Annotated in this window: 63 protein-coding genes (2 of these 63 running past the window's edge); 37 read left to right on the forward strand and 26 right to left on the reverse strand. The window is 36.8% G+C overall.

Features of this window, described 5'->3' with window-relative positions; translation table 11 throughout:
* Together IM793_RS06525 and IM793_RS06530 are read left to right on the forward strand one after the other, a co-directional pair.
* On the forward strand, positions 1-962 hold the 3' portion of the coding sequence (locus IM793_RS06525; RefSeq protein WP_193420275.1) for a BamA/TamA family outer membrane protein. 2,653 nt of this gene lie to the left of the window's left edge; only the last 962 of its 3,615 coding nucleotides appear in the window; its start codon lies off the left edge, out of view; it ends in the stop codon at positions 960-962.
* Positions 963-1,102: 140 nt separating this feature from the next.
* Positions 1,103-3,529 carry a GAF domain-containing protein gene (locus tag IM793_RS06530; RefSeq protein ID WP_193420276.1) on the forward strand — a complete coding sequence of 809 codons (2,427 nt, stop codon included), beginning with the start codon at positions 1,103-1,105 and terminating at the stop codon, positions 3,527-3,529.
* Positions 3,530-3,781: 252 nt separating this feature from the next.
* Here IM793_RS06530 and IM793_RS06535 read toward each other — a convergent pair whose 3' ends face one another.
* Positions 3,782-4,384: a GIN domain-containing protein gene (locus tag IM793_RS06535; RefSeq protein WP_193420277.1), complete on the reverse strand. Its 603-nt coding sequence runs from the start codon at positions 4,382-4,384 to the stop codon at positions 3,782-3,784.
* A 269-nt stretch (positions 4,385-4,653) separates the two neighbouring features.
* Between IM793_RS06535 and IM793_RS06540 the strand changes: the two genes are divergently transcribed.
* Positions 4,654-5,010 carry a two-component system response regulator gene (locus tag IM793_RS06540; protein ID WP_193420278.1) on the forward strand — a complete coding sequence of 119 codons (357 nt, stop codon included), beginning with the start codon at positions 4,654-4,656 and terminating at the stop codon, positions 5,008-5,010.
* A 239-nt stretch (positions 5,011-5,249) separates the two neighbouring features.
* On the opposite strand, the gene IM793_RS06545 is transcribed toward IM793_RS06540, so the two are convergent.
* Entirely contained in the window at positions 5,250-5,741 is a 492-nt protein-coding gene (locus IM793_RS06545; RefSeq protein WP_193420279.1) for a hypothetical protein, read from the reverse strand.
* 247 nt (positions 5,742-5,988) lie between these two features.
* Here IM793_RS06545 and IM793_RS06550 point away from each other — a divergent pair, with 247 nt between their 5' ends.
* Positions 5,989-6,540, forward strand: coding sequence for a hypothetical protein (locus IM793_RS06550; RefSeq protein ID WP_193420280.1), 552 nt, complete (start codon positions 5,989-5,991; stop codon positions 6,538-6,540).
* 56 nt (positions 6,541-6,596) lie between these two features.
* On the opposite strand, the gene IM793_RS06555 is transcribed toward IM793_RS06550, so the two are convergent.
* Both IM793_RS06555 and IM793_RS06560 read right to left on the reverse strand, forming a co-directional pair.
* Positions 6,597-7,901, reverse strand: coding sequence for an AarF/ABC1/UbiB kinase family protein (locus tag IM793_RS06555; protein WP_193420281.1), 1,305 nt, complete (start codon positions 7,899-7,901; stop codon positions 6,597-6,599).
* Positions 7,902-7,908: 7 nt separating this feature from the next.
* Complete coding sequence (locus tag IM793_RS06560) at positions 7,909-8,562, reverse strand: TetR family transcriptional regulator C-terminal domain-containing protein (protein ID WP_193420282.1); 654 nt, start codon at positions 8,560-8,562, stop codon at positions 7,909-7,911.
* A gap of 225 nt (positions 8,563-8,787) precedes the next feature.
* Between IM793_RS06560 and IM793_RS06565 the strand changes: the two genes are divergently transcribed.
* The 3 genes from IM793_RS06565 (at position 8,788) to IM793_RS06575 (ending at position 10,266) form a co-directional block, all read left to right on the forward strand.
* Positions 8,788-9,642, forward strand: coding sequence for an HD domain-containing protein (locus tag IM793_RS06565; RefSeq protein WP_193420283.1), 855 nt, complete (start codon positions 8,788-8,790; stop codon positions 9,640-9,642).
* 211 nt (positions 9,643-9,853) lie between these two features.
* Positions 9,854-9,994, forward strand: coding sequence for a twin-arginine translocase TatA/TatE family subunit (locus IM793_RS06570; protein ID WP_121284694.1), 141 nt, complete (start codon positions 9,854-9,856; stop codon positions 9,992-9,994).
* Positions 9,995-10,053: 59 nt separating this feature from the next.
* A complete protein-coding gene (locus IM793_RS06575; RefSeq protein WP_193420284.1) occupies positions 10,054-10,266 on the forward strand; it encodes a hypothetical protein in 213 nt (70 codons plus the stop codon).
* Positions 10,267-10,636: 370 nt separating this feature from the next.
* Here the strand turns inward: IM793_RS06575 and rpoN are convergent, their stop codons facing one another.
* The gene (gene rpoN, locus IM793_RS06580; protein WP_121284696.1) at positions 10,637-12,109 is read right to left on the reverse strand and encodes an RNA polymerase factor sigma-54; all 1,473 of its coding nucleotides are present in this window, start codon (positions 12,107-12,109) and stop codon (positions 10,637-10,639) included.
* A gap of 167 nt (positions 12,110-12,276) precedes the next feature.
* On the opposite strand from rpoN, the gene mscL reads away from it, so the two are divergent.
* Entirely contained in the window at positions 12,277-12,726 is a 450-nt protein-coding gene (gene mscL / locus IM793_RS06585) for a large conductance mechanosensitive channel protein MscL (protein WP_193420285.1), read from the forward strand.
* Positions 12,727-13,095: 369 nt separating this feature from the next.
* On the opposite strand, the gene IM793_RS06590 is transcribed toward mscL, so the two are convergent.
* Positions 13,096-13,968 (reverse strand): ChaN family lipoprotein, encoded by an 873-nt coding sequence (locus tag IM793_RS06590; protein ID WP_193420286.1) that lies wholly within the window; start codon positions 13,966-13,968, stop codon positions 13,096-13,098.
* 132 nt (positions 13,969-14,100) lie between these two features.
* Here IM793_RS06590 and IM793_RS06595 point away from each other — a divergent pair, with 132 nt between their 5' ends.
* The 9 genes from IM793_RS06595 (at position 14,101) to tsaB (ending at position 19,249) form a co-directional block, all read left to right on the forward strand.
* Complete coding sequence (locus IM793_RS06595) at positions 14,101-14,865, forward strand: LiaF domain-containing protein (protein WP_193420287.1); 765 nt, start codon at positions 14,101-14,103, stop codon at positions 14,863-14,865.
* Positions 14,866-14,887: 22 nt separating this feature from the next.
* On the forward strand, positions 14,888-15,235 hold the full coding sequence (locus IM793_RS06600; protein WP_193420288.1) for a DUF4288 domain-containing protein: 348 nt from the start codon (positions 14,888-14,890) through the stop codon (positions 15,233-15,235).
* On the forward strand, positions 15,225-16,286 hold the full coding sequence (locus IM793_RS06605) for a sensor histidine kinase (RefSeq protein WP_227256160.1): 1,062 nt from the start codon (positions 15,225-15,227) through the stop codon (positions 16,284-16,286). Before IM793_RS06600 ends, IM793_RS06605 begins: the two co-directional genes overlap by 11 nt.
* On the forward strand, positions 16,264-16,998 hold the full coding sequence (locus IM793_RS06610; RefSeq protein WP_193420289.1) for a LytTR family DNA-binding domain-containing protein: 735 nt from the start codon (positions 16,264-16,266) through the stop codon (positions 16,996-16,998). Before IM793_RS06605 ends, IM793_RS06610 begins: the two co-directional genes overlap by 23 nt.
* Before the next feature lie 113 nt (positions 16,999-17,111).
* On the forward strand, positions 17,112-17,309 hold the full coding sequence (locus IM793_RS06615; protein ID WP_193420290.1) for a hypothetical protein: 198 nt from the start codon (positions 17,112-17,114) through the stop codon (positions 17,307-17,309).
* Positions 17,310-17,380: 71 nt separating this feature from the next.
* Positions 17,381-17,539, forward strand: a complete 159-nt coding sequence (rpmH, locus tag IM793_RS06620) for a 50S ribosomal protein L34 (RefSeq protein ID WP_010601723.1) — start codon at positions 17,381-17,383, stop codon at positions 17,537-17,539.
* A gap of 66 nt (positions 17,540-17,605) precedes the next feature.
* Positions 17,606-18,004, forward strand: a complete 399-nt coding sequence (locus IM793_RS06625; protein ID WP_193420291.1) for a ribonuclease P protein component — start codon at positions 17,606-17,608, stop codon at positions 18,002-18,004.
* Positions 17,988-18,218, forward strand: a complete 231-nt coding sequence (yidD, locus tag IM793_RS06630; RefSeq protein WP_025142648.1) for a membrane protein insertion efficiency factor YidD — start codon at positions 17,988-17,990, stop codon at positions 18,216-18,218. The genes IM793_RS06625 and yidD overlap by 17 nt, the downstream gene beginning before the upstream one ends.
* A gap of 335 nt (positions 18,219-18,553) precedes the next feature.
* Positions 18,554-19,249, forward strand: a complete 696-nt coding sequence (gene tsaB / locus IM793_RS06635) for a tRNA (adenosine(37)-N6)-threonylcarbamoyltransferase complex dimerization subunit type 1 TsaB (RefSeq protein WP_193420292.1) — start codon at positions 18,554-18,556, stop codon at positions 19,247-19,249.
* Positions 19,250-19,255: 6 nt separating this feature from the next.
* Here tsaB and IM793_RS06640 read toward each other — a convergent pair whose 3' ends face one another.
* Both IM793_RS06640 and IM793_RS06645 read right to left on the reverse strand, forming a co-directional pair.
* Entirely contained in the window at positions 19,256-20,665 is a 1,410-nt protein-coding gene (locus tag IM793_RS06640) for a DUF5723 family protein (protein WP_193420293.1), read from the reverse strand.
* Between the two features lie 29 nt (positions 20,666-20,694).
* Positions 20,695-22,263, reverse strand: coding sequence for a hypothetical protein (locus IM793_RS06645; protein WP_193420294.1), 1,569 nt, complete (start codon positions 22,261-22,263; stop codon positions 20,695-20,697).
* A gap of 90 nt (positions 22,264-22,353) precedes the next feature.
* Here IM793_RS06645 and IM793_RS06650 point away from each other — a divergent pair, with 90 nt between their 5' ends.
* From IM793_RS06650 to IM793_RS06660, 3 genes are all read left to right on the forward strand, one after another.
* On the forward strand, positions 22,354-22,740 hold the full coding sequence (locus IM793_RS06650; RefSeq protein WP_029279875.1) for a DUF423 domain-containing protein: 387 nt from the start codon (positions 22,354-22,356) through the stop codon (positions 22,738-22,740).
* Complete coding sequence (gene priA, locus IM793_RS06655; RefSeq protein WP_193420295.1) at positions 22,740-25,220, forward strand: primosomal protein N'; 2,481 nt, start codon at positions 22,740-22,742, stop codon at positions 25,218-25,220. Before IM793_RS06650 ends, priA begins: the two co-directional genes overlap by 1 nt.
* Positions 25,221-25,455: 235 nt before the next feature.
* Complete coding sequence (locus tag IM793_RS06660) at positions 25,456-26,112, forward strand: protein-L-isoaspartate(D-aspartate) O-methyltransferase (RefSeq protein WP_131529783.1); 657 nt, start codon at positions 25,456-25,458, stop codon at positions 26,110-26,112.
* A gap of 72 nt (positions 26,113-26,184) precedes the next feature.
* Here the strand turns inward: IM793_RS06660 and smpB are convergent, their stop codons facing one another.
* A complete protein-coding gene (gene smpB, locus IM793_RS06665; protein WP_090496795.1) occupies positions 26,185-26,634 on the reverse strand; it encodes an SsrA-binding protein in 450 nt (149 codons plus the stop codon).
* 763 nt (positions 26,635-27,397) lie between these two features.
* On the opposite strand from smpB, the gene IM793_RS06670 reads away from it, so the two are divergent.
* Positions 27,398-27,877 (forward strand): thioredoxin family protein, encoded by a 480-nt coding sequence (locus IM793_RS06670; protein WP_193420296.1) that lies wholly within the window; start codon positions 27,398-27,400, stop codon positions 27,875-27,877.
* A gap of 122 nt (positions 27,878-27,999) precedes the next feature.
* Here the strand turns inward: IM793_RS06670 and IM793_RS06675 are convergent, their stop codons facing one another.
* Together IM793_RS06675 and IM793_RS06680 are read right to left on the reverse strand one after the other, a co-directional pair.
* Positions 28,000-29,865, reverse strand: coding sequence for an Nramp family divalent metal transporter (locus IM793_RS06675; protein ID WP_193420297.1), 1,866 nt, complete (start codon positions 29,863-29,865; stop codon positions 28,000-28,002).
* On the reverse strand, positions 29,852-30,514 hold the full coding sequence (locus IM793_RS06680; RefSeq protein ID WP_193420298.1) for a metal-dependent transcriptional regulator: 663 nt from the start codon (positions 30,512-30,514) through the stop codon (positions 29,852-29,854). The genes IM793_RS06675 and IM793_RS06680 overlap by 14 nt, the downstream gene beginning before the upstream one ends.
* A gap of 127 nt (positions 30,515-30,641) precedes the next feature.
* Between IM793_RS06680 and IM793_RS06685 the strand changes: the two genes are divergently transcribed.
* Positions 30,642-31,112 carry an Lrp/AsnC family transcriptional regulator gene (locus IM793_RS06685; protein ID WP_025142637.1) on the forward strand — a complete coding sequence of 157 codons (471 nt, stop codon included), beginning with the start codon at positions 30,642-30,644 and terminating at the stop codon, positions 31,110-31,112.
* A gap of 120 nt (positions 31,113-31,232) precedes the next feature.
* Here the strand turns inward: IM793_RS06685 and IM793_RS06690 are convergent, their stop codons facing one another.
* The 4 genes from IM793_RS06690 to IM793_RS06705 all read right to left on the reverse strand — a co-directional run bounded on the left by IM793_RS06690 (position 31,233) and on the right by IM793_RS06705 (position 33,745).
* Positions 31,233-31,643: a GxxExxY protein gene (locus tag IM793_RS06690; protein ID WP_227256161.1), complete on the reverse strand. Its 411-nt coding sequence runs from the start codon at positions 31,641-31,643 to the stop codon at positions 31,233-31,235.
* 59 nt (positions 31,644-31,702) lie between these two features.
* Positions 31,703-32,350, reverse strand: coding sequence for an alpha/beta hydrolase (locus tag IM793_RS06695; RefSeq protein ID WP_193420299.1), 648 nt, complete (start codon positions 32,348-32,350; stop codon positions 31,703-31,705).
* Entirely contained in the window at positions 32,350-33,030 is a 681-nt protein-coding gene (gene ung, locus IM793_RS06700) for a uracil-DNA glycosylase (RefSeq protein ID WP_193420300.1), read from the reverse strand. Before ung ends, IM793_RS06695 begins: the two co-directional genes overlap by 1 nt.
* A gap of 196 nt (positions 33,031-33,226) precedes the next feature.
* Positions 33,227-33,745 (reverse strand): thioredoxin family protein, encoded by a 519-nt coding sequence (locus IM793_RS06705; RefSeq protein WP_121284715.1) that lies wholly within the window; start codon positions 33,743-33,745, stop codon positions 33,227-33,229.
* A 113-nt stretch (positions 33,746-33,858) separates the two neighbouring features.
* Between IM793_RS06705 and IM793_RS06710 the strand changes: the two genes are divergently transcribed.
* Both IM793_RS06710 and IM793_RS06715 read left to right on the forward strand, forming a co-directional pair.
* Positions 33,859-34,398 carry a DUF2892 domain-containing protein gene (locus IM793_RS06710; RefSeq protein WP_121284716.1) on the forward strand — a complete coding sequence of 180 codons (540 nt, stop codon included), beginning with the start codon at positions 33,859-33,861 and terminating at the stop codon, positions 34,396-34,398.
* Between the two features lie 128 nt (positions 34,399-34,526).
* Positions 34,527-36,548, forward strand: a complete 2,022-nt coding sequence (locus IM793_RS06715) for a M3 family metallopeptidase (protein ID WP_193420301.1) — start codon at positions 34,527-34,529, stop codon at positions 36,546-36,548.
* 61 nt (positions 36,549-36,609) lie between these two features.
* Here the strand turns inward: IM793_RS06715 and IM793_RS06720 are convergent, their stop codons facing one another.
* Complete coding sequence (locus IM793_RS06720) at positions 36,610-37,107, reverse strand: YdeI/OmpD-associated family protein (protein ID WP_193420302.1); 498 nt, start codon at positions 37,105-37,107, stop codon at positions 36,610-36,612.
* A 154-nt stretch (positions 37,108-37,261) separates the two neighbouring features.
* Here IM793_RS06720 and IM793_RS06725 point away from each other — a divergent pair, with 154 nt between their 5' ends.
* Positions 37,262-37,816 carry a pyridoxamine 5'-phosphate oxidase family protein gene (locus IM793_RS06725; protein ID WP_193420303.1) on the forward strand — a complete coding sequence of 185 codons (555 nt, stop codon included), beginning with the start codon at positions 37,262-37,264 and terminating at the stop codon, positions 37,814-37,816.
* Positions 37,817-37,905: 89 nt separating this feature from the next.
* Here the strand turns inward: IM793_RS06725 and IM793_RS06730 are convergent, their stop codons facing one another.
* From IM793_RS06730 to IM793_RS06740, 3 genes are all read right to left on the reverse strand, one after another.
* Positions 37,906-38,118: a hypothetical protein gene (locus tag IM793_RS06730; RefSeq protein ID WP_029275714.1), complete on the reverse strand. Its 213-nt coding sequence runs from the start codon at positions 38,116-38,118 to the stop codon at positions 37,906-37,908.
* Positions 38,119-38,254: 136 nt separating this feature from the next.
* Positions 38,255-39,964 carry a lysine--tRNA ligase gene (lysS, locus tag IM793_RS06735; RefSeq protein ID WP_193420304.1) on the reverse strand — a complete coding sequence of 570 codons (1,710 nt, stop codon included), beginning with the start codon at positions 39,962-39,964 and terminating at the stop codon, positions 38,255-38,257.
* A gap of 279 nt (positions 39,965-40,243) precedes the next feature.
* The gene (locus IM793_RS06740) at positions 40,244-40,570 is read right to left on the reverse strand and encodes an MGMT family protein (protein WP_193420305.1); all 327 of its coding nucleotides are present in this window, start codon (positions 40,568-40,570) and stop codon (positions 40,244-40,246) included.
* A 149-nt stretch (positions 40,571-40,719) separates the two neighbouring features.
* Here IM793_RS06740 and IM793_RS06745 point away from each other — a divergent pair, with 149 nt between their 5' ends.
* Positions 40,720-41,409 carry a DUF2461 domain-containing protein gene (locus tag IM793_RS06745; protein WP_193420306.1) on the forward strand — a complete coding sequence of 230 codons (690 nt, stop codon included), beginning with the start codon at positions 40,720-40,722 and terminating at the stop codon, positions 41,407-41,409.
* Between the two features lie 63 nt (positions 41,410-41,472).
* On the opposite strand, the gene IM793_RS06750 is transcribed toward IM793_RS06745, so the two are convergent.
* Positions 41,473-43,389 (reverse strand): long-chain fatty acid--CoA ligase, encoded by a 1,917-nt coding sequence (locus IM793_RS06750; protein ID WP_193420307.1) that lies wholly within the window; start codon positions 43,387-43,389, stop codon positions 41,473-41,475.
* Positions 43,390-43,685: 296 nt separating this feature from the next.
* On the opposite strand from IM793_RS06750, the gene IM793_RS06755 reads away from it, so the two are divergent.
* On the forward strand, positions 43,686-44,399 hold the full coding sequence (locus tag IM793_RS06755; RefSeq protein WP_193420308.1) for a hypothetical protein: 714 nt from the start codon (positions 43,686-43,688) through the stop codon (positions 44,397-44,399).
* Positions 44,400-44,452: 53 nt separating this feature from the next.
* On the opposite strand, the gene IM793_RS06760 is transcribed toward IM793_RS06755, so the two are convergent.
* The 3 genes from IM793_RS06760 to IM793_RS06770 all read right to left on the reverse strand — a co-directional run bounded on the left by IM793_RS06760 (position 44,453) and on the right by IM793_RS06770 (position 46,618).
* The gene (locus IM793_RS06760; protein WP_121284726.1) at positions 44,453-44,779 is read right to left on the reverse strand and encodes an iron-sulfur cluster assembly accessory protein; all 327 of its coding nucleotides are present in this window, start codon (positions 44,777-44,779) and stop codon (positions 44,453-44,455) included.
* 78 nt (positions 44,780-44,857) lie between these two features.
* A complete protein-coding gene (gene iscU, locus IM793_RS06765; RefSeq protein ID WP_025142622.1) occupies positions 44,858-45,271 on the reverse strand; it encodes a Fe-S cluster assembly scaffold IscU in 414 nt (137 codons plus the stop codon).
* 135 nt (positions 45,272-45,406) lie between these two features.
* Positions 45,407-46,618, reverse strand: a complete 1,212-nt coding sequence (locus IM793_RS06770) for an IscS subfamily cysteine desulfurase (RefSeq protein WP_121284727.1) — start codon at positions 46,616-46,618, stop codon at positions 45,407-45,409.
* A 117-nt stretch (positions 46,619-46,735) separates the two neighbouring features.
* Here IM793_RS06770 and mce point away from each other — a divergent pair, with 117 nt between their 5' ends.
* Positions 46,736-47,143, forward strand: a complete 408-nt coding sequence (gene mce, locus IM793_RS06775; RefSeq protein ID WP_193420309.1) for a methylmalonyl-CoA epimerase — start codon at positions 46,736-46,738, stop codon at positions 47,141-47,143.
* A 361-nt stretch (positions 47,144-47,504) separates the two neighbouring features.
* Complete coding sequence (locus tag IM793_RS06780; RefSeq protein ID WP_193420310.1) at positions 47,505-47,789, forward strand: hypothetical protein; 285 nt, start codon at positions 47,505-47,507, stop codon at positions 47,787-47,789.
* A gap of 165 nt (positions 47,790-47,954) precedes the next feature.
* Here IM793_RS06780 and IM793_RS06785 read toward each other — a convergent pair whose 3' ends face one another.
* Positions 47,955-48,644 (reverse strand): hypothetical protein, encoded by a 690-nt coding sequence (locus IM793_RS06785; protein WP_193420311.1) that lies wholly within the window; start codon positions 48,642-48,644, stop codon positions 47,955-47,957.
* Positions 48,645-48,652: 8 nt separating this feature from the next.
* Complete coding sequence (locus IM793_RS06790; protein WP_165902591.1) at positions 48,653-48,820, reverse strand: hypothetical protein; 168 nt, start codon at positions 48,818-48,820, stop codon at positions 48,653-48,655.
* Between the two features lie 350 nt (positions 48,821-49,170).
* Between IM793_RS06790 and IM793_RS06795 the strand changes: the two genes are divergently transcribed.
* The 8 genes from IM793_RS06795 to IM793_RS06830 all read left to right on the forward strand — a co-directional run bounded on the left by IM793_RS06795 (position 49,171) and on the right by IM793_RS06830 (position 55,719).
* On the forward strand, positions 49,171-49,419 hold the full coding sequence (locus tag IM793_RS06795) for a type B 50S ribosomal protein L31 (protein WP_025142617.1): 249 nt from the start codon (positions 49,171-49,173) through the stop codon (positions 49,417-49,419).
* Between the two features lie 72 nt (positions 49,420-49,491).
* On the forward strand, positions 49,492-50,658 hold the full coding sequence (locus IM793_RS06800) for a putative sugar nucleotidyl transferase (protein ID WP_193420312.1): 1,167 nt from the start codon (positions 49,492-49,494) through the stop codon (positions 50,656-50,658).
* A gap of 47 nt (positions 50,659-50,705) precedes the next feature.
* Positions 50,706-51,467, forward strand: a complete 762-nt coding sequence (tpiA, locus tag IM793_RS06805; RefSeq protein WP_132396929.1) for a triose-phosphate isomerase — start codon at positions 50,706-50,708, stop codon at positions 51,465-51,467.
* The gene (gene prmA / locus IM793_RS06810) at positions 51,468-52,316 is read left to right on the forward strand and encodes a 50S ribosomal protein L11 methyltransferase (protein ID WP_193420313.1); all 849 of its coding nucleotides are present in this window, start codon (positions 51,468-51,470) and stop codon (positions 52,314-52,316) included. It abuts the gene before it with no gap.
* Positions 52,317-52,411: 95 nt separating this feature from the next.
* A complete protein-coding gene (gene murC / locus IM793_RS06815; protein WP_193420314.1) occupies positions 52,412-53,764 on the forward strand; it encodes a UDP-N-acetylmuramate--L-alanine ligase in 1,353 nt (450 codons plus the stop codon).
* Positions 53,765-53,867: 103 nt separating this feature from the next.
* Complete coding sequence (locus IM793_RS06820; protein WP_193420315.1) at positions 53,868-54,188, forward strand: helix-turn-helix domain-containing protein; 321 nt, start codon at positions 53,868-53,870, stop codon at positions 54,186-54,188.
* Positions 54,189-54,307: 119 nt separating this feature from the next.
* A complete protein-coding gene (locus IM793_RS06825) occupies positions 54,308-54,793 on the forward strand; it encodes an Lrp/AsnC family transcriptional regulator (protein ID WP_193420316.1) in 486 nt (161 codons plus the stop codon).
* On the forward strand, positions 54,790-55,719 hold the full coding sequence (locus IM793_RS06830; RefSeq protein WP_227256162.1) for an EamA family transporter: 930 nt from the start codon (positions 54,790-54,792) through the stop codon (positions 55,717-55,719). The genes IM793_RS06825 and IM793_RS06830 overlap by 4 nt, the downstream gene beginning before the upstream one ends.
* A 232-nt stretch (positions 55,720-55,951) precedes the next feature.
* Here IM793_RS06830 and IM793_RS06835 read toward each other — a convergent pair whose 3' ends face one another.
* A protein-coding gene (locus tag IM793_RS06835; RefSeq protein ID WP_193420317.1) for a GNAT family N-acetyltransferase crosses the window boundary here: on the reverse strand, positions 55,952-56,437 show its final stretch. 633 nt of this gene lie beyond the right edge of the window; only the last 486 of its 1,119 coding nucleotides appear in the window; its start codon lies off the right edge, out of view; it ends in the stop codon at positions 55,952-55,954.

Here is a 56,437-nt window from a genome sequence, read left to right on the forward strand (position 1 = left end):
ATGGCAATTCGCAAACCATTTCTTTTCTGCACTCTTTCTCTACAAAAGCTTTTAGGTTTAATTATAAAGGTGAGTGGTTAAAAGCATTTGGAAAGGGCGATTTCGTGTTGAAAGCCGATGCTTTCGCCCCAAATAACACACAGAATTTCTTTGGTTTGGGTAACGAAACACATTTTGAAGAACATGGCGATGATGATGATAATATCAGGTATTACCGTGCACGTTTCAATCTTTACCAGGTTGATGCCTCCATCAGGTGGCGCCGTCCTAAATCTACTTTTAGTGTTGGTCCGTCCTATCAATATTATAAATATAATCAGGAAGATAACGATGGCCGTTTTATCGAAAATCCATCGCAATTGCATTCTTCTGATTCGCTTACCGTTAGAAACGAAAAGATGTTTGCAGGTGCATTTGTGAATTTCACCAACAACACACGTGATAATGATTTATTACCAACTTTAGGTAGTTATGTAGATTTTAAACTATTGGGCTACAAAGGCGTTAACAAATATTCTAACTCTTATGGACAGTTTACAGCGAGTATAGCATTATATAAAAACCTGGATGGCAGAAAAAACTTCATTTTGGCAGATCGTTTTGGTGGTGGGGTTACCGTTGGTAAACCTGCATTTTACCAGGCTTTATTTCTAGGCGGCCAAGGAAATCTTTTAGGCTATCGTCAGTTCAGGTTTGCGGGCGAACATATGTTTTACAATAATTTAGAGTTACGTGCCAAACTTGGCGATTTAGTAAGCTATGTTTTACCCGGACAGATTGGCTTACTGGGTTTTTATGATGTAGGCAGGGTATGGAAAAGAGACGAAGCCTCTACATTGTGGCACCACGGTGTAGGAGGGGGTGTTTACTTTGCTCCGGCATCACTCACAGTTGTGCGATTTGTGATGGGACACTCTTCAGATGGCTGGTATCCATACGTATCGCTTAATTTTAGGTACTAAATTTGTGTAACATATTAATAGATCTAATATCTAAGTATTACGTTCAGCAGACGAAGATTGCTTTTAGGAGTATGTATCTTTGCAATGAATTAGTACTTAAATAGATAACTATAAATTTTACACTATAGCAAACTTATACAATGAATACCAATGTAATACAGATACACAAAAACGAATGTATACATTGCCAGGTAGAATCATCTCTGTCTTTCCGCCCCCTTGTGGAGTATTTAAAAGGCAGGTTGAAAACAGAGAAATCGGTAAAATCTGAATTTTACAGGTTTTTACTTCAAAAAATTGAAAAAGACGATGTGCTTCTTGGCAACATCAGTGCAGAAAAATTATCCAAGTATAAAGATACTTTAGAATTGATTTTTACCATTCTAACGCCTTTAATGGATAACGAAGACGATTTGTTTTGGGCTTTAAGTACCCCTATTCCGGATCAGATTTTCTTTAGCACCAATGCATTTTATAAATTTTTTAAGGATCACGATCCTAAAAACAAGGTAACGAAAGATAACGAGCCGGTTGAAAAAAAACAGCTCAAGTTTATCTACAACGTAATTTTAGGCCGTTTTTATAATTTCACCCCGGTACTGAAAAATGAGATCATTTATGCACACATTAATGAGGAAACGAAACTAACACAGTATTATAATATCCAGACGGATACCAAGTTTGTAGAAATTATGCATAAGGGTGATTTGCCTGAGCTGAATTTCGAGGCGCTGGGTAAACATTTTCAGGAAGAAACAGAATTAGAATTCCTGGTGGAAAATCTGCCTTTGAATAATTTCCATTTTGAAGGCTTTAGCATCATTTCCATTACCGATGTTACTTTACAACACTCTATTGAAGGTATTCGCGGTGCGTTGGCTGATCATAACTACCAAACCGAAGCTTATAGCCACGTAATACATGCGTTAAAAACACTTAGTGGTAACAGTAAGCTGGAATTTGGCTTAATGCCTTTTTTAACGGTTAACAATAAGCTGGTATTCGATAACCAGGAGTTTTCGCAAAGTAAGCTCATCAATTCTGCAAAAGCTTCTAATTTAGAAGAAGAAGTTTTTTATTCGCTGGTTGATAAATACAAGGAAAACCCAAGGGCTATTTTCGTGGGCGCCATTAACGACGATCAGATAGAGAAAGATCCTTTTTTAAAGGTTTTGAAAGCTGCGGGTGTTAGTTCTTATTCAGTGCTGCCTATTTACTACAATAAAGAGTTAGCAGGCGTACTGGAAGTATATTCTAACGATAAAGTAGCAGTTGATGACAAATTATTATCCAGGTTGCGTCCGGCCATGCCTTTAATCGGTCAGCTTTTCCAATACAGCATTGAAGAGTTTGATGCCAAAATGGACGAAATTCTAATGGATAAATTTACTGCCTTGCAACCTTCCGTTCAGTGGAAATTTAACGAGGCCGTTTGGCATTTCCTTCAGCAGAATAATGGCTATCACAAGCTAAAAGAAATCGAGACCGTTACCTTCAAACATTTATACCCGCTGTTTGGCGCTATCGATATCCGCAACTCCACCATCGAGCGTAACAAAGCGCTTAAAGATGATATGGGAGTGCAGTTAAATACTTTAATTGATACTTTAAAACTGATTCGTAAACATGTTTCTTTAGAGCTGATTGATAAGCTGGTTTTTAATTGTAAAGACTGGATTAAACGAATTGGCGATTTTGCTTCATCAAACGAAGAAAGTCAGCTGAACGAATTTTTGGAAGTTGAGGTTTATCCTTTTTTATCTATCATTAAAGGAAATCATCCTAAAACAGCCGAGGTAATTGATAAATATTTTGAAGTGGTGGTGCCCGAAACCGGAGCCGCATTCGAAAACCGCAGGCAGCTGGAAGTTTCTATGCAGCTGATCAATACCGAAGTAAGCCAATACCTGGAAAAATCGCAATCAAAACTGCAGGCTTCTTATCCTTGCTATTTCGCCAAATTTAGAACAGATGGGGTAGAATACGATATTTACATTGGTCAGGACATAGCGCCCGAAAAGCCGTTTGACTTGCTTTACCTGAAAAATATCCGCTTGTGGCAACTTACTTCCATGGTTGATATTGCCCGGTTATCAAATAGTTTAATTGCCGAAATGCCACGTGCACTCGAAACAACGCAATTAATTTTTATCCACTCAAATGCTATTGACATTAGTTTCAGGAACGATGAACGCCGTTTTGACGTAGAAGGAGCCTATAATATTCGTTATGAGGTGGTTAAAAAACGGATTGATAAAGTGCTGATAAAAGGAACTACAGAACGTTTAACGCAGCCGCATAAAATTTCTATGGTTTACTTTAATCCTGAAGAAGCCAAAGAGTATATAGAATATATCAAATACATGCAGGTTCAAGGTTATTTAAACGACGATTTAGAGCAATTGGAATTGGATGAACTTCAGGGCGTATCAGGCTTAAAAGCTTTAAGGGTAGGTGTAAAGTATCTGGAAAATAAAGTAACAACCAGAACAGATGCCGCTAAGAAGCTTAAACCTAAAGAAATTAAATCTATTGAGAAGGAAATTGCAAAAGTGCTGCAGCACTAAATTCTTTATAAATCCGCTGGCATAATACCAGCGGATTTTTTGTTTTAACCCTTGTGTAAATCGATAGCGTTCAATAAAAAGAGTCCTATTTTTCTTCACCTTAAAAGCTAATGCAATACGGACTTGTTACTGAAGCCCTAACCTATGGTAATGATTGGTGTGCACTCCATCACCCATCTTGCATTTTCCATCGCAACAAAAAAGGCCTCCCGATCAGATCAGAAAGCCTTGTTTCATTTGTGTGTTTTGTAATTAGTTGATGGCTGCAATTTCTCTTTCAACAGCATCAGTTTCTATCGAACTGATGTTGGTTTTTAAAGCAGCAAATCTATCGATGGTTAACTTTTGTGATTTACCCATTACCAGTGTATGGATATTGGTAGAGCCACTTAATTTTAAATCTGCATGATCTGAAATTACAGTATATAAACCTTCTGAGCTGGTATTGATATCTGCATGTGCATTTCCTTTTAAAAAGATTTGAAGATATTTAGTGGTTAGTTTTCCTTCGGTTTTAACAACGGCATTTCCAGATGCTTCAATCCTGAAAAAATCATTTACATAAACGGTTAATTTTGCTTTTTCGGCACCGATTGAAGTGATTTTTAAATTATCCCCATTTTGCATCACTTTTGCTGTGCCTGTGTTATCTTCGCTATAAGAAATACCAGCATTACCTCGCTGGATAATGGTTACTTCTACATTCCCTGCCACGGAAATTCTTTTAAAGGCTGATATTTTTGTAATGGCATCCGGTTCTTTTTCTATAGCAGAAACACTTGTATTAAATACAGCAGATGATAAAACAATTGCGGTTAATGAAGTTGCGATGAGGGTTTTAATAGCGGTTTTCATAATATTTTTATTTAATAATTAAATGTTAATTAATTGTTATTTAAATGGTTAAGTTTTTTTTGTTTTTGTTTTGATGATAAGACGCCATGAAATCAAAAACGTTGCAGGCCATGTTGCATTTTTATACAATCGATACTTAATACTCGACGAACAGGCATTAATCCAAGACAAAAACCTGAAACTTTACCAAGCATTTGTAAAATAATTTAAGATCCATTTTTGGATTGCTCTTTTTTTTTATCTTTAATGAGAATTTAGGCTGTTTATTTATGAAAAAAAAGGTTGTACTTGTTCAGGATAATAAAGATATCCTCGATATAATGGACCAGGTGTTGGAAGAAGAGGGGTTTGATGTTACCGCATCTTTAACAACCGATCCTATAGATAAAATAGATGAAATTGAGCCTGATGTGGTGATTGTGGATGATCACATCAAAGGTAAAAAGAAAGGGTCGCAAGTAATTAAAGAACTTAAATCTGACCCTGAAACGCAAGATGTACCAGCCGTGCTCACTTCGACATCTAATAACTTACCACAACAGGCAGAAGATTGCAAAGCCGACGATTATATCGAAAAACCATTTGATATCGATCACATGGTTGATGTGGTAAAGAAAAACGTTTGATTTCAGTTACTAATGACAGCAACTCAGGGTGAGGCTGCATTATATTAAACTCTCTATTTACAACACTGTTTCGCTTGCTAAGGCGATTGAATGCACTTTTAATAAAATCTGGTATTAAATTCGGACTAGTATCCGAAAAAAATCCGGATACGAATTAAAAGATATCCAAAAGTCGTAAAAACTAAATCCGGGAAAATTGCTTATCATTCAGCACCGTCAGTTCTTGGTAGGAGTATGCTTTATTGCTTGGTAAAATTATACTCCGTGTATACTCGCGAAACGAAGCCAGGTCCGGCGTTATCAAATCGCTGCTCAAGCACCCAGGTCATATTCGTATCAGTGATATTGGTGATATTAAATGTGTGTGCGATATCATAAGATTTCTCACCAATCTCTATCCTTGAAATATTATTATCGGAAATGGAAATTTTGTAACCGATTGCCTGTCTTCCATAACGGTCTGAAAGATAAAGTATTTCCGGGTTGCGAAAATCATACCATGGTTTAGGAGATTCAAAAGGAAGATTCTCGGTGTACGAAACCTTTCCGGTTTCATCATACTCCATATAGACTCCTTTAGTAAATTCCCACTCTCCTGAAACTTTTTGTTTAAGCAAAGTCAGCTGATCTTGCTGCGGAACTTCGTCATGCTTTTTACAACCTGAAAACAAGAGTACAAAGGCCAAAAGGATAACCGTTTCAGGGAAAAATTTCGTAATTTTAGATGTCATATAGAAAAATCTTCTGGTGATCTTGTTTTGTTGAAACTAACATCAAAACTTAGATATTGTTTTGGGTGTTATGAAAAAAGTGCCATTCTACAACTCGGGCCTAAACTTCCTTTACCTAACCGTAATAAATAGCAGCAGGGTTATTGATTATAATATGGTAACTTCAGGTGTAAAAGTTACAACAAACCAAATGGCAGGCAGATTGTTTAACCTAACAAAATCTTCCACTTAAATATTAAATGTACCTATGACCTTATGCAAAACTGTCCTTTTATTTTCCCTGTCTTTTGGTTTAACAAATGGGGCGTTTGCCCAGGTAACGAAACCTGCGCCATCGCAACAGAATTTAACATCGAACAAACAAATGGTCGACCAGGCAATTTTAGCAATTCGACAGGATGTGCAGAAAATTAATTCAAAGCGGCTAAAGAGGGAACACTACACTTACGAATCTGCCGGTTGTACGGAGGACGGAATAGTAGATTACTATTTTGATGAAAAAGCCATTGTTAAAATTGTAGAATCGGGTTCAATTGGCGATGGGAGTTGGGTAAATGAGTACTATTACCAATCCGGTAAAGTCATTTTTTGTTTTCAGACCATTATTGGCGGACCAGCAATTGGCAAGGTTACCAAAACAGAATACCGGTTTTATGTTAAAGATGACAGCCCTTTAAAAACAATGGAAGGAGCAAAGACTGTAAAATCAGATTCAAAAGCGACTGAATTTATCGGAACTGCAAACAGAATATTCAAAGCTTATGCATCAAAAGACTTTGCCGGAGCATTATGTAATTAATTCATTCCGATAACTATCGGATCATAGTGCCGCAACTATATTAATCTCCAGTATTTTTACCTTTCTAAAGTGGGTTTATAAGTGTCCGTATGTACAGTAGCTTTTAATTCATGCAAAATCTGGTACAATCCAAAGTTAGTCCTGTTAACATAAATAAAATGTTTTACGCCACGGGCCTGTTTGAATTCTGGCATTTTAGAAATCTTTTCACCGTAGGCGTACAGCTGCTCAAAAAAATCAGGTTTACTAAAATCAAAAGATTTACTGGTATAAGGTTTGGCAAAGAGGCTGATCATTTCTCTATATGATTTATAATAAAACTCAACCTGCTCAGTCGAATCGTCTGTATGGATCATATCCAGTTTTCTAAAAGCATCGATGGTTTTATTTTTATCATTAATGACATCAGTAGAAATTAAGGAGAAAAACGGGTAATAAAAGTCATCTGGCATTTCTTTAATACAGCCAAAATCAATTACCCCTAAGTTTTCGTCAGGAGTGATCATGAAATTTCCCGGATGTGGATCTGCATGTACAGCCCTCAGCTCGTGTTGCTGAAAGTTATAGAAATCCCATAGGGCCTGACCGATTTTGTTCCGAAGTTGCTGAGAAGGATTGGTCTGCAAAAATTCCTTTAGGTGCTGGCCATCAATCCAATCCATGGTAATGACACGCTTGCCAGATAATTCGGGATAATATTTCGGAAAAACCACATGATCGAGGTTTTTACAGGCTTCAGAAAATTCTATAGAACGTTTAACTTCCAGTTCATAATCCGTTTCTTCGAGCAAACGTTCCTCAACTTCTTTTATATAGATATTCAATTCCCTTTCAGACATGCCCAGTAAACGGAATGCGAAAGGTTTTACCAGTTTTAAATCAGACGAAATACTATCGCCCACGCCTGGATATTGAATTTTGATGGCTAATTTTTTGCCATTAAGCATGGCCTGGTGTACCTGCCCGATAGAAGCTGCATTGCTGGAATTTAAGTTAAAACTATCGAAAATGTTTTCGGGTGTTTTACCGAAATTTTTGGTGAAAGTGCGCACAATCAATGGACCAGAAAGCGGGGGTGCATTGTATTGCGACTGGCTAAATTTATCGACATATGATTTAGGCAGGATATTTTTATCCATACTCAGCATTTGTGCAATTTTTAAGGCGCTTCCCTTAAGTTCGCTCAGTGATTTATAAATGTCGGTAGCATTATCCTCGTTAAGCTGTTCCCTGTCCATTTCAGGGTTAAACAGTTTTTTTGAATAATGTTTGATGTAATTACCGCCGATCTGAATACCAGTTTTAACAAATTTTGCCGAACGCTCTACCTTTGTAGTTGGAATACTTTTTTGTGTCTTCATCTAATGTTTAAAACCTCATCTTTTCTGCAAATTTTCCGTTTCTGGATAAAAATTTCCCGTATTCCAATAAATTATCAATTGGCGAATGCTGAAAGAGATCGAAAGTAACATTGATGCCTTTTTCTATGGCTTCGTCGCTTTTTTCGAAACCTTCACTATCATCGTTAATCCAGAAATTAAGAATAAAGGCAAACTGGATCCATAAGGCATCTTTATATCTTTTGCTTAAAAAGCGTCGCTCAGCAAGTTCTCCACTATCTAAACCCTCTTCAATAATTTCCTGTGCAAAGTTCTCGAAAATAGGCTTTACACCAGCAAGTACATCAGGGGTAGAAAATTTACCCCGGTGATTTTTTAAGCTATAAATCACAAAACTGCGCTCATTCTTCAGATTTTCAAGATAACTGTAAAAGAAAGAAAGCATTTTTTCCCTGGCCGTATACTGGGGCCAAACTTCCTGCTCTTTGATTTTTGTAATGGTTTCGAAAGTGAGTTCAAACCAGATTGTTTTTTCAATGCTTTCGAAAGAAGAGAAAAACTGATAAAAATCGGCCTCGGTAATTTTAATCTTTTTTGCAAAAATGTAAACCGATTTAGGCTTTTCATTGTTCGTTAAAACATAATCTAAATACCCTTTTCTAATTTGTTCAGCAGTTGCCATATCGCTATTTTTTACAAGTATAACGTTTAATTAATCGGGTTGTTTTTACTGCTGGTTTTTTGTTGATCACGAAATTGTAATAATAGCTTTCAAAATATTTGAAAGTTGGTTTTTGACTAATTAATTTAGTTTTTAAATGGTATTAATGTGGATAATTTTTTATCAAAAAGCTAATTTATTTAGTATTTTTGCAATTGATTATTCTTTTAAATAAAAGCAAGCAATATGATTCAGGTGAATGATTTTTTATATGGCAAAATGGAACTGCCAATGGTATTTTCTGAGCTGTTAAATACTGACGCTTTAAAAAGGTTAGGTGGGGTTCATCAAAGCGGTGCTATATTTTTGGTCAATCCGGATATCTGCCATTCGCGGCTAGAGCATGCCATCGGAGTAACCATGTTGATCAGGATGCTTGGTGGTTCGGAACTGGAGCAAATTGCTGGCTTGCTACACGATATTTCACATACTGCTTTTTCTCATGTGGGGGATTATGTTTTCGACAATTTGGACGAAGATTATCATGAAAAAGTTTTTGCCGAAGTTTTATGTAAATCGGAAGTGCCTGATGTGCTGTTGAAATATGGATATAATGTTAACCAGATTCTATATGGCACCTTTGATATTTTAGAACAGCCCTTGCCAGCGCTCTGCGCCGATCGTTTGGATTATACTTTACGCGATGGTGTTCATGGTGGGGTAATTTCCCGTCAGCGTGCACGCGAATTTTTGACTTCCATTGTGTTGAATGAGGGGAAAATAGCGGTGAATGCACAAACTGAAGTAGCCTGGATTAATGAAGCTTTTGATAAGCTGAATAATGATGTGTTTAAATTGCCTCTTCATTTATATGCTAACGGCAAAATGGCCGAACTGATTAAGAAATTTTTGAATAAAGGAATATTAGTTGAAAGTGACCTGTTTAAAACAGATACTATGCTGCTGAACAAAATCAGAACATCATATGAAGGCTATGAAGCCATCAAGTCGATTAAACAATTAAAAGGTTTAGCCGAATTTATGCGCCATGGTGCGGTACCAAACATTAAAAAAAGAACTTTAAATGCGTTGCTGGTTTAGTTTTTAGGGGTAGGCGTTAAGCGTCGATTATTCTCTTCGTTTCGTCATCCTGAACTTGTTTCAGGATTTATCCAGTATAATTAATCAATTTCAATTTGGAGTTTATGCCGGGTACTAGGAAGCCAATGACCAATCTACCAATGGCCAATAAAGAAATAATCAAACAATCCGTTTTAAAAGAAATCACGTATATTGGGAAAAATATAAAGATATGTCTGCAGTGGAAATTATTTTGATCGGCGTGGTTATCCTGCTTATTTTTGGTGGTAAGAAACTACCTGAATTAATGAGGGGGATAGGGAAGAGTGTAAAAGAATTTAAGGATGCCAAAAATGAGCCGCCAGTTAAATAATTCTTATTAGTGAAACATTCTTTTACAGGCGCTGTTTTAATTAAAATAAATACCAAATAATGGAAAATCAAAAACAAGACCTGGCCAAATCAAAATCAGATTTTACTGAAGAAAATGCTGAAAATCCTGATAAAGGACTCGATAACTGGAACGACCGTTTAGAGGAGAATTTGGAGCCTGAAGCGCATAGTGATCATGAGGCAGATGAAAAGGCCAAAGATTTTTCAGAGAAATATGGTAGCGGCGATCAGTCCGACCAGGGAAATGACTGAATTTTTATCATATAGCCAATTAATAAGTTGGCTTTGGTTTTATATCTTATCAAATTAAATAAAGGTGATATTTATCAATATCAATCAGTTGATGATTTAACAGGGAACCATATTAAAGTGGAGTTGTCATCTTTTATTGGATTCTATTGATTGTGATTTATCAATCTAAATAAGTCTTCTACTACGCTCAGACTGAGAATCGCAGTGCTTAACTTAATGACATTAGAGTAATGCTGCAAACGAGGACTATATTATAGTAACGCTATAACAGGAGCTAAATAGCTAAGCCATTATTCAATTTCAAAGGTGAAAATGCACATGCCTATGCTCATAAACCCTGTAAACTAATAACTGAAAACTGCCAACTGGACTAAAGTTCTTTCCTCAGCCTTGCTACCGGAATATTCATTTGTTCGCGATATTTCGCGACTGTTCTTCTGGCAATGTTGTAACCTCTTTCTTTTAAAATTTCGGTTAGTTTTTCATCCGCCAAAGGTTTGCGTTTGTCTTCGTTGCCAATACAGTCTTCTAATATTTTTTTAACCTCTTTATTCGAAACTTCTTCACCGTTTTCGGTCTGTATAGCTTCTGAGAAGAAAGATTTTAACAGGAATGTGCCAAATTCGGTTTGTACATATTTAGAGTTTGCCACCCTGGATACGGTTGAGATATCCATATCGATTTTATCTGCAATATCTTTTAAGATCATCGGGCGCATTTTACGCTCATCAGCCGTTAAAAAATATTCATATTGATAGTGCATAATGGCATTCATCGTTTTTAACAAAGTTTGTTGTCTTTGTTTAATCGCATCTATAAACCATCGGGCGGAATCTAATTTTTGTTTAACAAACTGAACAGCCTCTTTTAGCTTTTTATCTTTAGATGCAGCCTTGTCGTAATGCTCAAACATTTCCTGATAAGATCTGCTTACCTTTAATTCAGGAGCATTTTTGGAATTTAAGGTTAAAATTAATATGCCATCGTTATTGCTGATGTGGAAATCAGGAATAATCTGCATTTGTTTAGTGGTAACCTGATTGGCATCACCTGGTTTCGGATTTAAACGTAAAATTTCATTTACCACCTCTTTAAGCTCTTCGCTATCCAGGCCTAAACTTTTTTCTAATTTATCGTAGTGTTTACGGGTAAACTCATCCAGATAGTTTTCTACAACATTCATTGCTTTAACTATAATGGGATTGTTCGGATCTTTTCTTTTTAACTGGATCAGTAAACATTCCTTCAGGTCTCTTGCACCAATGCCCGGAGGATCGAAGCTTTGGATCAGTTTTAACATTTCCAATACATCCTCTTCCTCAACAATAACATTCTGAGAAAAAGCAAGATCATCGATCATGGAGCCCAGCGGACGGCGTAAATAACCATCATCATCTAAACTGCCAATAATCTGTTTACCAATAATAAAATCCTGATCGGATAGGGGAATAAGGTCTAATTGCTCTTGTAAACTTTCAAAAAACGTACTTTCAATAGCAATTGGCGTTTCTTTTTTCTCCTCATCATCGTCGCCATTATTGTAGTTGGTGCTGTAATCGTTGGTCGAATCATCCTGTAAATAATCATCTACATTAAATTCATCCATGCTGGTATCTTCTGATGGTTGTTCATAATCTTCAGGTCCATCATTTAGATCATCATATTCACTCTTTGGCTCATCCTGAGTCATTAAGCTTGGATCTTCAAGCGCTGGGTTTTCTTCGAGTTCTTCTTTTACACGGGTATCTAAAGCAACGGTTGGTACCTGCAACAATTTAATAAACTGTATTTGTTGTGGTGATAACTTTTGTAATAATTTTTGTTGTAGGTGTTGTTTTAGCATATTAAATAGAAAAGAATATGGCAAAAATAAACAATAGATTTCAGATATTATGCTGATTTGATCTAAATGCTATTGATATGTTTGGTTTTAAAATTAATTTGCTAAACATTTGTATTGAGTTTAATGTTTGCTATTTTAGTAAATAAATAAAACTACACAGATAGCGTATGGGATTTGTAAAAGAATTTAAAGAGTTTGCCATTAAGGGCAATGCTTTCGATTTAGCAGTTGGAGTTATTATTGGTGGAGCTTTCGGTAAGATAGTGACCAGTGTAATTGAAGACTTAATAATGCCTGTAGTTGCTGCTATGGTGGGTAAACCAGATTTCAGCAGCATTTACTTTGCAATGGGTAAAGGATCAGAACTTATCCCGGAGGGAGCATCGTTGGCAGATGCCAAAAAAGCTGCTCCAGATGCCGCTATATTTGCCTATGGTAATTTTATTACGGTTGCGATAAACTTCTTATTATTGGCGTTAATTGTTTTTATTATGGTTAAGGCAATTAATAGAATGAAAAAGAAAGAAGAAGCCGTAGCAGTTGCCGCACCACCTGTGCCTACAAAAGAAGAAGTGCTTTTAACCGAAATCAGAGATTTACTAAAAGCAAAAGCATAAAATGTAAAAGCTCCGCAGACCTATACCAGCTTCGGAGCTTTTTATTTTAATAACCTAAGTTCGATTAATATTTGAATAATAGTGATTGTTTACAGGCGCTTTACCTCACGCGATCGTCATGCTGAATTTATTTCAGCATCCTTCCAGCTATTAAGACCCTGAAATGAATTCAGTGTGATGATACTAATACTAAAATACCTAAAGAATAGCTTCTTTTCAAGTGCTTTCGTTATGCTGATTTTATTTTACAAGTATAAAAAGTGTTTTCAATTATCTTGTAGCTACTGAGTGGTCAGCATCTTCCATCTTCTTGCAAAATAGACGACTCAAGTGATAAATATCTGCTGAACATCCTTTAACTGATTAAGGTTAATAACTCCTTTTTACCGTTGGATCTGTTACTATGATATAATCGCCAAGATTTTTAAATTTCTCCCAATTTGGGTTGATAAAACTTTCATCAGAAAACGAAGAAATATTCAGGATTTTTAATTTTGGATTTAATTGTTGGAGTTTTGCTAAAGTACCCAGTTTTTCATCGCTATGGAAACGCCCGTTTAGTTGAAAAACCTTTATGCCCCTGTTCGCCTTAATAAACTTATTAATAGACCAGGCCATGGTCGCATCCCATAAATTTTGGGTCTGATAAATTTTCATCGAACCCATACTGTGTCCACCCAAAGTTTCTGTAAATTTTTCATAATATCTACCCTGAGCCGTATCAATAGGCAAGGGAGGTAAAAAATTGAATGATGTTTTTGGGAAATTTTCTAAAACCTTAAGTCCACATTGTGTAACAGCATTGCTGTAGCGCGTTGCCGCATTTGCCGCAATAATTTTTAACCTGTTCTGTTTGGCATACTCAATTAAAGGTCTGTAATCTTTGTAATTTCCCCAGGCCCTGCTTTCTTTAATAAAATTCTTTTCTGATATTACTCCTGCCAGGTATTCGTCTAACTCAGGTTGTACATCAGTATGGAACATTTCTAATGATAGTCCTATATTTAATGGATATTTTAAATGGAGTTTTCTGAAAAGCACTGCTTCAAGGTAGTGCCCTACAGAATCATTATGGTCTTCGCCAAAGAATAAAACATCTGCCTGCTCCATATCAGCAACAATATCGTCTATCGATATCAATTTTTGTTTTTTTACATCGTAGATCTGATAATGGCTACTCATTTCCTGTGCCTTTAAGCAGGTAGAAGTAACAAGAACAAACATTAATAGGAGAAATTTCATGCCATCAAAATAACAAAATAATTTTCACCGATAAAATAAGGGCACTTACCGCCTTTTACCTAGTTTTTGCATGTTGTCTATATTATGACCAGGTGCTTATCAATATTTTTGGATTATTAAATACGAGCACAAATGGAAAATATTAATAATAACGATAATAGCCAGCTTAAAAACTCAGGAAGGGTTTGGAGCGGTTTCATCATAGTCATCATCGGATTTGCATTTTTATTGAACAATATGGGATTAGCGATTCCGAGATGGATATTCAGCTGGTCTAATTTTTTAATTTTACTTGGTGTATTTCTCGGCGTTCGTCGTAACTTTAAAGGAATAGCCTGGCTGATTTTGATTTTAATCGGCGCTTACAATACCTTATGTAGTATACCTGGATTAGATCTCGATTTATCTAAATACGCTTTAGGTATTGGTTTAGTGATAGTAGGCGGTTTTTTAATCTTCAGACCAAAGGATACTTTTGGTTTTAAGAAAAAACGTAAAGATAAAAACAAAGCCGATTTTGATTTTGACACAGCTAGCGATCAGAAGACCGCAAATAATAATGATGTTATTGATGTAATGGCCATTTTTGGTGGTAGCCATCAAACGGTTTACACTAAAAACTTTCAGGGCGGCGATATTACGGCCGTTTTTGGCGGTGCCGATATTGTAATGACCCAGGCCGATTTTTCTGAAACAGTATCGCTTGATGTAACGGCAGTTTTTGGAGGAATTAAATTAATTGTACCACAAAACTGGGCAATTAAATCGAACGTAACGGCATTATTTGGGAGCGTTGAAGATAAAAGATCACATGTAATGCCAGTAGCCGAGTTGAAAAAAACATTAATCTTAGATGGGACGGCTTTATTTGGCGGGATTGAAATTAAAAGTTTCTAAACATTTATTATAAACATCGCCTATGAAATGGTTTGCGGTAAATTGTATCTATCAGGTAATTTGTGGTGAAGGAAAGCATACGCCCCAATTTAATGAACAAACGCGTTTAATCCAGGCAGAAGGTATAAAGCAAGTCTTAAGCAAAGCTAATTTGAATGCCATACACTTTAATCCCTCTTTTAATAATTGCCAGGGTGATAAAGTAACATGGAAGTTTTTAGGTGTAGGTGGAATATCGGAAGTTGCAGAGCTTACCGATGGTGTAGAAGTAAGTTCCAGGATTGTTGAGCCTAAATCAGTTACACAATACCTGGAAAAGCTGGCACACCGTAATAAATCATTAACTAATCAAAATCATTTTGACAACTAGACCTTTATCCGTTCCGCAAATACAGAAAGTATCGTTAACCATTGCAATCGTGTGGACGGTATTGTGTGGTGCCGGATTGCATTATGTAGTTAATTTTTCCTGGTGGATAGCGATAACCGATAGCTTAACCAATAACTTTTTGCTGGCCCTGGCTTGTATAGGGTTAAGCAATATGCTGGGTTATTATCAGCCAAAAAATGAACGGATTCTCTATGTGCTGATTATTACGCTTGCCCTCACATTTGTAATTATTTATGCAGCTAAATACAGCGTGCTTTATATTTTTGTCGATTATAAAGAATACAAAGATTTTTACAATTTCTCTTTTGCCTTTAGGGGCTTAATTTCCTTTATGTGTTTAGCCTGGTGTGCTTTAGCTAATATTTTATGGTATAGGTTAGAAGAACAATCAGAAACACACGAAAGACTATCGGCAGCTAAAAGTTTAGCCAAAGAAGCTGAGTTAAATAAGTTAAGACACCAGTTACAGCCGCATTTTCTTTTCAATAGTTTAAATTCGGTATTTGCACTTACCATGGTTAATCCAAAAGAGGCGGGGGTAATGATTACAAAATTAGCTTCTTTTTTACGTGGTACCCTAAAACGCGATGATGAATTATGGGTTTCTGTGGAGGAAGAAATGGAGTACATTCAGCTGTATCTGGATATCGAAAAAGTAAGGTTTAGCCATAGGTTAAACATTGAAGTTAATGTTGCTGAAGATACTTTAAACCTTTGTCTGCCCGGTACATTATTGCAACCCATCGTAGAAAACGCCATTAAATTCGGATTGTATAATACATCTGCAGGCATTACGATCAAAGTTGATGTTACTGTAGAGTACAATATTTTACAGTTGCGCGTACAGAATCCTTTCGATCCCGAGATGAAAGCTACCGGAGGTACAGGGTTTGGTTTAAGTGCCATTAAACGCAGGTTATATCTGTTATTTGCAAATACACATTTATTACAAACCGATATTGAGGCAAATAATTTATATATTACCACCCTAAAAATTCCACAAAAAAATGATCAGAACAATACTAATTGACGATGAGCCTTTAGCGAGAGATATTGTAAAATATTACCTTTCGGATCATGCAGAAATAGAGATTGTAGCAGAATGTGTGGATGGGTTTGAAGGTTTAAAAGCCATTACCTTACATAAGCCTGATTTAATTTTTCTCGATATACAGATGCCAAAAATTAGTGGTTTCGAAATGCTCGAGCTGGTGGAAGATAAACCTGCGGTAATTTTTACCACAGCTTTTGATGAATATGCCATTAAAGCTTTTGAAGTAAATGCAGTAGATTATCTGCTTAAGCCAATTGATAAGTCGCGCTTCGATGCTGCTCTTAAAAAGTTACCGGGCAAATTAAATCAAACTGAAAATACGGAGGCTGTTTTGGATGCTGCAGCTTTAAGTCCGGCCCAAAACAATAGGGTAGTAGTAAAAAAAGATGGTGTAATTAAGATTATTCCTGTTGCCGATATCAACTATTTAGAGGCTGATGATGATTATGTGAAATTAAGTACAGTTGATGGTGCTTTTTACAAGAACAAAACCATGGCTTATTTTGAACAAACGCTTGATGTGAGCCAGTTTATTCGCATACACCGATCGTACATCATTAATCTGGCTCAGGTAACTAAAATAGAGCTGAAAGAGAAGGATAGTTATGTGGTTTTGTTAAAGTCTGATATTTGGTTGCCGGTGAGTAAAACAGGCTATGTGAAATTGAAGGCGGCGTTGGGCTTGTAAAAAAGATTATTTTATAAGTGGCGACACTCTGATCCAATAGCTATATGATTTATTTCATGGTCTTCATTGCAAGAAAGATGCTGACCACGATTAGGTATTAGATCTTTAAAGCAATGAAAACTGCTAATAAAATAAATTCAGCACAATGGCTCGCAGGTAGTAGTTTACCTCGTTCCATCGCGACGGATCATAGTGGAACGTTTGCTGAAAGATATAAAATATACAAACAGATATTAATAAAATGCCCCTCTGGGGCATCTTTTTCAAAAGAATTATTACATTTGCATTTAAATAGAAAAAATAATAATTAATCACTCTTGCATTTGTAGAGAAATCGCTTTATATTTGCACCTCTTAATTTTACAATAGATAATATACAGTCATGAAAAGAACATACCAACCTTCGCAAAGAAAGAGAAGAAACAAACACGGCTTCCGCGAAAGAATGGCAACAGCTAACGGCAGACGAGTATTAGCATCACGTCGTGCTAAAGGAAGAAAAAGATTAACAGTTTCTGACGAACGCAAGCATAAAGCATAATTTTTGATTGTTTTTCCGTTAATTCGGAATCGGCAGATCAAAATCTGCAATTATCAATCAAAATATATGTACACATTCAAGAAAGAAGAACGGTTATGCAGCAGGAAACATTTAGACCTGTTGTTTAAAAGCGGTTCTTCTTTTTTATTATATCCTTTCCGGATTTCTTATCTTTTTGTTGATGCACCAGCGAATGTACAAGCACAGGTGGTGATCAATGTTCCTAAAAAAAGATATAAACGGGCAGTAGATCGCAATCTGCTCAAGCGCCGCATACGCGAAGCTTATCGCCTAAATAAACAAGATAAATTTTACATGTCATTACCTGCAGATCGGGGATTACTTTTATTTTCAATCCAGTTTGTAGGAAAGGATAAGTACGAATTTGCTTTCATCGAGAAAAAACTGATCGCTACCTTTAAGCGTTTCCAAAATTTAATCCAGCCCAATGAAATTCATCAATAAAATTTTTGGATGGTTTTTTTTAGGTTTGATTAAAATTTATCAATACGCCATTTCACCTATGCTTGGCGCAAACTGCCGCTTTACACCAACCTGCTCCCAATATGGGATAGAGGCCATTAAAAAACATGGTCCTTTTAAAGGTGGCTGGCTGGCGCTGAAACGTATAGGCCGTTGCCATCCCTGGGGCAAACATGGACACGATCCGGTTCCATAGGAGAGCTCACTGGTTCATTAGTCATTAGTTTATTTGTTACCATCGCTGACTGGTTATTGATTCATTAACCATTTGATTATTGGTTAAGGTGTCCGTCATTTCGATCCGATAGAATACGGGTTGGGAATGACGATCTCTCGAAGCCTTTCATTAGTCAAAAAGTTCTGTTATTTATATTGATTTTTATAAAAAAAAATATCCCTCAGGATGATCCTACGCAAGCGATAATTGACTATAGACTTCGGACTGTCGACTTCAGACTAAAAACTGCGGACTAGCAACGCCCATCTTCCATAATCCCTCTTACATCTTCCATTTTTACTTATCTTTGCCCCATGGCTAAAATACTTCAAATAGAAACCGCTACAGCGATCTGTTCTGTAGCATTATCTGTTAACGGGAAAACAATTGCATTTAAAGAAGAGCACGGACAAAACCTGCACGCAGCAAATTTAACCCTGTTTATTGATGAGGTAGTTAGAGCTGCAGGACTAAGCTATCAGGAACTTGATGCCATCGCCGTAAGTAAAGGCCCCGGATCTTATACCGGATTGAGAATTGGTGTTTCTACTGCTAAAGGACTTTGTTATGCCTTAGATAAACCCCTGATCGCAATTGAAACATTGGAAATGATGGCAGCCGGTTACTTAGCGGAGAACCCGGATTATTCTGGTTTAATTTGCCCGATGATCGATGCCCGTAGAATGGAAGTGTATACCTCAATTTTTGACCTATCGTTAAACATAATTTTACCAACTGAAGCTAAAATTATTGATGAAACAGGTTTTACAGATTATCTCGCACAGGAAACGCTTACATTTATAGGTGATGGCGCAGCCAAGTGTGCAGAAGTTTTAACGCATCAAAACGCAAAATTTGATACGGCGAATTTTAATGCTGCAACTTACATGTCAATGTTAGCTAACAAAGCTTTCTGCAACAGTAAATTTGAAGATGTAGCCTATTTCGAACCCTTTTACCTGAAAGATTTTGTAGTTACCCAATCTAAAAAACAACAAGCACAGGGTTAAAAACGTTTATTGTCTTTTAAAGATCGAAAACAAATTTTTAAAGAAACTCCCGCCTTCATTGTCATTTATGCCGGGTATTACATCGGCAAACTGCGGATGGTTAACCGCATTGCCGAATTTAATGCCTACACCCATGTAAAAAGAAGCGCCATTGGGGCCACGGCCTACAGTAGCATCTTTTTTAAGTAGTCCATAAGTTTGGAAACTGGTAGCCACTAAATTATCGGTACCCATAAACAACTCGAAATTTGGCGTCTGGTATTTCCCTTGCAGGCCAACCATAAAAACACCATTTAAATTATATAATGGGGTAATGCTTCCTGAAAGATCGTTAACAATAAAGGTATTTACAAAAGCGATATCCCCGCCTTTGTAAAACAGATTTTTCGAAACTGCCAATGCGGGTTTGTAAAAATCATAACGTTTAGATAGGTAAACATCCAGTTTAGCATTGGTTGGGGCCAAAAAATTTTTGGGTTGCCCTGAAAGAAGGAAAATATCTTTTATTTGCTGATTGGTATTCGACTGGTTGTTTTCTATATTCTCAATAATTTTCGATTGATTTATCGTATTACGTTGGGTATTACTGCGCCACCAGATAAATCCTAAATCTTTAATGTTAGCCATTAAAAACAAACCCTTTTCCGTGGTATAATTTGTTCCAAAACCTAATGATAAACCAGGGTTTTTAAAATTTGGGAAGAAGTTTTTCTGATCTACCTCGTTAAAGTCAGAGAAGTTAGCTGAATAGGTTCCTTTTAAGCTAATTAACGGCGCATCTGATCCGGGTGCGATGTATAAATAAGAATCAGAAACATCTAATTTGTTATAAAGTATTCCGCTCAGTATACTTGCTTTTAAACCAAATGCCAGCCTTTTATTCCAGTTTTCCCGATAGGTAAAGCTAAATTGATGGTAGCTTTGTTCATAACCCTTGGTATCCAATATTCCGGTATACAGTTGGTCGGTATTAAATCTTTCAAATGAATCAAAAATAACCAAAGTTTCATTGGTATAATCGATATGCGCATCAGACCTGATCTGCCACGAAAGCCCCATTTCTTTTTGATATTTATAAGACATGAAAAGCCTGAATGCTGCTACATAAATATTGCTGTTTTCAAAAAAATGATTCACTTCTCCGGTGCCAATCGGTAAACTTCTGGTATCAAAAACACCTGTCTGCGTTAATTTTCTTATGGCCGGCCCGGAGCTTCCCTTATTAATGGCATTTGTTCCAAGATAGGGTAAGAAGAAATTGGAAGAAAATCTTCGTGATGAATCCAGGGTGAAAGATTTCTGAGATGGATTTTCGAATGCATCAAACATGGTTTTCGTGCCAAAAAGCGCATATTGTTGTGCATTTGCAACCCCGAAGCTGGTTATTGCCAGTAACGCTAGTAAAAGTTTCTTCATGTAAAATAGTTTCCTGGGATGGTTCATTATTAACGGTTACTTAACGAATCTGGTGTTTTTGGTTGTATGTATTTGTTTAAGAGTAAGTTAGTGATGAACTTGTTTTTGTCTGCACTCATTTGGTAGCAAAAGGTATCGAAACTTTTTAAACCACTATCGGCCCGTAGATGTTTATAGAAATTCAGTTGAATGTTGTGTCTGAAAATATCTGCAGAATTTTTAGTATTGATGTAATAGCTGATGTTTGAAGTGGTAGAGATCTGGTTCGCCGCATCTAAGTATTGCGGCGTTTGTATTAATAGCCTGTTGTTCTTATAATCATTTAAAAATGATTGCAAAGTGCTCGCATTATTGGCTACTATTAAATTATTATCTACAATAGTATAATAAGGCCGAGTAAATTTTTTAAAAGGCTCCCCAAAATAACTGTATAAGATATCGGCCGATTTAAACACTTTAATTTCTTCGTTATAATCTGCACTTACATCAAGCAATAACTGTTTTACCTTTTCACCATTTGATAATGAAATTGCGCCTAGTTTTTCGCTGGTGCTTAACTGAAAAAGAATAAACTGATTCCTCGCGTAAGTAGTAAATACCAAATTTAAATCTGTTCTGTAATCATCCTTTACTTTTTTTATTGCAGCATTGGTTTTTGAAAGTATTTTCGTCTGTTCCTGCCAGCTATTCAGTTTTTTGAGCCATTTACCATAATCATCATAAGCATAAAGTACATAATTCGCAGTATTATCAGGCAGAATATTTTGGATAGATGTATTTTGGGCCGCGGTGTTTTCGAATAATTTAAGATAGTTATGCTGATCTTTTAGTTCGGTACTCCCGTTGAAAAGAATTTTTTCTTTACTGAAATTGTAATTGAGTACAGCGAAACTGTTCTGTTGGTTAAAAATTGAAATCTCGCCATTAATGTTGCCGGCAATAATATTTTTGAGCAATAAGGGTGCCTGGTTAAAATTAATATAAACATGGCTGAGCACATTTTTAATTTGACGGTTATTTTCCTTAATGTATTCGGTAAATGGGTTTTCTGTTAAACGTACATTGGCATCATTGATCAGTTTGAGCGATGTTGATGCAGTTAGTACCTGGTTATGAATGCCTAAATAAACCGATAAGCTGTCATTGAGCTTCAACGTGTACAGGTCTTTAGCATTTTCGTTGATCGCTTTTTTAAATTTTAACTGTTCGTAGAGTTTTTTGATGTCATTATCACGTTGTATCTGCACGGTGATTAAGAAGTTTAGCGTTTTATTCGAGTCGGGCAGTACACTAATATAAACCTGCTGATCTTTCAGGTATCTGTTTAGCAGATTATCGTCAATGATACTTGTTTTTAGCTGTTTTAACAGGTTCATTTTATCCTTCCCTAAAACCTGTTGGATAAGCTGTTGCCCTTCAATGATATCGTAAAAACCCTTATCGTTTTGAAAAGAAAACACCAAAGCGGCATTATTGGTTGCCGATTGCAGCGCCAGGTCTTTCGCATCATTATCAATGCCTAATTTCGAAAAATAGAGGTACGCCATAAAGGCTACACCTAAAAATAATGCACTTGTTAGAATTACGATTTTTTTCATCTGCTGTGCAACAAATTTAATTTATTACATTGATTAGTGAGAAGTTCTTTGCCAATTTATTAATTTAGCGATTGCTACTAGCAAATAACTATGAATAAACGAATAATCCTTACTGCTTCTTTTTTTGGTGCTGTTGCTGTTTTACTGGGTGCATTCGGTGCCCATGGCCTAAAGGCCCTAATTGATGGACCATCATTAGAAATATGGCAAAAAGGTGTTGATTACCAGTTCTATCATACATTTGCGCTATTGTACCTTTCTACCTTTGCCCGTTATCGGAATAAACTTATTAATATTGCTTATTTCTGTTTCACATTTGGAATCATCCTTTTTTCAGGATCATTATATTTATTGGCTACCCGAAGTATATCGCATTTAGGATTTACTGAATTTATTGGACCAATTACACCAATTGGCGGGCTTTTATTTGTATTGGGATGGATAATGCTCTTTTTTGCGGCATTTAAAGATAAATAATGAATACTTTCGAAAACGATATTTTTTCAGAAAGAGAAACACTTTTTGTGGAAGTTATTTTGCCATTATCTTTGGCAAAAAACTATACTTATCGGGTACCTTTTGATTTAAACGACCAGATCGCTGTTGGTAAACGGGTGGTGGTGCAATTTGGAAAGCATAAAATTTATACGGCCTTAATTAGCGGAATCAGCACGGTACCACCAGTGGCTTATGAGGCGAAATATATTATTGATGTTGTAGATGCCGAGCCTGTAATTACACCCATGCAGCTTAAATTCTGGACATGGATGACCAATTATTACATGTGCAATGAAGGTGATGTAATGGCGGCTGCGTTACCTGCAAGTTTAAAATTGGCAAGCGAAACCATATTGATTCTTCGTGAAGATTACAATGAAGATACTGCGCTTACCGATAAGGAAGAAATCATCATCAATGCACTGAAACAGCAACAGAAACTTACAGTTAATGATGTTTCCAAGCTACTGGGGCAGAAAACGGTGTATCCGATCATCAACCATTTACTCGATAAAGAATTGATTCTGGTTGCCGAGGAGGTAGTGCAGAAATATAAACCTTTGCTTAAATCGTTCATCATTTTAAATGATTTTTATAGCGATGAAGAAAATCTGAAACAGCTTTTTAATGTTTTGGATAGGGCTCCTAAACAATTAGACGCTTTACTGGCTTACCTGAAATTACAAAAATCAAATCTCCCAATCTCCAAAGAACAGCTTTTGGAAGAAAGTAATTGTGGACCAGCAGCATTAAAGGCTTTAACCGACAAAGATATTTTTGTGGTAATGAAAAGGCCGGTTAGTCGCCTGGCTGCTCATGATGAAGAGTTTAGTGTTAATTTTGAACTGAACGAAGGTCAGCAGAAGGCGTTGGGCCAGATTAACCAGCATTTTGAAGAGAAAGAGGTGGTTTTGCTTCATGGGGTCACAGCATCAGGAAAAACACAGGTTTATATTAAACTGATTGAAAAAATTATCCAGAATACAGATGGACAGGTATTGTTCCTGCTTCCTGAAATTGCCTTAACCACACAGATTGTAGAGCGGATCAAACGTTATTTTGGCAATTCGATAGGAGTATATCATTCTAAATTCAACAATAGCGAAAGGGTAGAAATCTGGAATAAGGTTAGAACAGGTGCATATAAAGTAATCTTAGGTGCACGTTCAGCTGTTTTTCTTCCCTTTCAGCATTTAAAATTGATTGTGGTTGATGAAGAACATGAACCTTCATATAAACAATACGATCCGGCACCACGTTATCAGGCCAGAGATGCAGCCATTTATTTAGGATACCTACACCAGGCAAAAGTGATTTTAGGTTCGGCTACTCCATCTTTAGAAAGTTATTACAATGCCTTACAGGGCAAATACGGACTTGTAGAGATGAAAGAACGTTTTGGTGGTGTTCAATTGCCAAACCAACAGGTAGTAAGTATCTCTGAAGAAACCAAGAAAAAAACGATGAGTTCGTATTTTTCGAGCGTGTTAATCAAAGATATCGATCTGGCACTTTCTAAAAAAGAGCAGATTGTGTTATTCCAGAACAGAAGGGGTTATGCCACCATTTTAATCTGTGCAACCTGTGGTTATACCCCAAAATGTGTAAACTGCGATGTAAGTTTAACCTATCATAAAAGCAGTGGGAAATTACATTGCCATTATTGCGGTTATCAGCAGAGCAGTGTGAATATCTGTCCGGCTTGTGGTTCAGTACATGTAGAGCAAAAAGGTTTTGGTACCGAGCGGATTGAAGAAGAACTCAGGTTACTTTATCCAGAGGTTACCATTGCCCGGTTGGATATGGACAGTACGCGGACAAAAAATGGGCTTCAGCAGATTTTAAATGACTTTCAAGAGAAGAAAACCGATATTTTAATAGGTACGCAGATGGTGGCCAAAGGACTTGATTTCGACAACCTGAACCTTATAGGGGTAATTAATGCCGATACTCTTTTAGGTTATCCCGATTTCCGCGCTTATGAAAGGAGCTTCCAGCTGTTGGCACAGGTTGCGGGTAGGGCAGGCAGAAGAGCCGACCAGGGAAATGTTTGTATCCAGACTTACGACGCAGAAAACCGAATCATCAAACAAGTGGTAAACAATGATTACGAAGGGATGTACAACGACGAAATCGTTGAACGCGAGAAATTCCTGTATCCGCCTTTTTCCAGAATGATATTCTTGTATGTAAAACATAAAGATTCTCATATACTGGATCACGCGGCATTCACTCTGGCTAACATCCTCAAAGGAAAATTTGGTAAACGTGTTTTAGGTCCGGAGCAACCCTTGGTAAGCCGTGTACGGAATCTTTATATCAAACAGATCATTATCAAAGCTGATAAGCATACGGCCATTCAAAAGGTTAAAGATGCATTGAGGGAGACCCTGACCCAATTTAATGCCACCAAAGAATTTAAAGGTGTTTTTACACAGATAGATGTAGATCCATACTAGAAAGGAGAGTGTTGTCATGCTGAACTTAGTGAAGCATCTGCATGCGATAAGTACTTAACTTTAATTAAGCACAGCACTGTTTTTGAGCTTGCTGTGTTCAGGCAAGGGATTCTTCACTGCGTTCAGAATGACAGATTAAATTAATTGAGAATTTAAGTTTTGATTTAGTGTTACTTACGGTAATGTGGATTTCTTTATCTTGTATCACCGTTAAAAAAAGCTAATTTTGAAGCTCATGGCGTATAAATTTGTTGATAATTACCGGGAACGTGGAGCGAGAAAAAAACTGGTTGAGTTGCTAAAATCTCGCGGAATTGAAGATGAAAATGTGTTAACAGCCATAGGTAAAGTTCCACGGCACTTCTTTTTTGATGAAACTTTTTGGAATCAATCTTACAAAGATATTGCTTTTCCAATAGGGGATGGGCAAACCATATCTCAACCTTACACGGTTGCTTACCAAAGTGAATTGCTGCACATTAAAAAAGGAGATAAAGTACTTGAGATCGGAACGGGCTCGGGCTATCAAACCTGTATTTTAATGGAGCTTGGTGCTACCGTTTTTACGATAGAAAGACAAGAGAATATTTACAACAGAACGATTCAGATTTTACCTGGAATGGGTTACAGACCTACTTTTTATTGTGGTGATGGCTCAAAAGGAATTGCTGCGCACGCACCATACGACAAAATAATCGTTACCGCTGGCGCTCCCCTGGTTCCGGAGATCTTATTAAAACAGTTAAAAATTGGTGGCATTCTGGTTATCCCGGTAGGAGATGAGAAAACGCAGAAAATGGTTACTGTTATCCGAGTAAGCGAAACCGACTACGAAAAAATTGTGTTAGATACCTTTAGGTTTGTACCCTTAGTTGGAGACCAGGCATGGTAGTCTTTTAGTCCAAAGTCCTCAGTCTTAAGTCAATTTGGACTCAAAACTAAAGACTTCAGACTGAAGACTAAACTACCGTTTCATCGCTCTATCCAACTCCCGCTTGGTATCTCTATCCTTAATGCTATCGCGTTTATCGAATTCTTTTTTACCTTGAGCCAGGGCAATCTCCATTTTAGCAAAGCCTCTTTCGTTGATGAAAATGCGTAAAGGAACAATGGTATAACCTTTTTCTTCGCCTTTAAGCTTTAGCTTTCTGATTTCTTTTTTCTGTAGTAATAATGCTCGGTCGCGTTTTATATCGTGGTGATAAAAAGAACTGTGGCTATATTCAGAAATATGAAGGTTGCGCACGAAAAGATTGCCACCAATAAACATGCAAAATGCATCCGTCATGTTGGCTTTACCTTGTCTGATCGCTTTTATTTCAGTTCCTAAAAGGGCAATACCGGCTACGTATTTATCTAAGAGATTGTAGTCGAAATATGCTCTTTTATTTTTTATGTTGATGTCGTTTTTCAAAATTTTAATAAAGTATGTTGTTGTAATATATACAATTGTATATAAAGTATAATGTTTAGGTCGCAAATGCAGATATAAAATACCCCACGTCATGCTGAAGTCGTTTCAGCATCTTTGTAACTGTAAAGATCCTGAAATAAATCCGATAGCTATCGGATCAGGATGACGACCGTTTATGCGATTTGCCCTCAACTGGTTGCAAATATCCTAAAAATTGATGTGATAATTTAGTTTTAATTTCAATTGTATGAATTAAAGAAGTCAAGTTTGAATAGCCAAATCGCTTTAAAACTTGACTTCTTTGATATTTGGGAAATGTACGGACAGTTCCTTTGGCAGCCTCAGTCCCGCTTTTTGCTGCAACAAAAGCAGAAAAAGCTTTTGGTTTCCGCGTCAATCGGGTTTATTTAACAGAGGCTTTTGCAAGGAAACAAGCCAATTGGATACTCACAAGCCCTTGTTCCTAAACCCGACAGGAGCGGGCATCCCGATTTAAGCATTGTTGTTGATTATTTTTTGGTATGCTTGCTTGTTTCACAGGTTTCATCGGGGTAAAGCGGATGGCGGGACAACAGTACCCATGAAAAACTGGCTTTCATTTTCTAATTATAATGCTTGGATTGGAGAGAAGTCAAGTTTCTTGGCAATGTGCATATTTAAACTTGACTTCTCTTGGATAAAAAATGTTCATCAGTTTGTAAAAGCTAATGATATATTATTATGTTCGTATTTATTCTGTTAAGTTTGGACATAAATATCAAAAATGAAATTCAGAAACCTACTTTTAATCTTATTATTAGCCATTACTTTCCAGGTAAAAGCACAGCAGCCAACTTTGTTGCCACAATTTACTTTCTACCGTCTGGATGGAAAAGCCTTTTCTAATACAGATATTAAACAAGGCAAAAAGAACCTTTTTATATTATTCGATTGTACCTGCGAACATTGCCAGCGTGAAAGCAAAATGTTGAATACCAATTATGCTAAGTTTAAGAATGTAAATATTTATATGATTACCATGGATGAAGGTTATATCATTCCAAAGTTTTTCGATTCTTATGCCAAAGGTTTAAATGCAAAACCGAACGTGCTGGTACTACAGGATAAAAAACGAATATTTATTCCAACATTTTTACCGAAAAAGTACCCTTCCATGTACTTATATTCACCTGCAGGTAAATTATTAATGTATCAATCCGGCGATGGCGGCATCAACAAAATGATGACGGTGGTGAATAAATAATAACTATTTTTTTACCACAGATATGCACAGATAAACACAGATTCTCATATATCTGTGTTTATCTGTGGTTAATCATAATTTAGCTCTGCGTATGGCGTAAGCTAGGGAGGTAGCTAAATAGACTACCTGATAATCAATACAGGAATATTCACCTTGTGCCTCACCGAATCTACCGTAGTGCCGAAAATAAGGTCTTTTAAACCTTTATGTCCATGTGCACCCATTACCAAAAGTTCCATTTCGTTCCGGTTACTAATATCGGCTATGGCTTTACCGGTGTTTCCAAAACCAATGAATGGTGTAGAATCATATCCAAGGTCTTCGAGATTAGTTCTGTATCTTTCCAGGTTAGCAGCATCGCTCTGTGTTTCATGGTCCATTACTTCCTTACCAAGATAGCGGGCAGCAGCAGTTTCTACAACATGGATCAGGTAATAGTGCGCATCTTTACCACCTTGAATTAAAGCATGCCTGATCGTGTTTCTGTCGTTTTTAGAGAAGTCTACTGCAATACCAATTTTTGTATAGGTGATCTTGTCGATTTTGCCGATATCCAAAGCATCTCCATGAGGCACAATTTGTTTGGATGCATCTTTTTTCTTTTCCAATAGTGGATGGAAGAAAACATAGAGCAGGAGTAGTACAATTAGGATTAATGCTGGTATTACAATCGCATAAATCCACCAGTTATTGGCTTCTTTTGCCCAGCCGCTTATTTCTTCAACAACCAGTTTTACATTGAGTGCAATAATGGCTATGGCGCTTGCCCAGGCCAAAACCTTTACCCAAGGTTTGATCGCGAAATCTTTCATCTGTTTTTTATCTGATGTAAAATGGATCAAAGGAATAATGGCAAAACCCAACTGCAAACTTAAAACCACCTGACTTAACACCAATAAGCCACCAAGGGCATCGTCGCCATAATGCAGGATGGTGAAAAATGCAGGAATAATTGCCAGAAGGCGCGTAATCAAACGCCGTAGCCAAGGTTGGATCCTTAAATTGATGTGCCCTTCCATAATAATCTGTCCGGCTAAAGTTCCGGTAACGGTAGAGCTTTGTCCGGCTGCAATTAGCGCGATGGCAAATAGAGTTGGGGCTACATTGCCAAAAATATTAGAAAGTAATTTATGCGCATCCTGAATTTCGGCTACTTCGTGTAAGCCATTTTTATAGAAAGCTGCAGCAGCAAGAATCAATATGGCTGCATTAACAAAAAAGGCCAGGTTTAGAGCTACGGTGGTATCAATCAGGTTAAACTTTAAAGCTTCTTTAATCCCTTTATTGCTCCGTTCAATTTTTCTGGTCTGTACCAAAGAAGAATGAAGGTAAAGATTGTGCGGCATTACTGTTGCGCCGATAATCCCAATGGCAATATAAAGTGCATCACCATTTAGGATGGAGGGTTCAAAACCTTTCGCAATTTCTTTAAGTGATGGTTCTACAATAAACATTTCAACCAAAAAGGAAATCCCCACGATAAAAACCATCGAAACGATAAAACCTTCCATGGCTCTCATGCCTTTATTTAGTAAAAAAAGCAATAAAATGGTATCGAAAATGGTAATCGAAATGCCCCAGATTAATGGCAGGCCAAAAAGTAACTGTAAGCCGATGGCCATCCCAATGATTTCTGCCAGATCGCAGGCAATAATCGCGGTTTGTGCCAATCCAAACAATGGAATATTCGCCCATCGGGGGTAAGCCTGTTTTGAAGCCTGGGCCAAATCCAATCCCCTCACAATACCCAAACGGGCACTCAGCGATTGCAAAAGCAATGCAATGAGGTTCGACATGAGTAAAACCCAGATCAATTGGTAACCAAATTTACTACCACCCGCTAAATCTGTTGCCCAGTTACCCGGATCCATGTAGCCCACACTAATTAAATAGGCAGGACCAATAAAAGCTAAAATTCTTTTCCAGCCTTTTCTTTTATCTGTATTTACGCTTTGATGTACTTCACTTAGGGATTCAGTTTTTGCCATTACTGCTGATTAAAATATGTTTTGCAACTTCTCTACTAATATTAACTTGTTTATCGGATAACCGGATCTCAACTGAACCATCGAAATCGGTAACATCGCTAACCTGGATTTGTTTGCCTAGCGTAAGCCCTAATTTTTCTAAATGTTTTAAAAAAGGAGAACTGTGCTGACTCACTCCGGTAATGGTACCCGAATCTCCCACTTTTAATTCGATCAGTTTAATAAACTGGGTTTTAGCAAATCGTCCGTTTTTATCCGGGATCGGGTCGCCATGAGGGTCTGCTTTCGGAAAACCTAAAAATTCATCTAATCTTTCAATCAGCTCAACCGATTTAATATGTTCTAACTCTTCGGCTACATCATGTACCTCATCCCACTTAAAGTTTAATTTGTCTACTAAAAAAACTTCCCATAATCTATGCTTACGAACAATATCTATCGCTGTATTTTTTCCTGTTTCTGTTAAGGTAACCCCTTGGTATTTTATGTAATCAATCAGGCCCTTATCGGCTAATTTCTTAATCATATCAGTAACCGATGCTGGCTTGGTTTGCATTTGCTCAGCAATAGCATTGGTTTGAACATTTATTGTTTTTTCCGCCAGATGATAAATAGTCTTTAGATAGTTCTCTTCGGTATAACTTTGCATTTATGTTTATCTAATTTTATTTTTAGGTAAATCTAAAAATTATTATTTAAAATATATATGATAAATTATGTTAAAATTTAGAATTTAATTTGGTTATGTTTGTATTCTGAAATACCTTTAACACCATATGGCATCTGAATTAGATAAAATTGACTTTAAAATTTTAAGAATTCTTCAAGAGAACGGAAGAATTACCAATTTACTTTTATCACAAGAAATTGGTCTATCACCTGCACCAACTTTAGAGCGTGTACGTAAGCTCGAAATGGCGGGATATATTAAAAGTTATCATGCCCTGGTGGATGAAGAAAAACTAGGTTTAGGTATTAAAACCTTTATCCAGATTCAACTCGATTTTCATAAAAACAATACCATCCAGATCTTTTTGGATGAAGTAAATCAAATTAAAGAAATTACCGAATGTCACCACGTTACCGGTCAGGCCGATTTTCTACTAAAGGTTTATGTGAAAGACATTAAAGCGTACGAACGTTTAATTATGGATAAAATTAGTAAGATTTCTGTAGTGAAAACATTCCAGACGATGATGATCATGTCGACTACAAAGAAAGAACCGATTGTGCCTTTGGAGTATTAATAGCAAACAATAATAGTTGCTAAAAAGCTAAGGTGTATTCAGGTGACTTAGGTGGTTCATCTAATTTTTTACCACCTAAGCCACCTGAGACCATCTAAGTTGGGCTTTCATACTAATTGTTTAATTGTCAATGCCGTACATAAATTCGTTTACGAAACTCTTTTTTCCATTATGAACAATATTGGTTGAATTGAAGTTAATCAACAAGCCTTTAGGTATTTTAAGCAATTTCATATACGTTAAGATCTGCGCCTCATGAATAGGCAATATACTTTCAACTGCTTTTAACTCTAATACTAAGCAGTTTTCAATAACCAAATCTACTTTAAGTGTTGTATCTAATAAAACTTCTTTGTAAGAAAGTATAATTGGATGTTCAGCGGCAAAATTTATACCCTGCAATTGTAATTCCCACATTAAGCACTTTTTATACACGCTTTCAAGGAGGCCAGGACCGAGAATTTTGTTTACTTCAATATAAGCACCTGTAACCTTGTATTCCAACTGGTCGAGAAAAGTTTTGTTCATCATAAAATCCATTAATTAGTTGATAATGTTTTTGGGATGATTTAAACAATTCGTTGATCGAATTATAAATGCAATTTATCAATAATTCCTGAAATTTCCGCTGCATTTTGATAAACCATGAAGTGGGTTCCATTTTCGATCACAAAATCGGGTGTTGCTTTTTTAGAATAGAGGATTTTATCATTCGTGCCATGAATTTGAAAAATCCTTTCTGGTTTAACCTTATTCTCCCAGCTTAGTATGCTTCCAATAGCCCACTTCAAAAAATAGGGATCAGTATCCTTAATAATTTTGCTCAGTAATGTTTTTTCACTGCTAGATCGTGTACCGAAATAATAGTTTTGGGTAAGTTTGTTCGATGATTTTAAAAGCCTTGCTGGAATAAAATTCAACAGTCTAAGTTTCCCTGCGATGCAGTATAATGTTGGCAGCTGAGTACTCAACATGGTGCTGGAAATGATAACAGTAGTAATGGGTTTTAAGACCTTCGCTATTTCTACCGCGATCATCCCTCCAAAAGAAACCCCGACCAAAGCAAAAGGTTGAGATTTGTCGATAACTTTGCTCAACCTTTCTGCATAAGCGGACAGTGATTCATTTTTAACCGGATTGATCCAATCTATATGAATGATATTGATCTTTTCATCGAGCTTAAGTTTAGAAAAAATCCTTTTATCGGCACCTAAACCACTGATAAAATAAGTATTCATTAGGCTGGTAAGTTCCAGTCGATTGGTGTTAAATTATTCTGTACCAGAAGCTGATTTGCTTTCGAAAAATGTTTTGATCCAAAGAAACCATTGTAGGCCGAAAATGGCGATGGGTGAGCAGCTGTAAGTACATAATGTTTCTTTTGATCTATTAATGATGCCTTTTGCTGAGCGTATTTACCCCATAACAAAAAAACAATGTGTTCGCGTTTTTGAGATAAAGCTCTAATTATTTCATCTGTAAAAATTTCCCATCCCCGGTTTTGGTGTGAACCAGCCTCCGAAGCACGGACTGTTAATGTGGCATTGAGCAATAATACCCCCTGTTCTGCCCAATGGGTTAAGTGGCCATGATTTGGTGTTTTAAAGCCCTCGATATCAGTTTCCAGTTCTTTATAAATATTTTTTAATGAGGGCGGAACTGCTACTCCGCGTTGCACTGAAAAAGAAAGGCCGTGTGCCTGGCCAACGCCATGATAAGGATCCTGGCCCAATATCACCACCTTAACCTGATCAAAAGGAGTGGTGTTTAGTGCATTGAAAATATCAGCGCCTTTAGGATAAACCGTTGTACCATTGTTTTTCTCTTCCTGTAAAAAAGACTTCAGGTTTTTCATGTAGTCTTTTTCAAATTCTTCCTCTAAAACGGCTAACCAACCTGGTTCTAATGCTGCAGACATAATATTGATGTAAGATGTATAATGTAAAATGGATTTCAGGTAATGTCTTGTAAATAAATTTTTAGTCGATGGTTTGATAGATCATGGTCAATGGTCAGGGTGGCTAAGCATAAGCCAATAAGTAATCGACTATGAATGACGACTTAGGCAATCAACCATGAAACTATGGACCATCAACCAAAACCTCTCAAAAAGTTTAAGACTTCTTCTTGTATATCGCCAATAAATCCCCCTCAAGGCTTGTTTTTGGCCCTTCTGTAATCCTGCCAAGTTCATTGCCTTTTTTATCAAAAACTATAAATGTGGGTACCCTCGAAATATCAAGGCCGTCTAAAATGCCATTCTCAGCTTTTTTATTACCGTCAGCGGCTATAATTTCTATGTTTTTCTCTTTAAAGTGTAAGGCATCTAAAATTTTAAAAAAGTTCGGAACATTTGCTTTGCTGTCGCCACACCAGGTACCTAAAACAATTTTGATCTTTTCATTTTTAACCAGTTTTTTCAATTCGATCATGGTTGCCGCATCTGGTATATATGCCGCATAAAGTGGATCATACATTTCTTTAAACTCAGGAAAAGTGGTAATACCTTCACGCGTACAAGCATTGATTAAGATATCTTTATTGTGAACTTGATCGTGGATTTTTTTATTAACTTCCTGTGCAGAAACGTTCATTGCGATTACAATTAGGGTTATAGATAAGAGGATTTTCATATTTACGGGATGGTTTTTGTGAGCTTTTAAATTTTTACTGAAATTATTGTTTTAAAATCTAATTTCTGCCATTTAAACACGATATTTGCAAAAAAAACAATTAGAATAAATTTATGCCAAATATTATCAGATTAATTGCGGGGTTTGCTTTACTGGGTGGCGCAGTAGCTTTATTTATTTTCGGTTTCTGGCCTTGGGGTATTGTTTCCATTTTATTGGGGATAATTGTACTGGTAACCTATTTCTTTAATGAGAACATGCTTTTAGCACAATGGTTCCTCAGAAAAGATAACATGCCTAAAGCAAAAATGTTTTTAGATCGGATTACCAATTATGAAACGCAGTTGATTAAAGTTCAACATGGTTATTATAATTTATTGATCGGGTTAATCGAAAGCAGAACAGCACCGATGAAGTCAGAAAAATATTTCAAAGCTGCTTTGAGCCTGGGCATGCAAATGGATCATAACATTGCTTTGGCAAAATTAAGTTTAGCAGGTATTGCAATGGCTAAACGTAACAAACGCGAAGCAACCATGTATCTTGCTGAAGCGAAAAAAGCAGATAAAAATAAATTACTGGCCGATCAGATTAAACAAATGAAAGATCAGATGGGTATGATGGACAAACAGCAGCAAGTTCGTTACAGATAGTACTGATTACATTTTATATAGAGCCATTTCAAAATTGAGATGGCTTTTTTGTTTAATCTCAGTTTTGTTTATTGAAAATTGCAACATATAAATTACTATTTTTATGGATACCTAACTTTTAAATATTCATGAAAAAAGTATCTTATTTACCCATGGTGGCTTTTTTAGCCATCCTAGGTGCCTGCAATAACAAAAAAAATACTGAAGAAAGCAGTGAAAGCTTTTCATCGGCTAATCCTTTTTTTAAGGCAAGCGAACTTGCCTTTCAGGCTCCTGCTTTCGACAAAATAAAAAACGGCGATTTTAAACCGGCATTGGAAGAAGGAATGAAGCAGCAAATGGATGAAATTCAGAAAATTGCAGATCAGAGCGATATACCCAGCTTTGAAAATACAATTTTGGCCATCGAAAAAAGCGGACAATTGCTGAGCCGTACAAGTATGGTTTTTAACCTGCTTACAGGTGCGAATACCAATCCTGAATTGCAAAAGGTTAAAGAAGAGGAAGCGCCTAAACTAACTGCAAATACCGATGCCATTTATTTGAATACGAAACTATTTAATCGGGTAGAAACCCTTTTTAAAAAGAAAAATCAGCTGAAACTGGATGCCGAATCGTTGCGCTTACTGGAGTATTATTACCAAAAATTTGAATTGGCAGGAGCAAAGCTATCTGACGCTGACAAGAACAAGCTTAAAGAGCTGAATAAAGAAGAAGCTACTTTGGGCGCGAAATTTACCGCACAGTTACAGGCAGCGGGTAAAGGTTTAAAAAATACTACGCAACAGCCCGAATTGCAATCAATGACCGATCGTGCCAAGAGAGAAGAACTTTTTAAGAAATCATGGAACAGGGCAGAAAAAGGCGATGCAAACGATACCCGCAAAATAATTTCAAGAATTGCACAAATCCGTTCTGCTCAGGCGGCATTGCTTGGCTTTAAAAATTATGCAGCCTGGAAATTGCAAAATCAGATGGCTAAAACACCTGAAGCAGTAGAAGATTTTTTTGGCAAAGTTATTCCTGCTGCTACCGCGAAGGCAAAAAGTGAAGCGGCAGATATACAGGCCGTAATCGATCAGCAAAAAGGTGGCTTTAAACTAGAGCCATGGGATTGGGATTTTTATGCCGAACAAGTTCGTAAAGCAAAATTCGATCTGGATGAAAATGAGGTTAAACCTTATTTCGAGTTAAATAAAGTACTCGTTAACGGTGTATTTTATGCCGCCACACAACTTTACGGCATTACTTTTAAAGAACGTAAAGATTTACCAGTTTACCAGGAAGATGTTCGTGTGTTTGATGTGATGGATAAAGATGGAAAACAGCTAGGCCTGTTTTATTGCGATTACTATAAACGTGATAACAAAGATGGTGGCGCCTGGATGGATAACCTTGTTCCACAATCTAAGTTATTCGGCACAATACCTGTAATTTATAATGTCTGCAATTTTGCAAAACCCGAAGCCGGAAAACCAGCATTAATTAGCTTTGACGATGTTACCACCATGTTTCATGAATTTGGACACGGTTTACATGGTCTGTTTGCCAACCAGCAATATCCAAGTCTTTCAGGTGCGAACGTAGCACGCGATTATGTAGAATTTCCTTCCCAGTTCAATGAACATTGGGCTTCAGATCCAAAGATATTAAAGAATTATGCCCTTCATTATCAAACAGGAAAACAGATGCCACAAGCTTTATTGGATAAGATTAAAAAGGCGAGTTCTTTTAACCAGGGCTATATTTTTACAGAAGCTTTGGCAGCGGCCGATCTGGATATGCAATGGCATACAATTTCACCTGGTTCTCCATTGCAGGATGTAGATAAATTTGAAGCCGAGGCTTTAAAGAAAACCAATCTAAATTTATCGTATGTACCGCCACGTTACCGCTCCAGCTATTTTTTGCATATCTGGAGTAATGGCTACGCTGCAGGTTATTACGCTTACAGCTGGACTTCTATGCTTGAAAATGATGCCTTCTCGTGGTTTCAGGAAAATGGAGGATTAACCAGGGCAAATGGTCAGCGTTTTAGGGATATGATTCTGTCAAAAGGAAATACGGAAGATCTTGGCAAAATGTTTTTTAATTTCAGGGGACATAACCCTGATATTAAACCAATGCTTAAAAAGCGAGGATTGTTATAAAATAACACTATAGTGCAAAGGACAGTTACTAATTGGCCTTTGTACTATAATGAATAATGCTTTAAATCCCATCTCTACCGATAAACCGTTCTTTACCCAAAAGAAACTGAATAGCTTTTTTTACATTACTGTCAATCGACTCTTCCGTTTTAAGATTGGCAATATACCGTATAATTTCCTTCTGTAAATAAGGAGCAAGGCCATCAAATATATCTTTGGCTTGTTTATTTTCTGCTAAGGCCTTTACCAATTTAGGATTGATACTAATTGTCCGTTCTTCAGTATCAAATTCGATTTCGAAAGTTGCGGTGTCGCCAATATCTTTTCCGGCTGCTTTTCGCATGGGCGTATTGAGGTACAAACGCCAATCTCCGGCATATTTAACCAGGGTTTGTTTAAACTCATGTCCATCAATTTTCATTGTAATGGGTAATTGGCCCTTATTTTTTCCAGATTGATGAAAAATATAGTTTAATGCTTCTTCTGGTACAAATACAAAAGGGTTGATGCCTATAATTGTAATCTCAGCCTTAAAAGCTTTCGGTTTTTTGATATTCATTGATTAAAGATATTGCCTTTGATCAAAACGCCATAATTTTTATCCAGTAAATCAAACGCTATAATTTATCTATATGCGCTCCGCTTAACGCCCTCCGTAAAAACTCAAAACCAAACCCCAATTTCTATTGTAGTTAATATAAAATCTTAATCCTATGGCAACATCACAAGAAGGAAGTACGAACAATACTCAGGAAGAAAATAACATTAAAGATCTGGGTGGCAAAGCAGCCATCGAAAAACTGAGGGAGTTGGCAGAAAAAGCTGAGAGTTGTTTTTTCTGCACCAATATTAAAACAGGTATACCATTATCCGTAAGACCAATGGCTATTCAGCAGGTGGATGATGAAGGTAATATTTGGTTTATGAGCATGAAAGACAGTCATAAAAATGATGAAATCTCTGCCGATCCATTTACACATTTGCTGTTTCAGGCAGGCGCCCATTCAGGTTTTGTAAATATTTATGGCATTTCTGAAATCAGCAGGGATCAGGCTAAAATCGATGAACTTTGGAGTCCGTTTATTAAAACCTGGTTTCAGGGAGGAAAAGACGACCCGAATATTACTTTAATTAAAGTAATCCCATCAGAAGGATATTACTGGGATACCAAACATGGTACTGCTGTTGCATTTTTGAAAATGGCAGCCTCAGTTATCACAGGAGAAACAATGGATGACTCGGTTGAAGGAACTTTGGAGGTTGATTAATAAAATAGCGCGTCACCCTGAATTTATTGCAGGATCTTATAGATGCTGAAATAAATCCGATAACTATCGGATCAGCATGACGATTTCTATTACTTATCTCCTAAATAATCAAATCCTTCAAATTCTTCTCTTTGAGCTCTTTTGCTTAAGATATCTTCTTCTTCAGCTTGTACTCTTGAGAAAAATAAGGCTTCAGCCTGGATTCTTTTTATTAATTGACGTACCAGTGTTAAATCAAAAGCATCTTTGCTTAATTTAATGCAGTATTCTCTTTCGTTGATTTCTAAACTTGACGTATTCATATCGCAATGATTTTAATTATCGATTGCTGTAAATATAGAAAAGGCTTGCTAAACATTTGTTAGCAAGCCTTTTAAGTTTTTGTTATGTTTATGTTAAAATCTGGTCTCCTGTTTTACCATTATATTAACAAATTAACTATTTATGCGATAGAAATAGGCCATCATCTGTTTTGGTAACTTTCAAGATTCCTTTTGCTGTTAAAGCCTTTAAAGTGGTATCCCATTTTTTGTTGCTCCAATCGGCTAGCTTCCCTTTTACTTCAGTTAACAGGTATTGTTCGCCTTCCGAGACCAACGCATATAATTCTGTTTCTTCAGGTGTCATTTCTATTTTCTTTTTCTCCGGGCGCATCTGCGGGAAGAATAAAACTTCCTGGATGGTACTTTGATTGGTCATTAACATCACGATACGATCGATACCAAAACCTAAACCTGAGGTAGGAGGCATACCATATTCTAAAGCACGAACAAAGTCATCATCCATTGCCATTGCTTCGGCATCACCACGATCAGCAAGTTTCAACTGATCTTCAAAACGTTCTTTTTGATCAATTGGATCATTCAGTTCTGAATACGCATTTCCGATTTCTTTACCATTCACAAATATTTCGAAACGCTCTACCAATCCTTCTGCACTACGGTGTTTTTTAGCCAACGGTGTCATTTCGATCGGGTAATCTGTAATGAATGTAGGCTGGATTAAATTGGCTTCTACCTTATCACTGAAAATTTCATCTACTAATTTACCGCGGCCCATTGTAGAATCGGTTTCGATGCCTAATGATGCACAGGTTTGCAAAAGTTCCTCTTCAGTCATTTTCGAAACATCAATTCCTGTATATTTTTGGATCGATTCGTACATGGTCAGTTTTTCGTATGGTCCTTCGAAATTGATATCGTTTTCACCAACTTTAACTACTGCCGAACCATTGGTTGCAATGGCTACTTTTTCCAAACATTCTTCAACCATAGCCATCATCCAGATATAATCTTTATAGGCTACATAAATTTCCATCGAAGTATACTCTGGATTATGTGTGCGGTCCATTCCTTCGTTGCGGAACATTTTACCGAACTCATAAACGCCATCAAAACCTGCAACGATCAATCTTTTTAGATAAAGCTCATTCGCAATACGCAGGTAAAGCGGCATATCTAAAGTATTGTGGTGTGTAGCAAAAGGACGCGCCGCTGCACCACCGTGTATAGGCTGTAGGATAGGTGTTTCTACTTCCATCCAACCTTGCTCATCAAAGTAATTGCGCATGCTGTTAATTACCTTGCTGCGTTTGACGAAAATCTGTTTATAGTCAGGATTTACCGTTAAATCTACATAACGCATGCGGTAACGTAGTTCCGGATTGGTAAAACCATCGTAAACATTGCCTTCATCATCACGTTTAACAATTGGTAAAGGACGCAGTGACTTAGAAAGTACCTTAAACTCAGTAACGTGTACAGAAATTTCTCCTGTTTGTGTAGTGAATACGTATCCTTTAACCCCAATGAAATCGCCGATATCTAAAAGTTTTTTAAATACAGTGTTGTATAGCGTTTTATCATCGCCTGGACAAAGTTCATCACGCTTTAAGTAGATCTGGATTCTGCCGGTAGAATCCTGTAACTCGGTAAAAGAGGCAGCACCCATAATATTGCGGCTCATAATTCTACCTGCTAATACTACCGTCTTGTACGCTGTCTTATCTGCTTCATAATTAGCTAATATATCTGCAGCATATGCATTTACTTCATACGCTTCTGCAGGATAAGGCTCAATGCCCAGTGCACGTAATTGTTTTAGCGACTCACGTCGTAATACTTCTTGTTCTGATAATCCTATACTCATTTCAGGTATTTTTTGCAAAATAATGATTTTGCATTTTTTTGTTATTGTTAAATTTTGGTGCTTTAATGAAAAGGGAATAATTAGCTGATTAAATTTTGAATTTATATTGAAAAAAATCAATTTTCAGTACCAATTAGCTATCCATTTAAAACAGATGGTTGCAAAGATAAGAAAGCTATTGTAATTACTAAATGCTTTATTAGATATAAAACCTTATTTGAGAATGTTAAAATCCAATAAAATAAAGAATGAAAGGTAAGAAGCTTTGTCTATGATGTTTTATTCCAGATCAATTAAAGGATCCCAGAATACCTTTTTAAGGTTTTGAACTTTCAGGTTTTTAATTTCTACGCCTTCGTATTCGAGGAGCTCCTGTCTTTTTGCTGTGGATGATGGATCGCCACTAAGCAAACCGTTGCTGCTAATTACCCTATAATAAGGCACAGGGAGCTGTGCTTGCCCGCAAGCACCAATGGCTCTGGCAACCATTCTTGATAGATTAGGTGTGCCAATGGCTTTTGCAATTGCACCGTAAGAAGTTACCCTGCCTTTGGGTATTTCTCTGGTTAAATCCCAAACCTGCTCAAAAAATAAATCGTGTTTCATCGTTTATGGCAAATGATAGGTAAAGCTAATAAATAAATCTCTTCATAAAATTTAATAGGGTTTCATCAGGTAAATTTTTTGAGCGATATGAATTTAGTCTTTTACAGATGGTATCTTTGTTTGGAATGATTTAGCCTATTTTAAAAACGATGCCCGATATAAAACAAATACCGTCTTCCAGTTTTGAGTTTTTAAGCTTATTAAAAAATAACAATGAACGCGAGTGGTTTAATGACCATAAAACAGCCTATCAAAAAGAACTGGCATACGTAGAATCTTTTGCGCAGGATTTATTAGATCTTATGAATACCCATGACGTAATTGAAACACCGTCTGGCAAGAAAAGTTTATACCGGATTTATCGTGATACACGTTTCTCTAATGATAAAACACCCTATAAAACACACTGGAGCGGAAGTTTTAAACGGGCAGGTAAACAAAGAAGGGGTGGCTATTATTTTCATATCGAACCAGGTAATAGTTTTGTAGCCGGTGGCTTTTTCGGGCCTTCAGCACAAGATTTGAAATTGATAAGGGAAAATATAGCTTTTGATGCCCAGCCCTTAAGAGATATATTAAATGATAAAACTTTTATTGCTTCATTTGAAACTTTAAAAGGTGAACAATTAAAGACTGCTCCAAAAGGTTTTGATGGATATCATCAGGATATCGATTTGCTGCGTTATAAACAATTTTTATTAATTCATCGATTTGCTGATCAGGAAGTGTTAAGTAAAGATTACTTAGCATATTGTAATCAGGAATTTAAAAATATGCGTCCTTTCTTTGATTATATGAGCGAAATATTAACAACCGATGCAAACGGGATGGATCTGTAACTGATATAAAACTTTACAAAATGAAGGGCCACAATTACAATTTGTAATGATGGCCCTTTTTCATTATGATTCCGCTTCTACACCTTCTTCATACATTTCATTAATAGCCTCGGCATATTTCTTTTCTACAATGCGACGCTTCACTTTCATGGTTGGGGTAATTTCTCCTTCATCTATATTGAAAGGATTTCGCTTGATCTTGAAGTTTTTTATGCGTTCAAATTTGGCCAGCTCGCCAGAGATTTTTTTGATATCCTGTTCCATCCAATCTATAATTTCCTGATCGCGGATAAATGGATCAGTCTCCTCAAAAAATGATGGTTTAAGCTTAAAAGTTTCTTCTAAGGTTTCCCTGTTCGGAATAATGATTGCTGTAATAAATTCACGTTTATCTCCGATTAAGAAAAGCTGATCAATTCTAGGGCTTTTTAGGTAAATATTTTCTACCGGAGTTGGGTAAACATTCTTGCCATAAGCATTTACGATCATGTTTTTTAAACGGTCGGTAATCTGCAGGTTGCCTTTATAAAAACGACCAATATCACCCGTGTGGAACCACATTTCTTTATCTATAGCTTCAGCAGTTTCTGCAGGTTTATTAAAATAACCTTTCATTACGCAATGACCGCGTACAATTACTTCTCCTTCGGCGCATTCAAAATCTTCCTCAAAAGTGTTGTGTGTTTGGATACTCAGCATTGCTTTGCTTTCTACATCTTGTATGCCTACTTCAATGCCAGGAATCACTCGACCAACGGTGCCATAAACCTGCCTGTGGTATTCAGTTACCGACATTACCGGCGAGGTTTCCGTTAAACCAAAACCTTCTAATATTTTAATGCCCAGATCGCCAAAAAACTCACCCACATTTTTAGGTAGGGCGGCTCCGCCTGAAATCATGAATTTTAATCTTCCACCTGTTTTTTCCTTGATTTTACTGAAGACCAATTTTTCGGCGATTCCTTTTTTTGCCGATAAAATTAATCCAGGATTTTTGCCCGCTTCTTTTGCAACACGGTATTTATTACCGGTTTCTAAGGCCCAGGTAAATATTTTTGCTTTTGTTCCTCCACCTGCAGTTCCTCCTTTTATCGCTTTATCATGTATCCGCTCCAATAAACGCGGTACGCAGCTCATTACCGTTGGACGCACTTCGCCCATGTTTTTAGCCAATAGTTCTAAACTTTGTGCGAAGGCAATTTTACAACCCTGTGCACAGCAAACATGATAAGTAGCTGTACGTTCGAATACATGTGATAGTGGTAGAAAGGAAAGGAAAGTTTCTGTTTGATCAATCACCGGGATTTGTTGTAAACAAACCTCCACATTCTTAACAAAGTTGTAATGGGTAAGCATTACGCCTTTCGGAGTTCCTGTTGTTCCAGAAGTATAAATTAAAGAGGAAACATCTTCAGGTAAAACCAGACTTCTACATTGCTCTATTTCTGCTTTTTCGGCAGCCGTAACCTGATGCTTAAGTGCAAGGATATCTGAAAAAGCAATTACTTCTACATTAACATCTGCAGGGATAGTAACCTTTTCGAAATCTTTAAAAGCTGGTATAATATATTTTAATGCTTTACAATTAGCCGCAACTTTTAAAACTTTACGGTAAAGAAAATTATTCCCAACAAGAATAGCTTTTATGCCAGAGTCGTTAAGAATATAGGCTACTTCCTGCTCAGAAAGTGTAGGATAAATAGATACGTTAATTACACCAATTTGCTGGATTCCCTGATCATAATATACATATTCAGGAGAATTCTCAATCATTAAGCCTAAACGATCGCCTTTTTTTATTCCCTTTTCCAGGAAGAATGCAGAAACAGCATCAGCTCTTTTTAAGGTATCTTCATAAGAAATTTCAACCCACTCTGCGCCTTGTTTGTGGATTAAAAAGGTGTCCTGGGGCTTGTGAATATTTTTAACAACATTCCGCAACAAAGTAGGAACTGTTGAAAATTCGTTTATTAATGGCATGCTCGTAATCTGAATGTTCGTTATTTTAACAATTATAATACTTTTAGCTTTAATAATGGCAACAGTGTGATAAACCTATTCTAAAATTAAATAAAAAATATAAAATTTAAGCGACCACAAAAAGACCGTAAAAAAAAAAGGACAGCAGTTTAGTTTAAAAATTAATGGAAATACCTGGTTTTAGGTAGATCTATATAGTGGTTTATCGTTATTTTAATCTACAAGAGGCAAATTATTGGATATTGGCACTACAGTTGCAATTGGGCATTTTAAAACTTGGAATTAAAATTTGCATGATGAAAACAACAAAAACAAACTTAACTATGGTAGCCAAAGGATGTGCATTTGCTTTAATAGTAGGTGTAGTGCTACAATTTGCGGCTTGCTCTAAAAGCAAAGATATTAATCCGAGCGATGAAGAAATCCTGACTAAGAAAATTGAAGATATTATTCCGCAACAGTATGTGGATAGCTTAACCAAACTGGGTTTTACTATAAATAAGGGTACTACGCCCCCAAATGTCGATGGATCTTACTTATTTAAGCCTTTCACCATAAAAAATAGTAATATACCCAACGACTCCTATACGCCTGGTTATGTACTTATGGATGGCGTAGTTAAATTTTATGAGCAAAGTACCAGCGATTTCAGTATTAAAATGTTGGGCAAAAACTTTATTGGCGCAGCAGATACCAGTGTCGTAACCGCCATAAGTGGAAGTGGAAATAAATTTACAGTTTACGGAAAGGTAAAAGCGTACAGAAACGGTGGTTATAATTTTTACGCTTTTTTAATGTCAGGAGAAAAAGATGGAAGTAACATTAAAAACGGAATTGGTGGCATCATAAATATCGACGATTCTCACAGCGGACCTTATACCATTAGAGAGGGACAAGGCAGGGTTGCCTTTGATGGAGATTATACTTCTGAACCTACAGATTTTAATAGCAAAACCACTGCGATTACTGAAAGAAATACCATTAGCAGTAAACCATCCCAATTCAAATAACAAAAAAAGCGGCTCGGAAAATCTCCCAAGCCGCTTTCTTCTTGCTGTTAAATTTATACAGAAAAACTTTCGCCACAGCCACAACTACGGCTGGCATTTGGGTTTATAAAGTTGAAACCTTTTCCGTTTAAACCATCAGTAAAGTCTAATTCAGTTCCAGCCAAATAAAGAAAGGATTTCATGTCCAAAGCAATTTTGATTCCTTTATCTTCAAAAAACTGATCGCCTTTTTGTTCTTCGTTATCAAAATCCAGATTGTATGATAAGCCTGAACAGCCACCACCTTTTACCGAAACGCGTAAAAAGTAATCAGAACCCATTTCCGAGTCCTGCATTAAGTGATCTATTTTATCTTTTGCTTTATCTGTTATCGTTATCATAGTATCGAGTATTTAGTATCAAGTATCAAGATTGAATTATTATAGTCTTGATACTAGATACTTATGTCTTGTTACTTATTAATGGTGCGATTTTTCTAACACAATAGCTTCCAGGCCATTTTTAACACGGTAATCGTTAATAGCCGATTTAATTGCATCTTCTGCCAATACTGAGCAGTGGATTTTTACCGGAGGTAAAGCCAATTCTTCAACAATATCCATGTTATCGATAGATAAAGCCTCATCAATTGTTTTTCCTTTTAACCATTCTGTAGCCAAAGAAGAAGAAGCAATTGCCGAACCACAGCCAAATGTTTTAAATTTAGCATCAGTGATTACGTTATCTTCTCCAACTTCAATTTGTAAACGCATTACGTCACCGCACTCAGGTGCACCAACTAATCCTGTGCCTACAAATTTGCTGTCTTTATTTAAAGTACCTACGTTACGTGGGTTATTGTAATGGTCAATTACTTTTTCTGAATATGCCATGATTTCTATTTCTTAAGTCTCCTTTAGGAGATAATTTTATTTATTAATTATCACTTTAGCGTTTGGCGAATTGCGTAAGGCGTTTGGCGTTTGGCTATTAACCTTCTACCTTAAGCCTTCCAACCCTCTACCTTCTTAGTGTTCTGCCCACTCAATTTTACTCAAATCGATTCCTTCTTTAAACATTTCCCAAAGTGGAGAAAGTTCTCTTAAGTGATTAACCGCTTTTTGAGTTACTTCAATAGCCTGATCGATCTCTGCTTCAGTTGTAAACCTTCCTAAACCGTAACGGATAGAAGAGTGAGCCAAATCATCAGATAAACCTAAACTTTTCAATACATAAGATGGCTCTAAAGAAGCTGAAGTACAAGCCGATCCTGAAGATACCGCTAAATCACTCATCGCCATCATTAAACCTTCTCCCTCAACATATTTGAAAGAGATATTGGCTACGTGTGGTAAACGGTGTTGTGTATTACCATTAACATAACTCTCTTCCATTTTGTTTAAAGTAGTCTCTAACTTATCACGTAAAGCTGATAAACGAATTGATTCGCTTTCCATTTCTAAACGACAAAGTTCGCAGGCTTTTCCTAAACCAACAATACCTGGAACGTTTAAAGTACCAGAACGCATGCCGCGCTCGTGGCCACCGCCATCCATTTGTGCAGTAACTTTAACCCTTGGGTTTTTACGACGAACGTAAAGCACACCAACACCTTTCGGACCATACATTTTGTGTGCCGAGAAAGCCATTAAATCAATACCATCCGTATTTACATCAACCGGAATTTTACCAACTGCCTGTGTAGCATCAGTCATAAATAAAGCACCGTGTTTGTGTGCAATTGCTGCTATTTCTTTAACAGGTTGTATTACGCCGATTTCGTTGTTGCCATACATAATCGAAACTAAAATAGTTTCAGGAGTCATAGCAGCTTCTAATTCAGCTAAATCAATTAAACCGTCTTCTTTAACACCTAAATAAGTAACGCGTGCGCCATTTTTCTCTAAGTGTTTGCAGGTATCTAAAACTGCTTTATGTTCAGTAACCGCAGTAATAATGTGGTTACCTTTTTCTTTGTACATTTCAAATACACCCTTAATGGCCAGGTTATCGGCCTCAGTTGCACCTGATGTAAAAATAATTTCTTTTTCAGTACAGCCGATTAATTTGGCTACCTGTTCACGAGCGTAATCTACACCCTCTTCAGCCACCCAGCCAAACGCGTGATTACGACTTGCGGCATTTCCAAATTTCTCAGTAAAGTAAGGTAGCATTGCTTCCAGCACACGTGGATCTAACGGTGTTGTAGCATTATTATCTAAATATATCGGCTGTTTCATCTCTATTCTGTTAATTATATCACAAAGATACGAAAAAACTTATTTAACAATTATAAATAATAGCTATGAGCTTATAGATAAAAGCCGCATTTTTACATTCACATAACCTTATAATCTATGAATAAGATAGAACACATCGGCATCGCGGTAAAAGACCTTAACAGTTCCATAGCGGTTTATCAGAAACTACTCAATACCGATTGTTATAAAACTGAGCAGGTTGCGTCAGAATCAGTAAATACTGCTTTTTTTAAAACAGGCGAAAATAAGGTGGAGCTGCTTCAGGCTACGGCTCCAGATAGTGCAATTGCTAAGTTTATCGAGAAAAAAGGAGAGGGGATTCATCATATCGCTTTTCTGGTTGATGATATTCTGGCCGAAATGGAACGTTTGCATCAGGAAGGTTTTGTACTGCTCAGCGATTCTCCAAAAAAGGGGGCAGATAATAAGATGGTGTGTTTTGTGCATCCTAAAGATACCAATAGCGTGTTGATCGAGATCTGCCAGGAGATTAAATGGGTATAGGGATGGAAGATGGGAAAGGTAAGATGGAAAATGGTTAATTTTTGAGATCCGTCATCCTCGTGCATGCGGGGATCTTAAGAAGCGACTAAAGTTTGATTTTGAAAACGAAAGGTCTGTATTCCATAGGCTTTTCAGTCCTGCTAACCGCTGTAGTCCCGATGAAACCTGTGAAACAAGCAAGCACACCATAAATAAAAGACAAAAAAATAGTGCTTAAATCGGGAGCTGCCGCTTTTATCAGGTTTATTTAATGTTGGATTGTGGTTCTTCGGAAAATGCAAATTGCCTAAACCCAATATTAACAACTCCTATTCTAACACACTTTAATCTTGAAATCCTACAATCTTAAAAATCCTATTCCATGTCATTAATTAGTATCATCAGCAAAGATTTCGATATACCGGATAACCTTTCCGAAGGCCAGCTGCGCGCCACAATGGTTGATGCTTTTGCTTACCTCATTGATAACGATTTCCCAAAACTGATCCAGATTTTATATAAAGCAGATGTCGATCAGTATAAATTAAAAGAATTGTTAGAAACCGTAGAGGGTTCCAGTTCAGCTGAAGTAATTGCTGATGCTTACATTGCCCGTCAAAATGCCAAAATAGAAACCTGGAAAAAGTACAGTCAGAAAAAAGATTAAGAGCCTGTTTAATTTAATGCAATTATTTTACTTATCTAATATTTCTGTCACACTGAGCGGAGTCGAAGTGCTTTTAATAAATCAAAAAATGGATCTTCTACTACGCTTAGACTGAAATACGAATAAATTCTGATAAAACTCAAACAGGCTCTAAATTTTGGAATTTTATTCTTGTGCAGGATTAAAGCGGTTATACATATCCATATCAAAAAAAGAAATAGAATTAATCTTATCGGCTTTCAGTACGAGATCTGTTTTCAATTCATCGGTATTCGCTACTGAGCCATCTTCAATATAACTGGCATAAACCGTTAAATACTGGGTGGTAAAAACAAGTTCCTTATCGTCAGCTTTGCGGTAGCCACTAAAGGCAGGGGTAATGCGGATATAACTGGTGGTAAAGGGTTTTGGTAATTCTTTCACCCAGCCAATATAAAATTTGCCGCTATCCATGGTAAACTGTAAAAGGTGTGCGTCAAAAAAAGATGAACTTAATAATAATTCAAATTCATTTCCAGAAGTAGCGATGGCCCTTTTAATGGCTTTCAGGCGGTTGATAAAAAGATTCGCGATTTCTGTGGCGGCTACCGCGACCAATAACGATAAGCTGGTAGTGCCGAAATAGGGTGCATGGATGGGGAGTAATTTGCTAAGGTGTTCAACCGTTTCCGGCCAGATGGCAATAAAAATCGCCCTTAATACAAAACAAGCGCCGAGTAATAAGATACCCGCAAAAGCAGAGTTTAATAATATACGTTGGCTTTCCAACCGGTATTGTACATACCGCAGGTACCTGAACCTGATTAATATATAATAGCCGCCTACAAGAGGGAATAAAAGTAGGTTAAAAGGCATCTTTAAGGCTATTTCTTGTTTTTATCCTTTTCTATCTTTTTAAAAATACTCGATTGCATTAATGCACCCACCATTTCGATCACCCTTGGCTGTGCAAAAAAATCAGGACTTTTAATATAGAGCTTTCCGCTGCTATCGGCATGGATGATGCCATCTAATTCGCCATGTTTTCTCATAAATCAAATTTACATATATTTTTTAAATATCTGAAAAACAATATTCTGCTTAGAAAGTTTATTTTTGCCTAACCGGGCTATCGGTATGCTTTAGCTTCTTCGTAGATAGAAAAAAACATATAATTTAAAATTCTTTATTTAGGCTTGTAAATCAAAAATAAAATTAGGATATTTGCATCCTCTAAAATAGAGGTAGAAAGACTATAGGAAATGTCATAAGCGTTGTTGCCAGCAAATTGCAAGAATGTTCTTGATGCTTTCACATAAATAACTAAAAATAATATTCAAATGAAACCATCGAAGCATTAGCGAGATAGCTTCATCAAAATTAAAAGAAAATAAAAAACACGATGAAAAAAGATTTGCACCCAACAAGCTACAGACCAGTTGTTTTTAAAGACATGTCTAACGAATATGCTTTCTTAACAAAATCTTGCGTAGATACTAAAGAAACAATTAAATGGGAAGATGGTAACGAGTATCCTCTTTATAAATTAGAGATTTCTCATACTTCACACCCTTTCTATACTGGTAAAATGAAATTGGTTGATACAGCAGGACGTATCGATAAATTCAAAAACCGTTACGCTAAGAAATAATTTTAGCAACAAAAAGCATTTTTTGAAGTCCCTTTGCCAAAAGCATCGGGACTTTTTTTATTTTTGCTGCTTATGACAATCAATCTATTTGATGATGCTTCCTGGATGTCCCTGCGTCCACTTACGTTTACCAGGCCTGTAGCCGATTTACGCATTGGTATTTTAACTATTGCCGAAAAATGGGCCAAATATTTAAATGCCGATTTTGGCTTTCAAACCCAGGATTACCTTTCCATAAAATTTGCGCCAAAGCCTAATGCAGATTTATTTATAAACGGTTCCATTTGTCCTGATGAAGCTTTGCTTAATGCTATTTCAGATCTTAAAGCAGGTGAAGCACTTTATAAAAGAGATATTGTTGTAGCTTATATTGCGGATCAACACGATCTTGAAGCTGTTAAGTCGCTAAAGCAGATTGAATATGACGGAGATTTTATACGGATTGTTTATCCAGAGCATATTTTCGGAAATAATCCAGCGGAGATCAGAAAAGATTTTAAATTGTTAACCGATGGGCGTACCTCGGCAAACATCAGTAGTACCAATCAATTACTTGGTGATGATATTTTTCTCGAAGAAGGCGCAAAAGCCGAATGCAGCTTTTTTAATACTACATATGGCCCAATTTATATTGGTAAAAATGCTGAAGTTTGGGAAGGTAGCTTGATTAGAGGTTCTTTTGCACTTTGTGATAATTCATCCGTGAAAATGGGTGCAAAAATATATTCGGGTACAACAATTGGCCCAAATAGCCGTGCAGGGGGGGAAATTAATAATGCTGTAATTTGGGGTAATTCGGCCAAAGGCCATGAAGGATATCTGGGCAATTCGGTGATGGGTGAGTGGTGTAATATCGGTGCCGATACCAATAATTCGAATTTAAAAAACAACTATGCAGAAGTAAAACTTTACGATTACGAAAGTAAAAAAATGCGTAACACTAACCTGCAGTTTTGCGGTTTAATCATGGCTGATCATGCTAAATCCGGCATTAATACCATGTTCAATACTGGTAGTGTGATAGGTGTTGGTACTAATGTTTTTGGTGCGGGTTTCCCTCCAAATCATGTTCCAGATTTTAGTTGGGGAGGTGCCAGTGGATTTGAAGCCTATAGATTGGATAAAATGTTCGGCACCACCGAAAAGGTATTTGCAAGAAAGAACATCGCTTTTGATGAAACTGAAAAGAACATTCTTGAGAAAGTATTTGAATTAACCGAATCGTATAGACGATTTTAATATAAAACCTGATCTGAAAAGATCAACCAACCATTAAATAATACAAAATGAGAAAAAAGATTGTTGCCGGTAACTGGAAAATGAACTTAGATTATAACGAAGGTGTTTCGTTGTTCAGCGAAATTGTAAATATGGTTAAAGATGAACGCAAAGGCGATCAGCTGGCTATTATTTGCTCACCGTTTATTCATTTAAACAGCTTGGCAAAATTGGGTGGTAATGATGTTAAAATTGGCGCTCAAAATATTAGCGATAAAGAAAGTGGCGCATATACAGGCGAAACTTCTGCTAAAATGGTGAAATCTGTTGGTGCAGAATATGTGATTTTAGGTCACTCAGAACGCAGGCAATATTTCGCTGAAAGCGATGCATTATTAGCTGAAAAAACTAAAGTTGCACTGGCAAATGGTTTAACACCAATTTTCTGTATCGGCGAAACGCTAGACGAGCGTAATAACGGCAGTTATTATGAGGTATTAAAGAAACAATTGGTAGAAGGTATTTTTAGTTTAACTGAAGAAGACTTTAAGAAACTGGTTATTGCTTATGAGCCGGTTTGGGCTATTGGTACAGGTTTAACCGCTTCTCCAGAGCAGGCGCAGGATATCCATGCGTTTATCCGTAGCGAAATTCAAGCGAACTATGGTTTTAATGTGGCTGACGATACAACCATCTTGTACGGAGGTAGCTGTAACCCAGGCAATGCGGCAAGCTTATTTTCTCAGAACGATATCGATGGTGGCCTGATTGGTGGTGCATCATTAAAATCACGCGATTTTACAGACATTATTAAAGCATTAAACAGCTAAATGCAATATATCAAAGCAATATTTACATTCAAGAGTATCGAAGATTATCAACAGGATCTGCTCATCAGCGATCTTGCCGATTTAGGCTTCGATACTTTCGAAGATAGTGAGGGTGGTTTTACGGCTTTCGTAATCAAGGATAATTTTAACGAGCAGGAATTAAAAGACCTGTTGGGCAATTATAGTGAAGAATTTGCAACAGATTATACCTTAGAAGATGTTGCCGATGAAAACTGGAATGCCGAATGGGAGAAAAACTTCAGTCCGTTGATTATTGACGATGTATGTTATGTAAGGGCAACCTTTCATGAGCCTCAGCCATCATATCCTTACGAGATTGTAATCGATCCAAAAATGGCTTTTGGCACAGGTCACCATCAAACCACCACAATGATGATGCAGTATATTTTAGCTGCCGACCTAAAGGATAAAAATATCCTGGATATGGGTTGTGGAACTGGAATTTTGGCTATTCTGGCGGCAAAACTAGGTGCTAAAAGTTTAATGGCTATCGATTATGACGATATCTGCTACGAAAGCACGATAGAAAATGCTGCGCTTAACCAGGTAGGTCATTTAAAGGCACTTTGCGGAAGTAAAGAAGTGATTCCTAACGAAGAATACGATGTTATTTTTGCTAATATTAATCGGAATATCCTGCTCGATCAGATTCATCGTTATGCAGAAGTACTAAAATCAGAAGGCAAAATTTTCTTCAGTGGGTTTTATTTAGATCCTGATTTGGGAATGATTACTGCTGAATGTGCTAAATACGGGATTAAATACGTTGATCATAAACAGAATGGCGATTGGGTAGCGGCACAGTTTGAGAAAAAGGTGGAAGGGTAGAAGGCGGAAGGTTTAAGGTCTTAGACGTAGGATTTGTTTTCACACCTTCGGTCTCCAATCTTATGTCTCATATCTCAAATCTAAAACAAAAAAATATGCGCATACATTTTATAGCAATCGGTGGGAGTGCGATGCACAACCTGGCCATTGCCTTACATAAAAAAGGATATCAGATTTCGGGATCAGATGATGTGATTTTTGAGCCTGCAAAATCCCGTTTGGGTAAATATGGTTTATTGCCGGCTGAAATGGGCTGGGATGAAAACCGTATATCCAAAGATTTAGATGCAGTAATTTTAGGCATGCATGCACGGATCGATAATCCTGAATTATTGAAAGCGCAGGAACTGGGTGTTAAAATTTATTCTTACCCTGAGTACATTTACGAGCAGAGTAAAAATAAGCTTCGTGTAGTCATTGGTGGCAGTCATGGTAAAACAACCATTACCAGCATGATTCTGCACGTGCTAAATTATTACAAACGTGATTTCGATTATTTGGTTGGTGCGCAACTGACTGGTTTCGAAACCATGGTGAAAGTTACCGAAGAAGCTCCTGTAATGATTATCGAAGGGGATGAGTATTTATCGTCACCGATTGATAGAAGACCTAAATTTCATCTTTACAAGGCAAATGTTGCGGTAATCAGCGGTATAGCATGGGATCATATCAATGTTTTTCCAACCTATGCAGATTATACTTTGCAGTTTGATAAATTTATTGATACCATTGAAGCTAACGGAACTTTAATTTATTGTGAAGCGGATGCAGACCTGAATGAGATTGTATCCAATTCCAAAGCTCATGTAACTAAAATCGGTTATGCTATTCCAGAACATGAAATCAGAAACGGAATAACTTACCTCCTGCCAGGAGAAACCGCTTTAAAGATTTTTGGCGATCACAATCTGATGAACCTGAATGCAGCTAAATTAGTTTGCAAACAATTGGAAATCAGTGAATCTGAGTTTGATGCTGCTATTTCTTCGTTTACTGGCGCTGCTAAGCGCTTAGAAGTGATTTTAGCAGATGAATCGACCAGTGTTTACAAAGATTTTGCGCATTCGCCCTCAAAATTAAAAGCCACTATTGATGCTGTTAAAGCGCAATTTATCAACCGTAAATTAGTAGCTTGTATTGAATTGCATACTTTTAGCAGTTTGAATAAAGACTTTTTGAAAGAATACACCGGGGCAATGGATAATGCCGACGAAGCAATAGTATTTATTGATATTAAATCTTTTGAGCAAAAACGCATGGAACCTTTTTCTGAAGATGATGTGCAACAGGCTTTTTCTAATCCAAAACTGAAATTTTTTAACGATGCTGCAGAGCTAAAAAGTTATCTGTTAAGCCTCAATTACAAAGATACCAACCTATTGATGATGAGCTCTGGTAATTATGCAGGTTTTGATCTGCCTGAACTGGCGGATTCTTTAGAGAAGTGAGATTTGAGACATGAGATTTGAGAGGTGAAATTTTAAAGTTCAAATCCCTCTCAAATCCCTTTTTTGTCTCATATCTAGCATCTCAAATCTCATATCTAATCAAATGAAAAGCATCGGAGATCGTATTAAACAAAGTAGACTGGCTTTAGGGTTAAGTCAGGCTGATGCTGCTAAAAAATTGAATATCTCGACTCCGGCTTTCTGCAAAATAGAAACGGGACAAACCGATCTCAATATTTCCCGTTTACTCCAGATTTCCAAAACCTTTAAAGTTTCTGTTGTACAATTGATAGATGGTAAATCAGTAGGAGCAGATTCTTCTGAAGAATTGACTGCGCTTAAAAAAGAACTGATTGAAAAGGAAGAAGAAATTAATAAACTCCGTAAAAAAGTGATCGACCTTTATGATAAACTCGGAATATAAAATTCGGTATGTTGTTTGTCGAGCCGACTAATTATCATAGTAAAGCTATTAAATAGAATAAAATTCATTTTTAATTAATTTTTTTTGAATTTTATTCTTAATATTTATAGTTTTATTGAATGGTAACCGAAAACAATTTTAGTCTGGATCATATCGATCTGGCTATACTCAGGCTCATGCAGGATAATGCCCGGATCTCTAATGTAGATTTAGCGAAGGCATTAGATCTCGTTCCATCAGCCGTGTTGGAACGCGTAAAAAAACTCGAGAAAAAGAATGTAATTACCGGTTACCATGCCAAAGTAAATCCTGTAGCAGTTGACTTAAAGTTATTGGCTTTCATCTCCATGAAATCTTCGCAAAGCTTTAGCTGTAATGATACCGCAAGCGAATTGGCAAAAATCCCCGATGTGCAGGAAGTACACGTAATAGCCGGTGATGATTGTTTTCTGGTGAAAGTGAGAACCACCGATTCGGCATCATTAATGGCTTTATTACGTGATGAGTTTAGCAAGGTTCCCAATATTTTATCGGTAAAAACAACGATTGTGTTAGAAACGGTAAAAGAACAGCAACAATTGGTTATTCCTGAAAAAAAATCATGACAAATTTAAATAAAACAGCATCTCCGGCAATGGTTTACCTGGCTTTTGCTATCGTATATATTGTATGGGGCTCTACTTATTTTTTTATTCAAAAAGCTTTAGCCGGGTTTCCGCCTTTTATTTTAGGAGCATTCCGTTTTTCTGTTGCGGGAGTGTTGATGTTAACCTGGTGTAAGATTAAGGGAGAAGATATTTTTAACCTAAAAACCATCAAAATTGCTGCAGTGAGCGGTATTTTAATGTTGGGTTTGGGTAACGGGATTGTAATCTGGGTAGAGCAGTTTATTCCCAGCGGTTTAGTGGCTATTATGGTGGCTTCAGCAGCAATATGGTTCGTTATTTTAGATAAATCGCATTGGAAAGAAAATCTGAGTAATAAGTATATTGTTTCGGGTTTAGTAATTGGCTTTTTGGGTGTTGTGCTCTTATTTGGCGATCAGATTGTGCAAGCGCTTGATAAACCACAAAGTAATCTGCAGATTATAGGTATGGTATTACTTGTTTTTGGTCCAATAGCATGGGCCGGAGGATCACTTTATTCGAAATACCATCCTACTACAGGCAGTTCGGTTTCTGTTAACACGGGCTGGCAAATGTTAATGGCCAGTTTAGCTTTTATTCCAGGTGGCATTTTGAAGTCGGAATTCAAATTGTTAGACTGGGAAAATATATCATTAGATGCCTGGCTATCCATTATTTACCTGATTCTATTCGGATCCATTGCAGCATTCAGTGCTTATGTGTGGTTGCTAAAAGTTCGTCCGGCTACGCAAGTGAGTACTTATGCTTATGTAAATCCTGTAGTGGCGGTATTGTTAAGTTTAACATTTACCAATGAGGTAATTGGCCTTACGCAGGTGATCGGACTGGTAATTATTTTAGGAAGTGTACTGTTGATTAATCTTCCGAAGTATAAAAACGCGTAGGTTATTCCTTGAAAGAAAGTCCTCGTTTGTAACGAGGGTTAGCGAAATCCGCATTTGTAATGCGAAATGGATAGCCTTAGTGCGATACAATCGCCATTCTCATTCATCCTCGTTGCAAACGAGGACGATGAAGTTTAAAGTTAGATTTCTCTGTGTTTTCGTGAATCCGGAACCAAAATAAAAAAAAGGTTCGTGGAGACACGAACCTTGGCGGGTGATGAACCTATTAAGGTTAAAATATCTTTCGCATGGTTAAGTGCTTTTTACCAAAAGTAGCACCTGTAGCTTTATGGATAGCAATCATCTGTTCATTAAAATCGCCAACCCAGCTTAACTCGAGTTCTTTGTACTGGTTTTTAGGCAGTACATATTCACCTAAACGGATAAAAAGAACCGATTCCAGGCCGTGTTTCTGGAATTTAGGTTTAGTACCCATCACAATTGCCCTCATGCGGGTAACGCCCACCCAGCGGCGGTAAACAAACTTTAATTTTTCAATTAAACCTAATTTACCATCAAAACCTTTGATCATTTGATTTGCATCAGGAATCAACACTACAAAAGATGCTGGTTCGCCATTAAAATATGCAAACTGGATGAGGTGCTCATCCATAATGGGTTCCATGCTTTTAAAACTCTCTTCCAGGGTTTCTCTTTTAATAGGAACAAAATTTTCAAAATCCTGCCAGCCATCATTGTAAATTTCCATTAAATCATT

It is taken from the genome of Pedobacter sp. MR2016-19, from assembly GCF_014947265.1.
Taxonomy (GTDB): Bacteria; Bacteroidota; Bacteroidia; order Sphingobacteriales; family Sphingobacteriaceae; genus Pedobacter.

Coding starts and splice junctions, on each gene's coding strand:
- IM793_RS06530 (WP_193420276.1), top strand. CDS start 1,103: ATGAATACCAATGTAATACAGATACACAAAAACGAATGTATACATTGC.
- IM793_RS06535 (WP_193420277.1), bottom strand. CDS start 4,384: ATGAAAACCGCTATTAAAACCCTCATCGCAACTTCATTAACCGCAATT.
- IM793_RS06540 (WP_193420278.1), top strand. CDS start 4,654: ATGAAAAAAAAGGTTGTACTTGTTCAGGATAATAAAGATATCCTCGAT.
- IM793_RS06545 (WP_193420279.1), bottom strand. CDS start 5,741: ATGACATCTAAAATTACGAAATTTTTCCCTGAAACGGTTATCCTTTTG.
- IM793_RS06550 (WP_193420280.1), top strand. CDS start 5,989: ATGACCTTATGCAAAACTGTCCTTTTATTTTCCCTGTCTTTTGGTTTA.
- IM793_RS06555 (WP_193420281.1), bottom strand. CDS start 7,901: ATGAAGACACAAAAAAGTATTCCAACTACAAAGGTAGAGCGTTCGGCA.
- IM793_RS06560 (WP_193420282.1), bottom strand. CDS start 8,562: ATGGCAACTGCTGAACAAATTAGAAAAGGGTATTTAGATTATGTTTTA.
- IM793_RS06565 (WP_193420283.1), top strand. CDS start 8,788: ATGATTCAGGTGAATGATTTTTTATATGGCAAAATGGAACTGCCAATG.
- IM793_RS06570 (WP_121284694.1), top strand. CDS start 9,854: ATGTCTGCAGTGGAAATTATTTTGATCGGCGTGGTTATCCTGCTTATT.
- IM793_RS06575 (WP_193420284.1), top strand. CDS start 10,054: ATGGAAAATCAAAAACAAGACCTGGCCAAATCAAAATCAGATTTTACT.
- rpoN (WP_121284696.1), bottom strand. CDS start 12,109: ATGCTAAAACAACACCTACAACAAAAATTATTACAAAAGTTATCACCA.
- mscL (WP_193420285.1), top strand. CDS start 12,277: ATGGGATTTGTAAAAGAATTTAAAGAGTTTGCCATTAAGGGCAATGCT.
- IM793_RS06590 (WP_193420286.1), bottom strand. CDS start 13,968: ATGAAATTTCTCCTATTAATGTTTGTTCTTGTTACTTCTACCTGCTTA.
- IM793_RS06595 (WP_193420287.1), top strand. CDS start 14,101: ATGGAAAATATTAATAATAACGATAATAGCCAGCTTAAAAACTCAGGA.
- IM793_RS06600 (WP_193420288.1), top strand. CDS start 14,888: ATGAAATGGTTTGCGGTAAATTGTATCTATCAGGTAATTTGTGGTGAA.
- IM793_RS06610 (WP_193420289.1), top strand. CDS start 16,264: ATGATCAGAACAATACTAATTGACGATGAGCCTTTAGCGAGAGATATT.
- IM793_RS06615 (WP_193420290.1), top strand. CDS start 17,112: ATGAAAACTGCTAATAAAATAAATTCAGCACAATGGCTCGCAGGTAGT.
- rpmH (WP_010601723.1), top strand. CDS start 17,381: ATGAAAAGAACATACCAACCTTCGCAAAGAAAGAGAAGAAACAAACAC.
- IM793_RS06625 (WP_193420291.1), top strand. CDS start 17,606: ATGTACACATTCAAGAAAGAAGAACGGTTATGCAGCAGGAAACATTTA.
- yidD (WP_025142648.1), top strand. CDS start 17,988: ATGAAATTCATCAATAAAATTTTTGGATGGTTTTTTTTAGGTTTGATT.
- tsaB (WP_193420292.1), top strand. CDS start 18,554: ATGGCTAAAATACTTCAAATAGAAACCGCTACAGCGATCTGTTCTGTA.
- IM793_RS06640 (WP_193420293.1), bottom strand. CDS start 20,665: ATGAAGAAACTTTTACTAGCGTTACTGGCAATAACCAGCTTCGGGGTT.
- IM793_RS06645 (WP_193420294.1), bottom strand. CDS start 22,263: ATGAAAAAAATCGTAATTCTAACAAGTGCATTATTTTTAGGTGTAGCC.
- IM793_RS06650 (WP_029279875.1), top strand. CDS start 22,354: ATGAATAAACGAATAATCCTTACTGCTTCTTTTTTTGGTGCTGTTGCT.
- priA (WP_193420295.1), top strand. CDS start 22,740: ATGAATACTTTCGAAAACGATATTTTTTCAGAAAGAGAAACACTTTTT.
- IM793_RS06660 (WP_131529783.1), top strand. CDS start 25,456: ATGGCGTATAAATTTGTTGATAATTACCGGGAACGTGGAGCGAGAAAA.
- IM793_RS06670 (WP_193420296.1), top strand. CDS start 27,398: ATGAAATTCAGAAACCTACTTTTAATCTTATTATTAGCCATTACTTTC.
- IM793_RS06675 (WP_193420297.1), bottom strand. CDS start 29,865: ATGGCAAAAACTGAATCCCTAAGTGAAGTACATCAAAGCGTAAATACA.
- IM793_RS06680 (WP_193420298.1), bottom strand. CDS start 30,514: ATGCAAAGTTATACCGAAGAGAACTATCTAAAGACTATTTATCATCTG.
- IM793_RS06685 (WP_025142637.1), top strand. CDS start 30,642: ATGGCATCTGAATTAGATAAAATTGACTTTAAAATTTTAAGAATTCTT.
- IM793_RS06690 (WP_227256161.1), bottom strand. CDS start 31,643: ATGATGAACAAAACTTTTCTCGACCAGTTGGAATACAAGGTTACAGGT.
- IM793_RS06695 (WP_193420299.1), bottom strand. CDS start 32,350: ATGAATACTTATTTTATCAGTGGTTTAGGTGCCGATAAAAGGATTTTT.
- ung (WP_193420300.1), bottom strand. CDS start 33,030: ATGTCTGCAGCATTAGAACCAGGTTGGTTAGCCGTTTTAGAGGAAGAA.
- IM793_RS06705 (WP_121284715.1), bottom strand. CDS start 33,745: ATGAAAATCCTCTTATCTATAACCCTAATTGTAATCGCAATGAACGTT.
- IM793_RS06710 (WP_121284716.1), top strand. CDS start 33,859: ATGCCAAATATTATCAGATTAATTGCGGGGTTTGCTTTACTGGGTGGC.
- IM793_RS06715 (WP_193420301.1), top strand. CDS start 34,527: ATGAAAAAAGTATCTTATTTACCCATGGTGGCTTTTTTAGCCATCCTA.
- IM793_RS06720 (WP_193420302.1), bottom strand. CDS start 37,107: ATGAATATCAAAAAACCGAAAGCTTTTAAGGCTGAGATTACAATTATA.
- IM793_RS06725 (WP_193420303.1), top strand. CDS start 37,262: ATGGCAACATCACAAGAAGGAAGTACGAACAATACTCAGGAAGAAAAT.
- IM793_RS06730 (WP_029275714.1), bottom strand. CDS start 38,118: ATGAATACGTCAAGTTTAGAAATCAACGAAAGAGAATACTGCATTAAA.
- lysS (WP_193420304.1), bottom strand. CDS start 39,964: ATGAGTATAGGATTATCAGAACAAGAAGTATTACGACGTGAGTCGCTA.
- IM793_RS06740 (WP_193420305.1), bottom strand. CDS start 40,570: ATGAAACACGATTTATTTTTTGAGCAGGTTTGGGATTTAACCAGAGAA.
- IM793_RS06745 (WP_193420306.1), top strand. CDS start 40,720: ATGCCCGATATAAAACAAATACCGTCTTCCAGTTTTGAGTTTTTAAGC.
- IM793_RS06750 (WP_193420307.1), bottom strand. CDS start 43,389: ATGCCATTAATAAACGAATTTTCAACAGTTCCTACTTTGTTGCGGAAT.
- IM793_RS06755 (WP_193420308.1), top strand. CDS start 43,686: ATGAAAACAACAAAAACAAACTTAACTATGGTAGCCAAAGGATGTGCA.
- IM793_RS06760 (WP_121284726.1), bottom strand. CDS start 44,779: ATGATAACGATAACAGATAAAGCAAAAGATAAAATAGATCACTTAATG.
- iscU (WP_025142622.1), bottom strand. CDS start 45,271: ATGGCATATTCAGAAAAAGTAATTGACCATTACAATAACCCACGTAAC.
- IM793_RS06770 (WP_121284727.1), bottom strand. CDS start 46,618: ATGAAACAGCCGATATATTTAGATAATAATGCTACAACACCGTTAGAT.
- mce (WP_193420309.1), top strand. CDS start 46,736: ATGAATAAGATAGAACACATCGGCATCGCGGTAAAAGACCTTAACAGT.
- IM793_RS06780 (WP_193420310.1), top strand. CDS start 47,505: ATGTCATTAATTAGTATCATCAGCAAAGATTTCGATATACCGGATAAC.
- IM793_RS06785 (WP_193420311.1), bottom strand. CDS start 48,644: ATGCCTTTTAACCTACTTTTATTCCCTCTTGTAGGCGGCTATTATATA.
- IM793_RS06790 (WP_165902591.1), bottom strand. CDS start 48,820: ATGAGAAAACATGGCGAATTAGATGGCATCATCCATGCCGATAGCAGC.
- IM793_RS06795 (WP_025142617.1), top strand. CDS start 49,171: ATGAAAAAAGATTTGCACCCAACAAGCTACAGACCAGTTGTTTTTAAA.
- IM793_RS06800 (WP_193420312.1), top strand. CDS start 49,492: ATGACAATCAATCTATTTGATGATGCTTCCTGGATGTCCCTGCGTCCA.
- tpiA (WP_132396929.1), top strand. CDS start 50,706: ATGAGAAAAAAGATTGTTGCCGGTAACTGGAAAATGAACTTAGATTAT.
- prmA (WP_193420313.1), top strand. CDS start 51,468: ATGCAATATATCAAAGCAATATTTACATTCAAGAGTATCGAAGATTAT.
- murC (WP_193420314.1), top strand. CDS start 52,412: ATGCGCATACATTTTATAGCAATCGGTGGGAGTGCGATGCACAACCTG.
- IM793_RS06820 (WP_193420315.1), top strand. CDS start 53,868: ATGAAAAGCATCGGAGATCGTATTAAACAAAGTAGACTGGCTTTAGGG.
- IM793_RS06825 (WP_193420316.1), top strand. CDS start 54,308: ATGGTAACCGAAAACAATTTTAGTCTGGATCATATCGATCTGGCTATA.
- IM793_RS06830 (WP_227256162.1), top strand. CDS start 54,790: ATGACAAATTTAAATAAAACAGCATCTCCGGCAATGGTTTACCTGGCT.